At 69.1% G+C, this 55802-nt stretch carries 54 protein-coding genes (1 of these 54 running past the window's edge); 30 read left to right on the top strand and 24 right to left on the bottom strand.

Annotated elements, in window-relative coordinates; all coding sequences use genetic code 11:
* The 7 genes from TSO352_RS09495 to TSO352_RS09465 all read left to right on the top strand — a co-directional run.
* Positions 1-101, top strand: the final stretch of a protein-coding gene (locus TSO352_RS09495; protein ID WP_109107091.1) for a c-type cytochrome. 316 nt of this gene lie to the left of the window's left edge; only the last 101 of its 417 coding nucleotides appear in the window; its start codon lies beyond the left edge, outside the window; the stop codon is at positions 99-101.
* 33 nt (positions 102-134) lie between these two features.
* Positions 135-530 (top strand): VOC family protein, encoded by a 396-nt coding sequence (locus TSO352_RS09490; protein WP_109107090.1) that lies wholly within the window; start codon positions 135-137, stop codon positions 528-530.
* A gap of 60 nt (positions 531-590) precedes the next feature.
* Positions 591-1145 (top strand): twin-arginine translocation signal domain-containing protein, encoded by a 555-nt coding sequence (locus TSO352_RS09485; protein ID WP_109107089.1) that lies wholly within the window; start codon positions 591-593, stop codon positions 1143-1145.
* Between the two features lie 63 nt (positions 1146-1208).
* Complete coding sequence (locus TSO352_RS09480) at positions 1209-2780, top strand: GMC family oxidoreductase (RefSeq protein WP_109107088.1); 1572 nt, start codon at positions 1209-1211, stop codon at positions 2778-2780.
* Between the two features lie 268 nt (positions 2781-3048).
* Positions 3049-3513 carry a hypothetical protein gene (locus tag TSO352_RS09475; protein ID WP_199231545.1) on the top strand — a complete coding sequence of 155 codons (465 nt, stop codon included), beginning with the start codon at positions 3049-3051 and terminating at the stop codon, positions 3511-3513.
* Positions 3514-3649: 136 nt separating this feature from the next.
* Positions 3650-4135 carry a hypothetical protein gene (locus TSO352_RS09470; RefSeq protein WP_109107087.1) on the top strand — a complete coding sequence of 162 codons (486 nt, stop codon included), beginning with the start codon at positions 3650-3652 and terminating at the stop codon, positions 4133-4135.
* A 105-nt stretch (positions 4136-4240) separates the two neighbouring features.
* Positions 4241-5863, top strand: coding sequence for an ABC-F family ATP-binding cassette domain-containing protein (locus tag TSO352_RS09465; protein WP_109107086.1), 1623 nt, complete (start codon positions 4241-4243; stop codon positions 5861-5863).
* 27 nt (positions 5864-5890) lie between these two features.
* Here TSO352_RS09465 and TSO352_RS09460 read toward each other — a convergent pair whose 3' ends face one another.
* The 3 genes from TSO352_RS09460 to TSO352_RS09450 all read right to left on the bottom strand — a co-directional run bounded on the left by TSO352_RS09460 (position 5891) and on the right by TSO352_RS09450 (position 8724).
* Positions 5891-7117, bottom strand: coding sequence for a M20 aminoacylase family protein (locus TSO352_RS09460; protein ID WP_109107085.1), 1227 nt, complete (start codon positions 7115-7117; stop codon positions 5891-5893).
* Complete coding sequence (locus TSO352_RS09455) at positions 7114-7680, bottom strand: L-2-amino-thiazoline-4-carboxylic acid hydrolase (RefSeq protein ID WP_109107084.1); 567 nt, start codon at positions 7678-7680, stop codon at positions 7114-7116. The genes TSO352_RS09460 and TSO352_RS09455 overlap by 4 nt, the downstream gene beginning before the upstream one ends.
* Positions 7681-7785: 105 nt before the next feature.
* Positions 7786-8724, bottom strand: a complete 939-nt coding sequence (locus TSO352_RS09450; protein WP_158284562.1) for a helix-turn-helix domain-containing protein — start codon at positions 8722-8724, stop codon at positions 7786-7788.
* Positions 8725-9463: 739 nt separating this feature from the next.
* On the opposite strand from TSO352_RS09450, the gene TSO352_RS09445 reads away from it, so the two are divergent.
* The 9 genes from TSO352_RS09445 (at position 9464) to TSO352_RS09405 (ending at position 21276) form a co-directional block, all read left to right on the top strand.
* The gene (locus TSO352_RS09445; RefSeq protein ID WP_109107082.1) at positions 9464-10783 is read left to right on the top strand and encodes a lycopene cyclase family protein; all 1320 of its coding nucleotides are present in this window, start codon (positions 9464-9466) and stop codon (positions 10781-10783) included.
* Positions 10784-10812: 29 nt separating this feature from the next.
* Positions 10813-12468, top strand: a complete 1656-nt coding sequence (peaA, locus tag TSO352_RS09440) for a quinohemoprotein amine dehydrogenase subunit alpha (protein ID WP_158284561.1) — start codon at positions 10813-10815, stop codon at positions 12466-12468.
* Positions 12469-12479: 11 nt separating this feature from the next.
* Positions 12480-13913 (top strand): quinohemoprotein amine dehydrogenase maturation protein, encoded by a 1434-nt coding sequence (gene peaB / locus TSO352_RS09435; protein ID WP_109107080.1) that lies wholly within the window; start codon positions 12480-12482, stop codon positions 13911-13913.
* Entirely contained in the window at positions 13910-14230 is a 321-nt protein-coding gene (gene qhpC / locus TSO352_RS09430) for a quinohemoprotein amine dehydrogenase subunit gamma (protein ID WP_109107079.1), read from the top strand. The genes peaB and qhpC overlap by 4 nt, the downstream gene beginning before the upstream one ends.
* A 35-nt stretch (positions 14231-14265) precedes the next feature.
* Positions 14266-15390: a quinohemoprotein amine dehydrogenase subunit beta gene (peaD, locus tag TSO352_RS09425; protein ID WP_109107078.1), complete on the top strand. Its 1125-nt coding sequence runs from the start codon at positions 14266-14268 to the stop codon at positions 15388-15390.
* 67 nt (positions 15391-15457) lie between these two features.
* Positions 15458-17209: an ABC transporter ATP-binding protein gene (locus TSO352_RS09420; RefSeq protein ID WP_109107077.1), complete on the top strand. Its 1752-nt coding sequence runs from the start codon at positions 15458-15460 to the stop codon at positions 17207-17209.
* A complete protein-coding gene (locus tag TSO352_RS09415) occupies positions 17194-17844 on the top strand; it encodes a S8 family serine peptidase (protein WP_109107076.1) in 651 nt (216 codons plus the stop codon). Before TSO352_RS09420 ends, TSO352_RS09415 begins: the two co-directional genes overlap by 16 nt.
* A gap of 140 nt (positions 17845-17984) precedes the next feature.
* Complete coding sequence (locus TSO352_RS09410) at positions 17985-19394, top strand: aldehyde dehydrogenase family protein (protein WP_109107075.1); 1410 nt, start codon at positions 17985-17987, stop codon at positions 19392-19394.
* A 184-nt stretch (positions 19395-19578) separates the two neighbouring features.
* The gene (locus TSO352_RS09405) at positions 19579-21276 is read left to right on the top strand and encodes an AMP-binding protein (RefSeq protein WP_348770597.1); all 1698 of its coding nucleotides are present in this window, start codon (positions 19579-19581) and stop codon (positions 21274-21276) included.
* A 269-nt stretch (positions 21277-21545) separates the two neighbouring features.
* Here TSO352_RS09405 and TSO352_RS09395 read toward each other — a convergent pair whose 3' ends face one another.
* From TSO352_RS09395 to TSO352_RS09375, 5 genes are read right to left on the bottom strand one after another with little or no spacing between them, the layout of a single operon-like run.
* Positions 21546-22259, bottom strand: a complete 714-nt coding sequence (locus TSO352_RS09395) for a histidine phosphatase family protein (RefSeq protein WP_109107073.1) — start codon at positions 22257-22259, stop codon at positions 21546-21548.
* Positions 22256-22639 (bottom strand): DUF6285 domain-containing protein, encoded by a 384-nt coding sequence (locus tag TSO352_RS09390; RefSeq protein WP_109107072.1) that lies wholly within the window; start codon positions 22637-22639, stop codon positions 22256-22258. Before TSO352_RS09390 ends, TSO352_RS09395 begins: the two co-directional genes overlap by 4 nt.
* A gap of 13 nt (positions 22640-22652) precedes the next feature.
* Complete coding sequence (locus TSO352_RS09385; RefSeq protein WP_109107071.1) at positions 22653-23702, bottom strand: phosphotransferase family protein; 1050 nt, start codon at positions 23700-23702, stop codon at positions 22653-22655.
* Positions 23699-24895, bottom strand: a complete 1197-nt coding sequence (locus TSO352_RS09380; protein ID WP_109107070.1) for an acyl-CoA dehydrogenase family protein — start codon at positions 24893-24895, stop codon at positions 23699-23701. Before TSO352_RS09380 ends, TSO352_RS09385 begins: the two co-directional genes overlap by 4 nt.
* Before the next feature lie 17 nt (positions 24896-24912).
* Complete coding sequence (locus TSO352_RS09375; protein WP_109107069.1) at positions 24913-25680, bottom strand: glucose 1-dehydrogenase; 768 nt, start codon at positions 25678-25680, stop codon at positions 24913-24915.
* A 149-nt stretch (positions 25681-25829) separates the two neighbouring features.
* On the opposite strand from TSO352_RS09375, the gene TSO352_RS09370 reads away from it, so the two are divergent.
* A complete protein-coding gene (locus TSO352_RS09370; protein ID WP_109107068.1) occupies positions 25830-26525 on the top strand; it encodes a TetR/AcrR family transcriptional regulator in 696 nt (231 codons plus the stop codon).
* Between the two features lie 45 nt (positions 26526-26570).
* Here the strand turns inward: TSO352_RS09370 and TSO352_RS09365 are convergent, their stop codons facing one another.
* Positions 26571-27047, bottom strand: a complete 477-nt coding sequence (locus TSO352_RS09365) for a VOC family protein (RefSeq protein WP_109107067.1) — start codon at positions 27045-27047, stop codon at positions 26571-26573.
* Between the two features lie 358 nt (positions 27048-27405).
* Here TSO352_RS09365 and TSO352_RS09360 point away from each other — a divergent pair, with 358 nt between their 5' ends.
* Positions 27406-27801 (top strand): cupin domain-containing protein, encoded by a 396-nt coding sequence (locus TSO352_RS09360; protein WP_109107066.1) that lies wholly within the window; start codon positions 27406-27408, stop codon positions 27799-27801.
* A 32-nt stretch (positions 27802-27833) separates the two neighbouring features.
* On the top strand, positions 27834-28883 hold the full coding sequence (locus TSO352_RS09355; protein WP_109107065.1) for an NAD(P)-dependent alcohol dehydrogenase: 1050 nt from the start codon (positions 27834-27836) through the stop codon (positions 28881-28883).
* A gap of 90 nt (positions 28884-28973) precedes the next feature.
* On the opposite strand, the gene TSO352_RS09350 is transcribed toward TSO352_RS09355, so the two are convergent.
* From TSO352_RS09350 to TSO352_RS09330, 5 genes are all read right to left on the bottom strand, one after another.
* Complete coding sequence (locus tag TSO352_RS09350) at positions 28974-31133, bottom strand: methyl-accepting chemotaxis protein (protein ID WP_109107064.1); 2160 nt, start codon at positions 31131-31133, stop codon at positions 28974-28976.
* 120 nt (positions 31134-31253) lie between these two features.
* Complete coding sequence (locus TSO352_RS09345) at positions 31254-32237, bottom strand: C4-dicarboxylate TRAP transporter substrate-binding protein (protein WP_109107063.1); 984 nt, start codon at positions 32235-32237, stop codon at positions 31254-31256.
* Positions 32238-32357: 120 nt separating this feature from the next.
* Positions 32358-32966, bottom strand: coding sequence for a hemerythrin domain-containing protein (locus TSO352_RS09340; protein ID WP_158284560.1), 609 nt, complete (start codon positions 32964-32966; stop codon positions 32358-32360).
* Between the two features lie 265 nt (positions 32967-33231).
* Positions 33232-33654: a hypothetical protein gene (locus TSO352_RS09335; protein ID WP_109107061.1), complete on the bottom strand. Its 423-nt coding sequence runs from the start codon at positions 33652-33654 to the stop codon at positions 33232-33234.
* Between the two features lie 53 nt (positions 33655-33707).
* Entirely contained in the window at positions 33708-34724 is a 1017-nt protein-coding gene (locus tag TSO352_RS09330) for an NADP-dependent oxidoreductase (protein ID WP_109107060.1), read from the bottom strand.
* A gap of 89 nt (positions 34725-34813) precedes the next feature.
* On the opposite strand from TSO352_RS09330, the gene TSO352_RS09325 reads away from it, so the two are divergent.
* Positions 34814-35761: a LysR family transcriptional regulator gene (locus TSO352_RS09325; RefSeq protein WP_109107059.1), complete on the top strand. Its 948-nt coding sequence runs from the start codon at positions 34814-34816 to the stop codon at positions 35759-35761.
* A gap of 54 nt (positions 35762-35815) precedes the next feature.
* On the opposite strand, the gene TSO352_RS09320 is transcribed toward TSO352_RS09325, so the two are convergent.
* Together TSO352_RS09320 and TSO352_RS09315 are read right to left on the bottom strand one after the other, a co-directional pair.
* On the bottom strand, positions 35816-36115 hold the full coding sequence (locus tag TSO352_RS09320) for a DUF1330 domain-containing protein (RefSeq protein ID WP_109107058.1): 300 nt from the start codon (positions 36113-36115) through the stop codon (positions 35816-35818).
* Between the two features lie 29 nt (positions 36116-36144).
* Positions 36145-37392, bottom strand: coding sequence for an MFS transporter (locus TSO352_RS09315; protein ID WP_109107057.1), 1248 nt, complete (start codon positions 37390-37392; stop codon positions 36145-36147).
* Positions 37393-37732: 340 nt separating this feature from the next.
* Between TSO352_RS09315 and TSO352_RS09310 the strand changes: the two genes are divergently transcribed.
* The 10 genes from TSO352_RS09310 (at position 37733) to TSO352_RS09265 (ending at position 48338) form a co-directional block, all read left to right on the top strand.
* Complete coding sequence (locus tag TSO352_RS09310; RefSeq protein ID WP_109107056.1) at positions 37733-38419, top strand: TetR/AcrR family transcriptional regulator; 687 nt, start codon at positions 37733-37735, stop codon at positions 38417-38419.
* Positions 38420-38591: 172 nt separating this feature from the next.
* The gene (locus TSO352_RS09305; protein ID WP_109107055.1) at positions 38592-39248 is read left to right on the top strand and encodes a carbon monoxide dehydrogenase subunit G; all 657 of its coding nucleotides are present in this window, start codon (positions 38592-38594) and stop codon (positions 39246-39248) included.
* 48 nt (positions 39249-39296) lie between these two features.
* A complete protein-coding gene (locus tag TSO352_RS09300; RefSeq protein ID WP_109107054.1) occupies positions 39297-40799 on the top strand; it encodes a CoA-acylating methylmalonate-semialdehyde dehydrogenase in 1503 nt (500 codons plus the stop codon).
* 32 nt (positions 40800-40831) lie between these two features.
* Positions 40832-41701 (top strand): FAD binding domain-containing protein, encoded by an 870-nt coding sequence (locus TSO352_RS09295; protein ID WP_109107053.1) that lies wholly within the window; start codon positions 40832-40834, stop codon positions 41699-41701.
* On the top strand, positions 41698-42198 hold the full coding sequence (locus TSO352_RS09290; RefSeq protein WP_247871996.1) for a (2Fe-2S)-binding protein: 501 nt from the start codon (positions 41698-41700) through the stop codon (positions 42196-42198). The genes TSO352_RS09295 and TSO352_RS09290 overlap by 4 nt, the downstream gene beginning before the upstream one ends.
* Positions 42191-44581: a xanthine dehydrogenase family protein molybdopterin-binding subunit gene (locus TSO352_RS09285; RefSeq protein ID WP_109107377.1), complete on the top strand. Its 2391-nt coding sequence runs from the start codon at positions 42191-42193 to the stop codon at positions 44579-44581. Before TSO352_RS09290 ends, TSO352_RS09285 begins: the two co-directional genes overlap by 8 nt.
* Positions 44582-44973: 392 nt before the next feature.
* Entirely contained in the window at positions 44974-45399 is a 426-nt protein-coding gene (locus TSO352_RS09280) for a curli production assembly/transport component CsgF (protein ID WP_158284559.1), read from the top strand.
* 90 nt (positions 45400-45489) lie between these two features.
* On the top strand, positions 45490-46563 hold the full coding sequence (locus tag TSO352_RS09275) for a CsgG/HfaB family protein (RefSeq protein ID WP_109107051.1): 1074 nt from the start codon (positions 45490-45492) through the stop codon (positions 46561-46563).
* Positions 46564-46678: 115 nt separating this feature from the next.
* On the top strand, positions 46679-47641 hold the full coding sequence (locus TSO352_RS09270; RefSeq protein ID WP_109107050.1) for a hypothetical protein: 963 nt from the start codon (positions 46679-46681) through the stop codon (positions 47639-47641).
* Positions 47642-47720: 79 nt separating this feature from the next.
* Complete coding sequence (locus TSO352_RS09265) at positions 47721-48338, top strand: hypothetical protein (RefSeq protein WP_109107049.1); 618 nt, start codon at positions 47721-47723, stop codon at positions 48336-48338.
* 19 nt (positions 48339-48357) lie between these two features.
* On the opposite strand, the gene TSO352_RS09260 is transcribed toward TSO352_RS09265, so the two are convergent.
* From TSO352_RS09260 to hcaE, 8 genes are read right to left on the bottom strand one after another with little or no spacing between them, the layout of a single operon-like run.
* The gene (locus TSO352_RS09260; RefSeq protein ID WP_109107048.1) at positions 48358-50040 is read right to left on the bottom strand and encodes a cation acetate symporter; all 1683 of its coding nucleotides are present in this window, start codon (positions 50038-50040) and stop codon (positions 48358-48360) included.
* A complete protein-coding gene (locus TSO352_RS09255) occupies positions 50040-50348 on the bottom strand; it encodes a DUF485 domain-containing protein (RefSeq protein WP_109107047.1) in 309 nt (102 codons plus the stop codon). Before TSO352_RS09255 ends, TSO352_RS09260 begins: the two co-directional genes overlap by 1 nt.
* Positions 50349-50393: 45 nt before the next feature.
* Positions 50394-51617: a 3-phenylpropionate/cinnamic acid dioxygenase ferredoxin--NAD(+) reductase subunit gene (gene hcaD, locus TSO352_RS09250; RefSeq protein WP_109107046.1), complete on the bottom strand. Its 1224-nt coding sequence runs from the start codon at positions 51615-51617 to the stop codon at positions 50394-50396.
* 7 nt (positions 51618-51624) lie between these two features.
* Complete coding sequence (locus TSO352_RS09245; RefSeq protein WP_109107045.1) at positions 51625-52587, bottom strand: 3-carboxyethylcatechol 2,3-dioxygenase; 963 nt, start codon at positions 52585-52587, stop codon at positions 51625-51627.
* 58 nt (positions 52588-52645) lie between these two features.
* Entirely contained in the window at positions 52646-53461 is an 816-nt protein-coding gene (gene hcaB, locus TSO352_RS09240; protein ID WP_109107044.1) for a 3-phenylpropionate-dihydrodiol/cinnamic acid-dihydrodiol dehydrogenase, read from the bottom strand.
* Positions 53458-53817 carry a 3-phenylpropionate/cinnamic acid dioxygenase ferredoxin subunit gene (gene hcaC, locus TSO352_RS09235; RefSeq protein ID WP_109107043.1) on the bottom strand — a complete coding sequence of 120 codons (360 nt, stop codon included), beginning with the start codon at positions 53815-53817 and terminating at the stop codon, positions 53458-53460. The genes hcaB and hcaC overlap by 4 nt, the downstream gene beginning before the upstream one ends.
* Positions 53818-53819: 2 nt before the next feature.
* Positions 53820-54380, bottom strand: a complete 561-nt coding sequence (gene hcaF / locus TSO352_RS09230; protein ID WP_109107042.1) for a 3-phenylpropionate/cinnamic acid dioxygenase subunit beta — start codon at positions 54378-54380, stop codon at positions 53820-53822.
* Positions 54373-55743, bottom strand: a complete 1371-nt coding sequence (hcaE, locus tag TSO352_RS09225; RefSeq protein ID WP_109107041.1) for a 3-phenylpropionate/cinnamic acid dioxygenase subunit alpha — start codon at positions 55741-55743, stop codon at positions 54373-54375. Before hcaE ends, hcaF begins: the two co-directional genes overlap by 8 nt.
* Positions 55744-55802 lie beyond the last annotated feature (59 nt).

Below are 55802 nucleotides of genomic sequence, written 5' to 3'. Positions count from 1 at the left end.
ACATGAACTACCGGCAGGACGACGACAGTGTCCGCAAGAGCATCATCAGCTTTCTGCAGACCATCACCAGCGCCAGTGCCAACCCCAGCACCAAACAGTGACGCCGGCCCCCCAACGCCATCGCAGGAAACATCATGGCCAAGATCATCCACATGATGGTGCGCGTCCTCGACGAACAGCGGTCGCTGGACTTCTACGCCAAGGCCTTCGGGCTTGAGCCGGCCGACCGGCTGGCCTTCGACGGCTTCACGCTGATCTACCTGCGCAACGCCGAGAACGATGTCGAGCTGGAGCTGACCGTCAACCACGACCGCAGCACCCCCTACAGCCACGGCGACGGCTACGGCCACATGGCGGTGGCGGTCGACGATCTGGAGCGCGAGCACGCCCGCCTGTCGGCGCTGGGCTTTCCGGTGACGCCGGTGAAGGAATTCGCGCCGGGCGGCACGCTGCTCGCCCGCTTCTTCTTCGTCACCGATCCGGACGGCTACAAGACCGAGGTCCTGCAACGGCACGGCCGCTACCGCTGACGCCGTTGCCGCTGATTTGGCGCAGCAAGAACAACCAACCATGGGAAGGAGACGTCGATCATGCGCGTTCTCGACAAACGGACACGGCTCAACAGGCGGAATTTCCTGAAGACCTCCGCCGCCTCGGTGGCGGCGGCGGGCGCGGTGTCGGGCGGGATGGTGTCGATCACCGCAACGCCGGCCTGGGCCGAGGGGCTGACGGCGATCAAGCCCGAGGCGGCCAAGACCCTGCTGGTCATGGTGCGCGACCTCTACCCGCACGACCGGCTGGGCAACGCCTATTACGAAACGGCGCTGGCCTCGATGGACCAGGCGGCGGCCAAGGACGCGACGATCGCCGGCCAGCTCAACGAAGGCGCCGTGGCGCTCGACGCCGCCGCGCGCAAGCTGCGCAACGCCCCCTACGCCGCCATTCCGGCCGAGGCCGACCGCGTGGCGGTGCTGAAGTCGATCGAATCCACCCCGTTCTTCGCCAAGGTGCGCGGCGACATGGTGGTCGCCCTCTACAACCAGCCGGAGGTGTGGGCCAAGCTCGGCTACGAAGGGCCCTCGGCCGAGTATGGCGGCTACGTCCACCGCGGCTTCGACGATCTCGACTGGATCAAGGACGCCTGACGGCAGCGTCGACGCGCCTCAAAGAACGCCCAATCAAATACCCTAAGGGGGAGGACCCGAGGAATGGCTGCGAAATTCGGACTGGACGACGACGGCGTCGTGGTGGTGATCGGATCGGGTGCCGGCGGCGGCACGCTGTCGAACGAGCTGGCGCAGAAGGGGATCAAGGTCGTCTGCCTGGAAGCCGGCGGACGCCACGAGATTCAGGACTTCGTGAACGACGAGTGGAAGAGCTTCTCGCAAATCTCCTGGCTCGACAAGCGGACCACCTCGGGCGCCTGGCGGGTGGCGAAGGACTTCCCCAACCTGCCGGCCTGGATCGTCAAGGCGGTCGGCGGCTCCACCGTCCATTGGGCCGGCGCCTCGCTCCGCTTCCAGGAGCATGAGTTCAAGACGCGCACCACCTATGGCGAGATCGAGGGGGCCAACCTGCTCGACTGGCCGGTGACGCTGGCGGAGATGGAGCCCTATTACGACAAGGCCGAGTTCAAGATGGGGACGACCGGCACCAACGGCATCCCGCGCCTGCCCGGCAACAACAATTACAAGGTGCTGGCGGCCGGCGCCAAGAAGCTGGGCTACAACGAGTTCCACACCGGCAACATGTCGATCAACAGCAAGCCGCGCGACGGCCGCGGCGCCTGCCAGCAGATCGGCTTCTGCTTCCAGGGCTGCAAGTCGGGTGCGAAATGGTCGACCCTCTACACCGAGATCCCCAAGGGCGAGGCCACCGGCAACCTGGAGGTCCGGCCGAACTCCCAGGTCCTGAAGATCGAGCATGACGCGAAGGGCCGGGTCAACGCGGTGCTCTACGCCGACGCCACCGGCGCCTTCCACCGGCAGAAGGCCCGCGTCGTCGCCGTCGCCGGCAACTCGATCGAGAGCCCGCGCCTGCTGCTGAACTCGGCGTCGTCGATGTTCCCGGACGGGCTGGCGAACTCGTCGGGCCAAGTCGGGCGCAACTACATGCGGCACATGACCGGCTCGGTCTACGCGGTGTTCGACCGACCGGTGCACATGTACCGCGGCACCACCATGGCCGGGATCATCCGCGACGAATCCCGCTTCGACCCGCGGCGCGGCTTCGTCGGCGGCTACGAGATGGAAACGCTGTCGCTCGGCGTGCCCTTCATGGCCGCCTTCCTCGACCCCGGCGCCTGGGGCCGCGACTTCAGCTCGGCGATGGACGCCTACGACCATATGGCCGGCATGTGGCTGGTCGGCGAGGACATGCCGCGCGAGACCAACCGCATCACCCTGCACGCGACCGAGAAGGACAAGTTCGGCCTGCCGATCCCGAACGTGAACTTCGACGACCATCCCAACGACGTCGCCATGCGCACCCACGCCTACGGCCGCGGCTCCGCCGTCTACGACGCGGTGGGCGCAACGCGGACCATCCACACGCCGCCCTACCCCTCCACCCACAACCTCGGCACCAACCGCATGAGCGCCAACGCGCGGGACGGCGTCGTCAACAAATGGGGCCAGACGCACGACATCAAGAACCTGTTCGTGTCGGACGGCAGCCAGTTCACCAGCGGCGCGTCGGAGAACCCGACCCTGACCATCGTCGCGCTGGCGATCCGGCAGGCCGACCACATCGCCGAGCAGATGAGCCACCGGGAGATCTGATACCGGGTTCTGGATGTCTTGACTCCTGAACCCGGTATCCGGCCGCGACGGCGGCCGCGGCCCGATAGGGCCGAAGCCTGCGTGGCGTATGAACGCGCGTTCGGCCCGCCCGGGGCTCCGGACCCCTCCTCCGGAGTCCCGGGCGCGGCGCGCGCAGGCAAGCCCGAGCCGTCACTCCGGGGAACGCATCAGAACTCCCTCATGTTTGCGGGACAAGGCGCCGCCGGCAACGCGGCGCCGTTCACCGGAACCGACCCAGGAGGGATCCATGCTGCCCGCCACCGTCTCCCGCGTGGAGAATGCCACGTCCGCCGAACTGAACCGTCGGATCGCCGCCGAGATCACGCAGAGCGTCCGCCACCATGCCGAGCATCCGGAGGAGATCGACCGCCGCCTCCGCGACCTCGATCGCGAATGGGACGTCGAGCGCACGCTCGAGACCAACGCGGCGACCCTGGCGCTGACCGGCACCCTGCTGGGCGCGTTCGCCGACCGGCGCTTTCTGCTGCTGCCCGCCGCCGTCGCCGGCTTTCTGCTTCAGCACGCGCTTCAGGGCTGGTGCCCGCCGATTCCGGTGCTCCGGCGCCTGGGCATCCGCAGCGCGGCCGAGATCCAGCGCGAGCGGACGGCGCTGAAGGCGCTGCGCGGCGACTTCGAAGGCCTGGGCCACAGCGCGCCGGACGAGGCGCCGGCACGACGGGCCCGTCGCGCGATCGAGGCGGCCGACGCCTGACCGGCTCCACCGCCCGGTGGTGGGACATGACGTCCCACCACCGCTCTTTAGCCCCATGCGCCGGCCCCTCCGTGCACCGTGCGCGCTAAACTGGATGCATCGCAACCGCATGGAGGGATGCATCATGAGACGCCTGATGGCGATGACGGTGGCCGTTCCGCTGCTTTTCATCGCCGCGCCGGGCACGGCGACCGACCTTCACTGGTTCTGGGAACAGACTTGCGGGGACTGCCACGACCACGCGGCCAGCTGGGCGCGGCAATTCCTGACGGTGAAGGACGGGAGGCTCCAGGGGCGCCATCACACGGACGACCTGCTCGTCTTCCTGGGGAATCACCACCTGCCGCCGGACCTCGTCCAACCGATGTACGACATGCTGCTCGCCCAGGCCAGCACCGAGCCGCGTTTCAAGGAGCGTTGCGGTCGCTGCCACGAAACCGCCGCCGAACTCGCCCGGGAATCGCTGGTGGTCCGCAACGGTGTGTTGCAAGGGCGGGAGAGCGGTCGCCCGGTGGCCCAGTTCCTGCCCCGCCATGCCAAGCTCGGCCTGACGCCGGAGGATGTGGCCTTCTTCACCGACTTGCTGACGCGGGTCGAAGGCGAGGTCCATTCCGGCAACTGAGAACGCGGCGAAGAATGCCGTCGCCGACCCGGCGATTAGGACTCCAGCGGGCCGCGCATCCTGTGGCATAAGGGGCCGAACCTCGCCACGGGAACCCGTCCGCACATGATTCGCTTCGAGAACATCAGCAAGCAGAACAGTCACCGAATCCTTTTCCTCGAAGCGTCTGCGGCACTGAACAGGGGCGAGAAGATCGGGCTGGTCGGTCCCAACGGCGCCGGCAAGACGACGCTGTTCCGGATGATCACCGGCGAGGAGCTGCCCGACGGCGGCCAAGTGTCGATCGAGAAGCAGGTGTCGATCGGCTATTTCAACCAGGATGTCGGCGAGATGGCGGGCCGCAGCGCCGTCGCCGAGGTGATGAACGGCGCCGGGCCGGTCAGCACGGTGGCGGAGGAGTTGGCCAGCCTCGAAGCGGCGATGGCCGATCCCGACCGCCTCGACGAGATGGACGCGATCATCGAGCGCTACGGCGAGGTGCAGGCGCGCTTCGAGGAGCTGGGCGGCTATGAGCTGGAGGGCAAGGCGCGCGAGGTGCTCGCCGGGCTCAGCTTCAGCCAGGAGATGATGGACGCCGACGTCGGCGGCCTGTCGGGTGGCTGGAAGATGCGCGTGGCGCTCGGCCGCATCCTGCTCATGCGGCCCGACGCCATGCTGCTCGACGAGCCGAGCAACCATCTGGACATCGAAAGCCTGATCTGGCTGGAAGGCTTCCTGAAGGGCTACGAAGGCGCCCTGCTGATGACCTCGCACGACCGCGAGTTCATGAACCGCATCGTCACCAAGATCATCGAGATCGACGGCGGGTCGCTGACCAGCTACTCCGGCGACTATGCCTTCTACGAGCGGCAGCGGGCGTTGAAGGAGCAGCAGCAACAGGCGCAGTTCGAACGGCAGCAGGCCATGCTGGCGAAGGAGCTGAAGTTCATCGAGCGCTTCAAGGCCCGGGCCTCGCACGCCAGCCAGGTCCAGAGCCGGGTGAAGAAGCTGGACAAGATCGAGCGCTTCGAACCGCCCAAGCGCCGCCAGGTCGTGACCTTCGACTTCCCGCCGGCCCCGCGCTCCGGCGAGGACGTCGCGGTGCTGAAGAACGTGCACAAGGGCTATGGCGACCGCAGCATCTACCAGGGGCTCGACCTGACGATCCGCCGCAAGGAGCGCTGGTGCGTCATGGGCATCAACGGCGCCGGCAAGTCGACGCTGCTGAAGCTGGTGGCGGGCTCGACCGAACCGGACACCGGGACCGTCACCGTCGGCGGCAGCGTCAAGATGGGCTATTTCTCCCAGCACGCGATGGAACTGCTCGACGGCGAGCGGACGGTGTTCGAATCGCTGGAGGGGGCGTTCCCGCTGGCCGGCCAGGGCTCGCTGCGGGCGCTGGCCGGCTGTTTCGGCTTCTCCGGCGACGACGTCGAAAAGAAATGCCGCGTCCTGTCCGGCGGCGAAAAGGCCCGGCTGGTGATGGCGCTCATGCTCTACAACCCGCCGAACTTCCTGGTGCTCGACGAACCGACCAACCACCTCGATCTCGACACCAAGCAGATGCTGATCACCGCGCTGGCCGCGTACGAGGGCACCATGCTGTTCGTGTCGCACGACCGCCATTTCCTGGCCGCGCTGTCCAACCGGGTGCTGGAACTGACGCCGGAGGGCATCCACCAGTATGGCGGCGGCTACACCGAATACGTGGCGCGCACCGGCCACGAAGCCCCCGGACTGCACAGCTGACGTCCGGGAGCAATCATCCGCAGGCCGCTAGGATCTGAGCCGGCTGGACGCGCTCATCAGCGCCGCGTCCGCCGACAGCAGGGTCTTGGCCAGCGCCACCCAATAGCTGGCGCCGATGGCGAGGTTGGCGTCGTTGAAGTCGTAGGCCGGGTTGTGCAGCAGGCAGCCGCCGTCGGTCGGCCCGTTGCCGAGCCAGATGTAGCAGCCCGGCCGCTCCTTCAGCATGAAGGCGAAATCCTCCGCCCCCATCGAGGGCATCGGGTCGTGGTCGATGTTCTCCTCCCCCACCAGGCCGGCGGCCACCTTGGCGCACAGCGCGGTCTCGGCCGGGCTGTTGACGGTCGCCGGGTAGCGCCGTTCGTAGCGCACGCTGGCGGTGCAGCCGAAGGAGGCGGCGGTGTGCTCCGCCAACGCCCGCAGGCGGGCCTCCACCACGTCCTGGACGCTGTCCTTGAAGGCGCGCACGGTGCCGCGCAGCGTGACGTCGGACGGGATGACGTTCCAGGTGTCGCCGCCGAAGATCCAGGTGGTGGAGACCACCGCGCTGTCCATCGGGTGCAGGCTGCGGCCGGGAATGGTCTGCAGCGTGGTCAGCAGATGGCCGGCGGCGGTGACCGGATCATGGCCCATGTGCGGCATGGCGGCGTGGCTGCCCTGGCCGTGGATCACCACCTCGAAGATGTCGTAGCTGCCCATCATCGGCCCCGGCCGCAACGCGACCTGGCCCAGCGGCAGGCCCGGCCAGTTGTGCATGCCGTAGACACCCTCCACCGGGTACCGCTCGAACAGCCCGTCGGCGATCATCTCGCGGGCGCCGCCCTCGTTCTCCTCCGCCGGCTGGAAGATGACGTGCAGCGTCCCGGCGAAGTCGGGATCGTCGGCGAGGACCTTGGCGGCGCCCAGCAGCATGGCGGTGTGGCCGTCATGGCCGCAGGCGTGCATCCGGCCCGGATTGACCGAGCGGTGGGCGAAGTCGTTCGCCTCGTGGATGTGCAGGGCATCCATGTCGGCGCGCAGCGCGATGGCGCGGTTGCCCGGCCGCCGGCCCTTCAGCGTGCCGACCACGCCGGTGCGGCCCAGCCCCGTCTCCACCTCCAGCCCGAAGGAGCGCAGCGTGCCGGCGACGAAGGCGGCGGTCTCATGCTCCTCGAAGGCGGTTTCGGGGTGGGCGTGCAGATGGTGCCGCCAGTGCCGCATCTCCGGCGCCAGCGCCGCGGCGGCCGGGTTCAGGCGGACGTTCGGAGGGATGCTCATTCAGGCGTCTCCATGCTGCCACTTTCAGGCAGGCTGTAGCGGAAGTCGCAGTGGCTGTCGCCCTGCATGATGGTGCGGGTGCGGGTGAAGCGGGCATCCGGCCGGTAGCCGCACATGAACTCGCCGTCGCGGTTGCAGGACAGGATGTCGCCGATCTCCTGGACGCCCATCTCGCGATAGCTCTCGGCGTAGCGGCAGCGGGTGACGTTGAAGCCCAGCCGGTCGGGCGTGCTCTCGATCACCTCCAGCCGCAGGGCGTCGCCGGCGGTCCACAGGGCGAGCCGCTCGCGGAAGGTGGCGAGGTCGGCCGTCCCGTGGCTGGCGCGGTCCTCCGCCGCCATGGCGGCGCCGGTTTCGCGCGCCATCGTCTCGATCGCACGGGCCAGGACGGCGCGCGCCCGCTCCCGGCCGATCTCGGGCACGAGCTGGTCGTAGAGCGCCTTGGCGAAGGCCGCCTCGATCCGCCGACGGTCCAGGATCGCCATGGCGTTGAGCGGCATGCCTGGAGGCGCCATGCCCGGACGTGGCGGTGCGGCGGGTGGGGTGTCGTCGGTGTCGGTCATCGTTCCGGTCCTTCCCTTCGGCGGCCGAGACAGGCCGCCCGGAGGTGGTGATCGGCGGCCCGTTCGGCGCCGCCCCACAACGCAGGCCTGATCGTCGGCAGATTTTCACGGAAAGGCGTTTGCCCGCAAGGTGTCGGACGGCTTTTCGCCGTACATCTGGAAATAATAGGCGGAGAACCGGCCGAGGTGCCAGAAGCCGTGGTCCATGGCGATCTCCGCCACCGTCGTCGACCGCGGGTCGGCGACGCGCAACGCCCGCCGCGCCGCGTTCAGCCGCACCATCTTCAGGTAATCCTTGGGCGAGACGCCCATGACGTCGGCGAAGCTGTATTCCAGCATGCGCGTCGTCACCCCGATTGCCTGGGCGACCTGCGCCACGGACAGCCGCTCCTCGGGGTAGGCTTCCACATACTCACGGAACTGACGGACGAACTTCTGCCGCTGCGACGGGGCGACCGCCGCGGGGCGGACAGCGTGCAAGACGCCGGCCTCGACCACCGACACGCAGTGATCCAGCAGGGGCAGGATGACGCCGGCCTGTTCCAGCAGATCCGGCGTCGCGGCGAGCATGCATTGCAGCACCATACGCAGTTCGGGGCTGCGGGCGTAGGAGAACGAGCTGGTCGGAACCTCCGCCGGGTCCGGCATCCTCACGCGAAGCTGCTCCGCCCGCCAGCCGTCGATGGCCAGCGCCAGCACCGACATCGGCCCGTTGCACAGGAATTCGCACAGGGTGCCGCCGCGCAGGACCAGCACGTCGTCCTCGCCGACCGGCTTGCCGTCCAGCCGGGCCGGGGCCGATCCCAAAGCCGAGACGGCGACCACCAAGGTGTCGGGCGGCGGTGCGGTGTGCTGATGCAGGCGAAGGTTGGTGTCCTCCCGGAAGATGCGGATGCCGGGCGCGACCACCTCGGTCAACCGCCCGAGGAAGCGCCCGGGCTGCAGCTGGCGGTAATGCTGGGTCCAGCCGGCCAAGGCCTGCTCCTGCTCCCACACGTCGTCGGCGACGTCGGTCGCCGGTTGGAGGATCTTGGGCTCCACCATCCGCTCTTGCTCCAGGGACGGCACAATCCGGCCGGTTCGTGTGGCTTTGGCGGCAATGTCCAGGCACCGGTCATGCCGGCGCCACCATGTTCCGCGCTTTGGAAAAGAAGTCAAACACAGAGAAGGATGATCTCCGCCATTTCGCATAATGGATAAGAGCGTTTTTTAGCCATTTCTCTGCACTACAGAAAAACTCGCCGCTCAAAGCGAAGGCAACCGGGCGATTTCGACAACAGAAGCCTCAGTAGCGTCCACCCCTGTAGGGGGAAACGAGGCAGTCGAAAGATTTTTGACACGGCGACAGGTCTTGACGCGGTCATCGGGTTCTTGCCGGTTTTCACACGGGCAAACTGGTTCGAGCGACGCATAATTACCATTGGTTCTTAACAATATGATAAGCGAACAAATCATCATTGCGGCTCACAATGTCGTCCAGTAATTCGAAAAGACAGGTGGCGAGTAAAGCAAAATCCCCAAGACCGCCGCAGATGAATATGTCACGGGCAATCGGCCATTGATATTCACGGACTCCCCAGAAATATCCCTTGCGCGACGTCTGACTTCATCGAGCGATCTCCTTGGCCGCTTAAAGAAAAATCTGACGAATCACCTGCCGCTTTCGCAAATCGGATAGATCGCACGCCAACCGTCACTGCACGATGCTTGGCAGCCGCAGAGGAACCGGGAAACCCGGTCCGGGTGCGGCGACCACGCGGATATCCGAACGGAGGGCGACGGGATGGCGGATGTGCTGATCCTGGGCGGCGGCCCGGCGGGCGCGGTGCTTGCCCGGCGCCTGACGGCGCTCGGGCACGAGGTCGCTCTGGTGTCCTGCGCCCGCCGCCCGGCGGTGGAGGGGTTGTCGGTGCGGGCGGTGGAAGGCCTTCGCCGTGCCGGCTGTGCCGAGGCGGTCGCGACGGTCGGCGCGCTGGCGATGCGTTCGGTCGATTGGAACGGGCGGCGCACCGGCCTGAACGGCGAGCATCTGGTCGACCGCCCCGTCCTCGACGCCGCGCTCCTGCGCGACGCCGCGACCGGCGGCGCCACGGTAATCCACGCCGCGGTGGCCCGCGTCGAGCCCATGGGGGACGGCTGGCGGGCGGTCGATGACGAGGGTGCGACGCTGGGGGCCGGCCGCTTCCTGGTGGAAGCCCGCGGCCGCCGGGCGCCGAACGCCCCGGCGCGGGAAACCGGCCCGCGCTCGCTGGCGGTGAGCCGCAGCTATCAGGGCCGGCCCGGGCCGGCGGGCAGCGCCGCGCTGTCCTTCGCCGACGGCTGGGGCTGGCTGGCCGCCCTGCCCGATGGCCGGCGGGTGGTGCAGGTCATCACCGACGGCACCGAGATCCCCGCCCGCGCCGACCTGACCGCCTGGCACGCCGCCGCGATCTCGACCCTGCCGCAGGCGGCCGACTGGATCGCCGGCTGCACGCCGGCCGGTGCCGCCGAAGCGCGCGACGCCACGGCGATCCGGCGATCGGCGGGCCTGTCGGCCGACCGGCTGCGGATTGGCGACGCCGCCTTCGCCGTCGACCCGCTGTCGGGCCACGGGGTCTACGCCGCGGTGGCCTGGGCCTTCGCCGCCGCCGCGGCCGTTAACACGCTGCTGACGGACCGAAGCGCGCTGCCCCTGGTCGAGCGCTTCGTCGAGGAGCGCTGTACCGAGCTGTTCGCCCAGGCCGCCGCGGCCGGCAACGTGTTCTACCGCACCGAGGAACGCTGGCCGGACCGCCCCTTCTGGTCCCGCCGCGCCGCCTGGCCGCCAGCCCCGCCGCCCTTGCCGGAGCGCGGCATCCGCCGCCGCGCCGTGGTGGTGAACGACCGGATCGAGGAGCGCCCGGTGCTGGTCACGCCGGCCCTGCCGCGCGGCGTGCTGGCGGTCGAGGGGATCGAGCTGTGGCCGCTGCTGGCGACGGCGAAGGAGCGCCCGGACCAGGGCGGCGACCTGGCGGAGCAATGGGGCCGCCGGCTCGGCCAACCGCCCGACCGGGTCGCCGTGGCGCTCGCCTGGCTGGCACGGAACGGATTTCTGCCCGGTGGGACATCCCACCTCGCGCCATGACGACAACGACCAAGAACGGGGGAGTATCGATGGGACCGAGACGAAGAGACTCCGGCGGCACCGCACCGGCCGATCAGTGGCACGGCGTGCTGTTCGGCGCGCTGGCGGGAACCATGCTGTTCGGCGGGGCGATGACGATCGCCGATGACGCCTTCGCGGCGGGCGGCGGCGCGACCGATGGCCGGGCGCTGATCCAGGAGCGCTGTTCCTCCTGCCACCAGAAGGAGGCGGACGGAACGCTGCACCGCATCGACCATGTCCGCAAGACGCCGGAAGGCTGGACGATGACGCTGTTCCGCATGCGCCAGTTCCACGGCGTCGCGCTGTCGGAGGAGGAGCAGCGGACCCTGGTCGCCTATTTCGCCGACCGCCAGGGTCTGGCGCCGGAGGAAACCGCCCCCTACCGCTATGTGCTGGAACGCCGCCCGGCGGTGGTGGAAGAGCCGGTGACCGATGGCGACCTGTCGGTGATGTGCGCACGCTGCCACAGCGTCGCCCGCGTCGGGCTCCAGCGCCGCGACGCCGACGAATGGACGCGTCTGGTCAACTTCCATCTTGGCCAATGGCCGACCATCGAATATTCCGCCCAGGGCCGCGACCGCAAATGGTGGGAGATCGCCTCCACCCAGATCCCGCAGCTTCTCGGGACGAAATTCCCGTTCAAGACGGACGCCTGGACCGATTGGCAGGCGGCGCCCAAGCCCGACCTCGCCGGCCGCTGGGCGGTCGCCGGGCACCGGCCGGGGATCGGCTCCTACGGCGGGACGGCGACGGTCACCAAGGCCGAAAACGGCTACCGCGTCACCTACGAGCTGACCGACGCCGCCGGCAAGCCGCTGAGCGGAGAGGGCCGTTCGGTCGTCTACACCGGCTATGAGTGGCGCGGCACCGGCACGCTCGACGGCAAGCCGGTGCGCGAGGTGTTCGCCGCGTCGCGCGACGGCAGCCGCCTCGACGGACGCTGGTTCCTGACCCAGCAGGACGAGGTCGGCGGCAGCCTGCACGCCCTGCGGATCGGCGGGACCGCCAGCGCGATCCTCGGCACCAGCCAGAGCTTCCTGAAGGCGGGGACCACCGCCCGCATCACGCTGTGGGGCGCCGGGCTCGACCGTGGCGAGATCGCGTTCGGCCCGGGCGTGTCGGCGAAGATCCTGTCGCGCAGCCCGACCGCCATGACCGTGGAGGCGACGGCCGCCGCGGACGCCGCCCCCGGCGCGCGCAGCCTGACGGTGGGCGGCGCCAGGACCGACGGTTTCGCCGTCTACGCCACGCTCGACAGCGTCCGGGTGGAGCCCGACTACGCCATCGCCCGCATCGGCGGCAACAGCGGGCCGGTCCCGCCGATGACCGCCCAGTTCGAGGCGGTCGGCTACCTGAACGGCCCGGACGGCAAGCCGGGCACCGAGGACGACGTGCGCGTCGGCCCGATGCCGGCGAGCTGGAACGTCGAGCCGTTCAACGAGGCGGCGGCGCAGATGCAGGACGCCAAGTTCGCCGGAGCGATGGGCCCGACCGGCCTGTTCATGCCGGCCGGCGCCGGCCCCAACCCGCAGCGCCAGTTCGGCACCAACAACATCGGCGACCTGAAGATCGTCGGCACGGTCCAGGACGGCTCCGCCACGCTGACCGGCTCCGGCCGGCTGATCAGCACGGTGCAGCGCTGGAACGACCCGCCCATCCATTGAGGAGCAGAGCCATGGCAACCCTTCATCTGGTGCGCGACGACCTGCGCGACGTGACGGTCGGCGACCGGCGTGTCCTGTTCCACGTCCCGACCAGCGGCCTGTTCGAGCTGGACCGCGTCGGCGGCGCCCTGATCGACCTGTTCGCCGAGCTGGGCGAGGTGAGCGAGGAGGATGTCCGCCGCCGCTTCGACGGCGTCGCCGACCCGGCCGAGGTCATCGACAGCCTGCGCGAGCTGATCACGCTGCGCGTCGTCGAGAACGGCCCGGTCGCCAAGCGGTCCAAGCCGCCGGTGACCATCAGCGAGTTCCCGCTCAGCACCGTCGTGCTGAACGTCAACACCGGCTGCAATCTCAGCTGCACCTACTGCTACAAGGAGGATTTGACCACCCCCGCCAAGGGCGAGCGGATGGAGTTCGACACCGCCGCCCGCAGCGTCGACCTGCTGCTGCAGGAGGCGAAGGGCCGCGACAGCGTCAACGTCGTCTTCTTCGGCGGGGAGCCGCTGACCAACCTGCCGCTGATCCGCCAGGTGGTGGAGTATGCCGAGAGCCGCGGGCGTGACGCCGGTGTCCGCATGGACTTCTCGCTGACCACCAACGGCGTCCTGCTGACCGAGGACATCGTCGACTGGCTCGACGCCCACCGCTTCGGCATCACCATCAGCATGGACGGGCCAAAGCCGCTGCACGACCGCAACCGCCGCACCGTCGGCGGCAAGGGGTCGTACGACGTCGTGGCGGCCAAGGCGCGGATGCTGCTGTCCCGCTACCGCTCCCGTCCGGTCGGCGCGCGGGTGACGCTGACCGCCGGGGTGACCGACGTGATGGCGATCCACGACCATCTGAAGAACGAACTGGGTTTCTTCGAGGTGGGATTCTCCCCCGTCACCTCGGGCGCCATGTCGGCCTTCAACCTGACCGGCGACGAGCTGGCCGACGTCTTCCGCAACATGAAGGAGCTGGGCCGCGCCTATGTCGAAGCGGCGAAGCGCGGCGTCAACACCGGCTTCTCCAACATGCACCAGCTGATGACCGACCTGTCGGAGGGCACGACCAAGTCGCTGCCCTGCGGCGCCGGCCTGGGCATGCTGGCGGTCGACAAGGAAGGCGACCTGCATCTCTGCCACCGCTTCACCGGATCGTCGCAGCCGACCTACGGCAATGTCGAGGACGGCATCGCCAAGGACAGCCTCGGCAGCTTCCTGGAGGGCATGGCCAACCGCAGCGGCACCGATTGCGAGACCTGCTGGATCCGCAAGCTGTGCGCCGGCGGCTGCTATCACGAATCCTACGCCCGCTACGCCGATCCGGCGCACCCGACCTATCACTACTGCGACCTGATGCGCGACTGGATCGACTTCGGCATCCGCGCCTACGCCGAGATCATGGTCGCCAACCCGCAGTTCATCGAACGCCACGTCGCGCCGCGCAGGGGGATGAAATGAAGCATCTGACGCCCATCAACAAGAAGGCCCGCCTGGTCGACCAGGCCGTCGAGGACGGCCATATGGACGAGGTGGTGGCGATGCAGGTGGTGGTTGGCTGCGCCTCCACCATGGATCCGGGCTGGGAGGTCGATCCCTTCGGCAGCGTCGCCGCGCTGTGCGCGCCGATGGAGGCCGACCTCTACGGCTGCTCCGACCCCTGCTGGTGGCCGGCGCAGGTGCCCGACACCATCAACAGCTACCCGGATTGGAACGCCAAGGCCGCCTCGGCCCAGAACGACTGGCGCGCGCTCCAGTCGGTGTTCCCCAAGGAATGACCGCCATGAGGGACCACGCAAACGGAGCCCGTCCGATGAGAAACCGCCGCCCCATCGTCCAAACGGCATCCCGCCTCGGCGGCCTGCTCGCCGCCCTGCTGCTCGCCGCCTCTCCCGCCGCCGCCAAGGACTATCTGCTGACCGGCGCCAAGCCCGACAAGCTGGTGCTGGTCGACGCCGCCGCCCGCAAGGTGGAGCGGGTGCTGACCATCCCCGGCGGCGGGGTGGCGCCCAGCACCATCGTGCCCTCGCCGGACGGCCGCGTCGCCTATGTCATCAACAACCATCTGGGCAGCGTGTCCGGCGTCGATCTGGACAGCGGCAAGCAGGTGTTCCGCGCCGATTTCTCCACAACCGGCGAACCGGGCGGCGACCTGCGCGTCCGCGCCCTGTTCGGCATGGACGTCAGCCCCGACGGCAAGGAGCTGTACGTCTTCCAGTCCCCGGTCCGCCTGCTGCCCGGTGAATACCGGGTGGAGGACACCCGCATCGCCGTCTACAACACCGCCGACGGCGTCGGCGCCAAGCCGGTGCGCCTGCTGCCGGCGCCGCGCCGCATCGCGGTGCTCGCCTTCTCCAAGGATGGCGGCACGCTGTGGGCGCTCGGCTGGGATCTCTACGGGCTCGACCCGAAGACCGGGGCGGTGAAGGAGACGCACAAGGTGCTGAACTGGACCCGCGCCAACCACAGCCCGCCCGACGTCCTCGACATCTGGCCGCAGTTCGAGCAGGCGGCGACCCTGTCCACCCCCTACTCCACCGCCCGCACCGATCTGGCGGCGACCGATCCCGGCGCCGCCCGCACTGGGCTGATGACGCTCGACCTCGCCACCGGCCGGATGGACATGCGCGACTTCGAGGACACCAGCGCCGTCATCTTCTCGTCCGTCATCAGCCCGGTGAACCGGACGGAGGCCTATTCCGTCTACACCCAGCTGTCGAAGATCGACACCGACGGCGGACGGCTGGTCAAGCGGGTCGACCTGCCGCACACCTACTACGCGATCAACATCTCCAGCGACGGCAAGGAGGTCTATGTCGGCGGCACCGCCTGCGACATCGGCGTCTACAGCACCGACACGCTCGACCGCGTCGGTCAGGTCGAGATCGCCGGCTGCCCCGACCAGGGCATGGCCTCCCTGCGGGTGATCCGGCGCTGACCACATCCAAGAATCCCCCTCTCCCCACGGGGAGAGGGGGATTCCTCCGTCACCCACAGGATCCCCCATGCCCAATTCCCTGCGCTGGGCCGGTGCCTTCGTCCGGCCGCACCGCATCCGTCTGGCGGTCTGCGTCGCGCTGTCGCTCGCCGGCACCGGCGTCGGGCTGGTGCAGCCCTGGCTGACCAAGCGCATCGTCGATGACGGGCTGACGGGCGGCAATGCCCGGCTGCTCGTCCTGCTGACGCTGGGCATGCTGGCGGCAGGGCTGGTTTCGACGCTGCTGTCGGGGGTGAACCGGCTGGTCTACACCCGCGCCTCGGCCGGCGTGCTGTTCGCGATGCGGGAGCATGTCTACGGCCATCTCCAAAGCCTGCCGCCGCGCTTCTACGCCCGCTGGTCGGCCGGCGACGTGCTGGGCCGGCTCGACGGCGATCTGGCGGAGGTGCAGCGCTTCGCCGTGGACGCTCCCCTCTCCGCGCTGAACGCGCTGCTGACCCTGGCCGGGGCGGTGGCGCTGATGGCGCTGATCGACCCGGCGCTGACCCTGGTCGCCTTCCTGCTGCTGCCGGCCCAGGCCCTGTTCCTGCACCGCACCCGCCCCTGGGTGGAGCGCAACAGCCGGGCGCTCCGCGACGCCATGGCGGCGCTGACCGGCTTCTTCGTCCAGCGGCTGTCGGCGATGAAGCTGATCCAGTCGCTGGGCGCCGAGGGCCAGGAGGCCGACCGCCTCGCCACCCTCAACCGCGACTGCCTGGGGCAGCTCCTGCGCCAGCAGATGGTCGGCCTCGTCACCGGTGGCGTGCCGGGATTGCTGGGCTCCGCCGGGACCGCCGCGGTGTTCCTGTGGGGCGGGCTGCGGGTGATCGACGGCGACCTGTCGCTGGGCGCGCTGATCGCCTTCTCCGCCTATCTCGGCCGCGCCGCCGGTCCGGTGCAGGGCCTTCTCGGCCTGATCGTCGGGGCGCAGCGCGCCCGCGTGTCGCTGGACCGGGTCAATCAACTGCTGGCCGAAGCCCCGGCCGTGCGCCCGCCGGCGCGACCGGTCACGCCGGAGCCCGGCGGTGGTGCCCTGTCGGTCGACGGCGTGGTGTTCGGGTACGGGCCGGACGGATCGGGGCCGAACGGATCGGGGCTGAACGGGCCGGTGCTCGACCGGCTGTGCCTGACGGTGCCGGTCGGTGCGAAGGTCGGGCTGCTCGGCCCCTCCGGTGCTGGAAAATCCACGCTGACCGACCTGCTGCACCGCCATTACGACCCGGAGCAGGGCCGCATCACGCTCGACGGCGTCGACCTGCGCGACCTCGACCCTGCCCTGCTGCGCCGCCGGGTGGCGGTGCTGGGGCAGGACGCGCCGCTGCTGCCGGGCACCATCGCCGACAATCTGCGCTTCGGCCTGACGGCGGCGGAGAGTGCCGCGCTCGACAAGGACAGGCTGGCCGAGGCGGTGGCCGCCGCCCAGCTCGCCGGCTGGATCGCCGGGCTGCCGCGCGGGCTGGACACGCCGGTCGGCGCCTGGGCGTCGGCCCTGTCGGGCGGCCAGCGGCAGCGGATCGCGCTGGCCCGCTGCCTGCTGCGCAAGCCGGAACTCCTGATCCTCGACGAACCGGTGTCGGCCCTCGACCCGGTCGCCGCGGTGCGGCTGATCGCCGACGTCGACCGGCTGTTCGCCGGCCGGACCCGCCTGGTCATCAGTCACCGGGCGGAGGCGCTGGCCGGCTGCGACGCCGTCTACCGGTTGGAGCAGGGCCGGCTCTTCCCCGAACCGGCTGGCACGGTCGACCGGCCGCTGCGGGAGGCCGCATGCGCGTCGCGGTGATCGACAGCGGCATCGCCCTGCCCGGTGTGCCGGTCGCCGAGCGCGCGGCCTTCCGGCTGCGCCCGGACGCCCTGGGCGTCGAGCAACTCCCAGCCCAACCCGACCGCGTCGGCCACGGCAGCGCGGTCGCCGCCGCCATTCTGGCGCAAGCCCCGGCGGCGGAGCTGATCGACGTCCAGATCTTCCACGACGGCGTCACCGCCTCCCCGGCCGCGGTGGCGGCGGCGCTGCGCTGGGCCGCCGACCGCGGCGCCCGTCTGGCGACCTTGAGCCTCGGCCTGCCCGCCGACCGTCCGGTGCTGCGCGCGGCGGTGGAGGCGGCGCTGGCGCGGGGCCTGCTGCTGGTCGCCGCCAGTCCGGCCCGCGGCGGCCCCGTGTGGCCGGCCGCCTATCCCGGCGTCATCGCCGCCACCGGCGACGCCCGTTGCGGACCCGGCGAGGTCTCCGTCCTGCCGACCGCCTTCGGCACCTGTCCGCGCCGCCCCGATGGGGATCCGCGCGCCGGCGGCGCCAGCCTCGCCGTCGGCCATCTTGCCGGCCTTCTCGCCGCCGCCGCCCCGTCGTCGCACGAGGCGGCGCTTGCCCATCTGCACCGGGTCGCCCGTTGGCGGGGGCCGGAGCGGCGGCTGGTCTGACGCCCCGACCGACGCGACGGCAAAGAAAAACATCCGCAACATAATCAGTTCGCAAAGCGGATAGATCGCACACGCCACGATGGCGATACTTCGGCCGCTTCCCGCGGAAGACCTGCCCTCCCAATTTCCGGAACGCACCCATGTCCGATTACAAACTGCTGATCGGCGGCCGCCTGGTCGCCGGCGACACCACCATGCCGGTCGTCAACCCGGCGACGGAGGCGGTGATCGCCGCCTGCCCGCGTGGGTCGGAGGCCCAGATGGACGAGGCGGTCGCCGCCGCCAAGGCCGCCTTCCCCGGCTGGGCGGCGCTGCCCATCGCCGAGCGGCGGGCGGCGATCCTGCGGCTTGCCGACGCGCTGAACCGGCGGGCCGACGCGTTCGCCCGGCTGCTGACCCGGGAGCAGGGCAAGCCCCTGTCCGAATCGACGGCCGAACTGGCCTATACGGAAGCCTTCCTGCGCAGCCTCGCCGCGCTGGACCTGCCGGTGCGGGTGGTGGAGGACAGCGAACGGCGGCGTGTCGAGCTGCACCGCCGGCCGCTGGGGGTGGTCGCGGCGATCATCCCCTGGAATTTCCCGCTGCTGATCATCGCCTTCAAGCTGCCGCTGGCTCTGCTCGCCGGCAACAGCATGGTCATCAAGCCGGCGCCGACCACGCCGCTGACCGCCCTGCGCTTCGGCGAGCTGTGCGCCGAAACCCTGCCGCCCGGCGTCGTCAACATCGTCACCGATGCCAACGACCTGGGCGCCCGCCTGTCCAGCCATCCCGACGTGCGCAAGGTCACCTTCACCGGCTCCACCGAGACCGGACGGCGGGTGATGTCCTCGGCGGCGGCGACGATCAAGCGGATCACGCTGGAGCTGGGCGGCAACGACGCCGCCATCGTCCTGGAGGATGCCGACCCCAAGGCGGTGGCGCCGAAGCTGTTTGCCGGCGCGTTCCTGAACGCCGGGCAGGTCTGCCTGGCCATCAAGCGCCTCTATGTCCATGAGCGCATCCATGACGCGCTGTGCGCCGAGCTGGCCGCCTTGGCCGAGGCGGCGGTGGTCGGCGACGGGCTTGAGCCGGACGTGCGGATCGGCCCGCTCCAGAACCGCGCGCAATACGACAAGGTGCTGGGCTTCCTGGAAGACGCCGGGCGCGACGGCCGGATCATCGCCGGCGGCGCGGTCACGGACCGGCCCGGCTATTTCATCCGCCCGACCATCGTGCGCGACATCGCCGACGGCGCCCGGCTGGTCGATGAGGAACAGTTCGGTCCGATCCTGCCGGTGATCCGGGTCACCGACACCGAGGACGCCATCCAGCGGGCCAACGCCTTGCCCTATGGGCTCGGCGCCTCGGTGTGGTCGTCCAACCCCGACCGCGCCTATGACGTGGCGCGCCAGCTGGAGGCCGGCACCGTCTGGGTCAACACCCACCTGGATTTCGGCCCGACCATTCCCTTCGGCGGCGCCAAGCAATCCGGCCTTGGCGTCGAGTTCGCCGAGGAAGGGCTGGCGGAATTCACCCAGCTCACCGTCATCAACAGGGCGCATGGAGTGTGATCGGCTCTGGCGGAATCGCTTGAGCCGTGAAACACACTCACCAAACGGGGGATCGACAGACCGCCTCCGCGCGGGTTCAGTAGCGGAACGCGCCGCCCCGCCCCGCCGGGGCGGCGCCCATAACGGGCCAACCGCCCACAAATCATCCCGGGAGGAAAGCAGCTTGCAAACGGACACCCTGTCGCTGACCCAGAGCTACGTTCACGGCGCCAGCCGCACCCCGCTGCTGGGCGAGACGATCGGCGCGCATCTCGACCGTATCGCGGCGCTGTCGCCCGACCGGCCGGCCCTGATCGTCCGCCACCAGGGCATCCGCTGGACCTACGCGGCGTTCAAGCGCCGGGTCGACCAGGTGGCCGCCGGACTGGTCGCGCTGGGGCTGAAGCCCGGCGAGCGGATCGGCATCTGGTCGCAGAACAACGCCGAATGGGTGGTGACCCAGTTCGCCACCGCCAAGGCCGGCCTGATCCTGGTCAACATCAACCCGGCCTACCGCCTGCACGAGCTTGAATACGCCATCAACAAGGTCGGCTGCGCCGCCCTGATCCTGGCGCCCGCCTTCAAGGGCAGCGACTACATCGGCATGGTCCGCAAGCTCACTCCGGAACTGGACCGCGCCGACGCCGGGGCGGCGACCGGCGCCCTGGCGCTGGAACGGCTGCCGAGCTTGCGCCACCTGATCCGCCTGGGGGCGGAGAAGACCCCGGGCATGCTGAACTTCGACGAGCTGCCGGCGCTGGCCCGGCCGGCGGACATGGCCGAGCTGGGCCGTCTGGCCGGCATCCTGCAGTTCGACGACCCAGTCAACATCCAGTTCACCAGCGGCACCACCGGCAGCCCGAAGGGCGCCACCCTGACCCACCACAACATCCTCAACAACGGCTTCTCCGTCGGCGAGGCGATGCGCCTGACGGAGGAGGACCGGCTGTGCATCCCGGTGCCCTTCTATCATTGTTTCGGCATGGTTCTGGGCAACCTCGCCTGCGTCACCCACCGCGCCTGCATGGTGATCCCCGGTGAAGGGTTCGACCCGGTCGCCGTGCTGTCCGCGGTGCAGGAGGAACGCTGCACCGGCCTGCACGGCGTGCCGACCATGTTCATCGCGCTGCTCGACCATCCGGACTTCGCCCGCTACGACCTGTCGAGCCTGCGCACCGGCATCATGGCCGGCTCGCCCTGCCCGATCGAGGTGATGAAGCGGGTGGTGTCGGAGATGAACCAGCGCGAGATCACCATCGCCTACGGCATGACCGAAACCAGCCCGGTCAGCTTCCAAAGCTCCACCGACGATCCGCTGGAACGGCGCGTCTCCACCGTCGGCCGCATCCAGCCACACCTGGAGGTCAAGATCGTCGACGCCGAGGGGCGCATCGTCCCGCCGGGGACGCCGGGGGAATTGCTGACCCGCGGCTATTCGGTGATGCGCGGCTATTGGGGCGACGCGGAGCAGACGGCCAAGGCGATCGACGAAGCGGGATGGATGCACACCGGCGACCTCGCCACCATCGACGCCGAGGGCTACTGCAACATCGTCGGCCGGCTGAAGGACATGGTGATCCGCGGCGGCGAGAACATCTACCCGCGCGAGGTGGAGGAGTTCCTCTACACCCACCCGGACATCGCCGACGTCCAGGTGTTCGGCGTGCCCGACCACCAGTTCGGCGAACAGCTCTGCGCCTGGATCCGGCCGAAGCCGGGGGTGGCGCTGACCGAACAGCAGGTGACCGCCTTCTGCCAGGGCGCCATCGCCCATTACAAGATCCCGAAATACATCCGCTTCGTCGACGAGTTCCCAATGACGGTGACCGGCAAGATCCAGAAATTCGTGATGCGCCAGACCATGATCGACGAACTCAACCTCACCCAGGACCGGACCGCCTGAACCCGCCGTCTCCGGGGCCTGGAAGGCGGGACGGCTCCAGGCCCCGGCCCCTCACGGATCACCAGCTTGCCGGACAGCCGTTCCCGGCGGGCGAGCGGCAGGCTGTCCAGGCACACCCCCATCCCCTTCACCACGGCGTTGATCGCCATGCACCGCCGGCCGAAGCGCAGGCCGAGATCCTGCGCCGCGGTCGCGAGGGATCCGGCCATCACACGCTGAACGGCACCGCCTGAGACAGCGGATCCCATTCGATCGACGCTGGCGGGCCGTCAATCCAGCTCCAGCAGGGGACCGAAGGCCTCCTCCAGGCTGCTGCGGTGCCGGCCGAGCTTCACCGGATTGCCGGGCGTCAGGTTCACCGCGCGGATCAGGCGGCGCACCACCCGGTCGTCCATTACGTCGACGTCGATGATGTTGATGCCGCCGTAATCCTGCTCGAACGCCGCCAAGGCCGACAGGCCGGCGCCGCAGGCCCAGGACAGCAGCATGCGGTTCACCCCGTCATGAGCGACCAGCGCCAGATGGGTCCAGCCCGGTTGCCGCACCAGCGCCTCGACGGCCGACACCACGCGGTCGCGCACGGCGGCGAAACCGTCGCCGCCGGCGAACCGCCCATCCTCGGTCGCGGTTTCGAAGCCGTAGACATAAGCGGCTTCACGGCGTTCCTTCGGCACTTCCGACAGGCGGCCGGCGCGGATTTCCAGAAAGTCGGGGTGGTCCTCCACCATCAGGCCATGCGGTGCGGCAACCGCTTCGGCCGTCTGCCGCGTGCGGGCAAGGCCGGAACACAGCACCCGGTCAAGCGGCACCCCGGCCAGCAGGGCGCCCGCCGCCTGCGCCTCCTCCCGCCCGCGGTCGGTCAGGGCGGCCAGCTTCGGGTTCAGCGGCTTGCCGGCGGCGTCGTAATAAGCGACATGGCCATGGCGCAGCAGGTAGAGGCGGCGGCGCGCGGCCGTTCCTTCCAGGGGTGGAAACAGGTTCATTGGCCGGCCCCCGTCCCTTCGGCGACCAGACGCTTTGGATTGCTCACCGCCAGCCTTGCCCGCGTGATGTCCTTCAGCACCGCCCGCAAGGCCGCCTGCCGGTCGGGCGCGTCGAAGCGTCCGGCGTCGATGGCGGCGCAGAGCCTCGGCAGCAAATCCGGAAGATCGCCATCCTCGCCCAGCAGGCCGCCGACGGCGGTGGCCAGGGCCGGCTCGGCCGTGGCGCCGGCCGTCAGCTCCCGTTCGGCCATTCCCAGCGCGTTGGCGATCATCAGCGCGGTGAAGCGCTGGTCGGCCGGCACCACCGGCAGGATCGCCTCGCGAAAGCTGCGGAGCGCGATGGCGACCAGATCGCGGGCGCCGGGATCGTCGTTGATCATGCTCGATCTCCGCTCATGGGGACGCCCCGACGCCGTCGAGGTGACGCAGGAGGTCCATTTCGATCTCCGGCAGCATGCGGCCGGTCAGCGCCAGCTCCAGCGACGGCTCGGTGCCGGAGATGTGGCGCTCCGCCTGCTGGATGGCGATGACCGCCCAGCGCATGCAGGCCGCGGCCTCCCAATAGGCGACGGCGGCCGGGTCCACCTTGCGTCCGGCGGTTTCCTCATAGCCGGCGTAGAGGTCGGCACGGTCGGCGATGCCGCCGGCCTCGCGGTCGTTGCGGCCGAAGCGCCAGCAGGCGGCGCAGAACCAGCCCAGATCCTCCATCGGGTCGGACCAGCCGGCGAACTCCCAATCGATGATCGCGGTCAACCGGTCCTCATCGACCATGTAGTTGCCGGTGCGGTAGTCGCGATGGCACAGCACGAGGTCGCCGGCCGGCGGCGCGTTCCGCTCCAGCCAGCGCAGGCCATAGGCCAGCACCGGATCGCTGGCGGCGTAGCGCCCGGCCCAGCGGCGGAAATCGGCCGCCGCCTGCAAGGCCGCCGTCGGTTCGGGCAGCGCCAGGAACTCCAGTCCGGCCTCCGCCCCCGTCCGGCCCGGCCGCACCCGATGGATCAGGCCAAGCTGCCGGCCGAGGTCGCGGGCCAGATCGCGCCGCGGCTCGTCGCTCTTGACCATGCGATGGCCGGCGGCGACGCCCGATGCCCGCCGCATGATGTAGAAGGGCGCCCCCAGCATCGCCGCATCGGCGCCGACGAACAGCGGCTCCGGCACGGTGGCACCGGCGGCGAAGACGGCGCGCAGGACCGCGGCCTCCTCCGCCTTGCCCAGGCTGGCCGACACGCCGGAGGCCGAACCGGTGCGCAGCACGCAGGCGTGGCGGCCGGACAGCGGACCGCCGTCGATCTCCAGCGTCACCGCGAGGTTGAGCGAGATGGCGCCGCCGCTGAGCCGCCCTTCGTCGATGACGGTGACCGCCCGCGCCCCGGCCTGCCCGGCCAGCCAGGATTGCAGCGCCGCTGTCCGCGCAGGATCGAGGCCGGGCTCGCCGCCGCTCACCGCCAGCCCCAGAAATCGTCACCCTCGGCGAGGTAACTGCGGCTCAGCACCATCTTGTGCACCTCCGACGCGCCGTCGACCAGCTTGGCCTGCCGGGCGTAGCGGTAGATCCACTCCAGCACCGTGTCCTTGGAATAACCACGCGCGCCGCAGAGCTGGATCGCCGTGTCGACCGCCTTGAACAGCGTGTCGGCGACCTGAACCTTGGCCATCGACACCTCCTTGCGGGCGAAGCTGCCGCTGTCCAGCGCGTGCGCCGCCTTCATGGTCAGCAGCCGGCCGATCTCGATCTGCATCGCCGTCTCGCCCAGCATCCACTGCACGCCCTCATGCTCGGCCAGCGGCATGCCGAAGCTCTCGCGCTCCTTGACGTAGGCCGCGGCGATCTCCAGGCAGCGCTTGGCAAGGCCGGTCCAGCGCATGCAATGGGTCAGCCGCGCCGGACCCAGCCGGATCTGCGTCGCCTTCAGCCCGTCGCCGACCTTCATCAACACATTCTCGTCCGGGATCTCCAACCCGTCGAAGACCAGTTCGCAGTGGCCGCCATGCTCCTCCGGCCCCATGATCGGGATGCGGCGCTCGATGCGCCAGCCGGGCTGGTCCTTGTCGAACAGGAAAGCGGTCAGCCCCTTGCGCGGATCGTCCGACGTGCGCGCCATCAGGATGAAGTGCTGCGCGGCGTCGGCCCCGGTGATGAACCACTTGCGGCCGGTGACGACCCAGCGGTCGCCCTTGCGCTCCGCCCGCGTCTTCATCATCGACGGGTCGGAGCCGCCGCCCGGATGCGGCTCGGTCATGGCGAAGGCGCTGCGCACCCGCCCTGCCACGATCGGGGCGAGCCAGCGTTCCTTCTGCGCCGGGGTGCCGACCATGCTCAAGAGCCGCATGTTGCCGTCGTCGGGGGCGGCGGCGTTGAAGCAGACCGGGCCGAAGATGGAGCGGTTCATCTCCTCGTAGCAGGCGGCGACGCCGACCATCGGCAGGCCCTGGCCGCCGACCTCCTTCGGCAGTTGCAGGGTCCACAGGCCAGCCGCCTTCACCTTGGCGCGCAGGGCCTCCAGCGGCGCCTCGGCGATGTTCTCGTGCTCGTCCCAGTTGGCGCGGTCGGCCTCGACGGGGAGGATCTCGTCCTCGACGAAGGCGCGGACGCGGCGACGGACGTCGTCCAGCTCCGGGGGAAGGGTGAAGTCCATGGAACCGTTCCGTTCGTTTAGAGGGAGGAGACCAGATGGCCGCCGTCGACGGCCAGCACCGATCCGGTCATGTAGGCGCCGGCATCGGACGCCAGCAGAAGCAGCGGGCCGTCCAGATCGGCCAGCCGGCCGAGCCGGCGCTGCGGGATGCGCTTGAGCAGCGCCTTGCCGGCGTCGCTGGCGAAGAAGTCGGCGTTCAGTTCGGTCTCGACATAGCCGGGGCAGAGCGCGTTGACGCGGATGTTGTGGCGAGCCAGTTCCAGCGCCATCGCCTTGGTCAGATGCACCAGCCCGCCCTTGGCGGCGATGTAGGACGACACCTGTCCCGCCACCCGCAGGCCGAGGATCGAGGCGATGTTGACGATGGCGCCACCCTGCCGGTCATCGCGCATGCGCTGCGCCACCGCGCGCGCCACACGGGCACAGCCGGTCAGGTTGGTGTCGACCACCCGGTCCCATTCCTCCTCGCTCATGTCGAGGAAGGGGCGCGTCGCGGTGACGCCGGCATTGTTGACGAGGATGTCGATGCGGCCCAGCGCCCCCCAGGCCTCCCCCACCGCGGCGGTGACGGAAGCGGGGTCGGTGACGTCCATGGCGACGACGACGGCGCTGCCACCCTCCGCTTCGATGGCGGCTCGGGTTTCGGCCAGCGCGTCGGTCCGCCGCGCGGCCAGCGCCACACGGGCACCCGCCTTCGCCAGGACACCGGCGAAATGGCGGCCAAGGCCGCTGGAGGCGCCGGTGACCAGCGCCGTCTTGCCGGTCAGGTCGATGGTGACGCTCATGCTTCCTCCCATGGCCGGGATCGTTTGGCGAGGCGACGGGGCACGGCCCCGAACAGCCCTCTTGAAAAATCGAGCGAGCGCTCGCTTTATATCTCTGCCGCTGATGATGCGCAAGAACGATCAGCGTTGCAAACGATAGGGCAGCCGGCATGAGCAGCTTGCGGGACTTCCAGGCGCGGCACGATCTGTCGATGGAGGCGCTGTGCGCCCGCATCCTGGAGCGGCATGCCGCGACCATCCGGGTGAAGAAGCCGGCGGTCGCCATCGCCAACCTCGCGCGCATCGTCGAAACCACGCTGATGCTGGCGAACCGCAAAGGCTTCCATTCGACCAGCCTGCGCGACCTGACCGAACAGTCGGGGCTGAGCATGGGGGCGCTCTACGCCTATTTCGACAGCAAGGACACGCTGCTGATGATGATCCTGGGACAGGTCGTCGGCGTGGTGGAGGAGGTGCTGGGCCATCCGCCGGACGGGCTGGCCAACGACCCGGCCGCCCGGCTGCGCTGGCTGCTGCGCACCCACCTGTTCCTGACCGAGACCATGCATCCCTGGTTCGTCTTCGCCTATATGGAGGCGAAGGCCTTCCCCAAGGACGGGCGCGACCTTGCCGTCAGCAGCGAGATGATGACGGAGGGCATGATCGCCAACGCCCTGGCCGACGGCGTCGCCCGCGGCCTGTGCGCGGTGCCCGACGTGACGATGGCGGCGGCGCTGATCAAGCCGATGCTGCAGGACTGGTACGTGAAGCGCGCCAAGCACCGCCGCCGCGGCATCACGCCGGATCTGTACGCCGAGCAGTTGATCGCCTTCGTCGAGGCGGCGGTGGGGCTGCGGCGGGCCTAGGCGGCGGACACCCGATCGCGCAGAACCCGCTTGCTCACCTTGCCGTTAGCGCCGCGCCGCCTCGATGGCGGCGACGTCGATCTTCTTCATGCCCATCATCGCTTGGAAGGCACGCTTGGCCTCATCGCCACCGACCGCCAGCGCTTCGGTCAGCACCCGCGGCGTGATCTGCCAGGAGATGCCCCATTTGTCCTTGCACCAGCCGCAGGCGCTTTCCTGGCCGCCGTTGCCGACGATCGCGTTCCAATAGCGGTCGGTCTCGTCCTGATCGTCGGTGGCGATCTGGAACGAGAAGGCTTCGTTGTGCTTGAACGTCGGGCCGCCATTGAGACCGAGGCAGGGAATGCCGGCGACGGTGAACTCGACGGTCAGCACCTCGCCGGCCTTGCCGGACGGGTGGTCGCCGGGAGCCCGGCAAATGGCGCCCACCGAACTGTCGGGAAACGTCTCGGCGTAGAAGCGGGCTGCAGCCTCGGCATCCTTGTCGTACCAAAGGCAGATCGTGTTCTTCGCGCTTGCCATTGCCTGTGCTTTCGCTGGCGAGCCGGTTCCGGCCCGGGTTTCCTCCGCACGCGGACCGCGGTCCGCCGTCAGCCCCGATGCTACACCACGACGTTGAAACGCGCTCGCGCCAACTGGTCGATCACACGAACCCAAATGGCTGATCGGCGATCCGTGCGGCGCCTTCGGGGACCGGCCGGCCGGATGGCGCCATGGCTGCGATGCACGGCAATTGATGCACGGCAATTCGACCACCGAATTCATGAGCCCCATCGATAGCTCCATGCGCCTTCCGGGGACTAATCGCCGGACGGCGCATCCCTTAGTGTCCTTCTCCACAGCCGCCCCCCGGGCGGGCATTGACCGGAGGATCGAAACCATGGACATCACGCGCGTCGGCTCGCAGCCATCCGTCAGGGGACCGGCCGACTGGTTCACCGGCACGGTCCGCATCGACCCGCTCTTCCAGGCGAACGCCCCGGCGCGGGCAACGAGCGCCAGCGTCACCTTCGAGCCCGGTGCCCGCACCGCGTGGCACACCCATCCGCTGGGACAGACGCTGATCGTCACCGCCGGCTGCGGCCGGGTCCAGCGCGAGGGCGGCCCGATCGAGGAGATCCGTCCCGGCGACGTGGTCTGGTTCGCTCCGGGCGAGAGGCACTGGCACGGCGCCTCGCCCACCACCGCCATGACGCACATCGCCATCCAGGAGCAGTTGGACGGCAAGGCCGTCGACTGGATGGAGAAGGTGACGGACGAGCAATACGGCGCGTGACGCCGTGTGAACGAGAAAAAAGGAGTTTCCCCATGGTCGTGAAAGCCTACGGCGCCCATGCCGCCGACAAGCCGCTGGAGCCGATCGGCATCACCCGCCGGGCCCCCGGCCCGCATGACGTCCAGATCGAGATCGCCTATTGCGGCGTCTGCCATTCCGACCTGCATCAGGTGCGGGCGGAATGGGCGGGCACGCTGTGGCCCTGCGTTCCGGGGCACGAGATCGTCGGCCGCGTCTCGGCGGTCGGCGGGCATGTGAAACGCTTCCGCGAGGGCGATCTGGTGGGGGTCGGCTGCATCGTCGACAGCTGCCGGCAGTGCGACGACTGCGGCGAGGGGCTCGAGAACTACTGCGACGGCATGATCGGCACCTACAATTTCCCGACGCCGGATGCGCCGGGCCATACGCTGGGCGGCTATTCGCAGCGGATCGTCGTGCACGAGCGCTATGCGCTGCGCATCAATCATCCCGAGGGGCAGCTCGCCGCGGTGGCGCCGCTGCTGTGCGCCGGCATCACCACCTATTCGCCGCTGCGCCACTGGCAGGCGGGGCCGGGCAAGAAGGTCGGCGTCGTCGGGATCGGCGGCCTCGGCCATATGGGGATCAAGCTGGCCCACGCGATGGGCGCCCATGTGGTGGCCTTCACCACCTCCGAATCGAAGCGGAAGGATGCCAGGGCGCTGGGCGCGGACGAGGTCGTGGTCTCGCGCAACACCGACGAGATGGCGGCCCACGCCAAGAGCTTCGACCTGATCCTGAACACCGTGGCCGCCCCGCACGACCTGGACGCCCTGCTGGTGCTGCTGAAGCGCGACGGGACGATGACGCTGGTCGGGGCGCCGGCCACGCCGCATCCCTCGCCCGACGTGTTCAACCTGATCACCAGGCGGCGGTCGATCGCCGGCTCGATGATCGGCGGCATCCCCGAAACGCAGGAGATGCTGGACTTCTGCGCCGAACGCGGCATCACCGCGGACATCGAGCTGATCCGGGCCGACGAGATCAACACCGCTTACGAACGGATGCTGAAGGGCGACGTGAAGTACCGCTTCGTGATCGACAACGCCTCGCTGTCGGCCTGATTTCCCCGCCTGCGGTCCGGACTGGTGCGGACTGCAGGCGGGGGCCGGCGATCGTGACGCCCCCGTGCACCGGAACCGGCGTCGCCTCCCTCAGTTCGACCGCAGCTTCAGAAGAAATTCGGCCGCTTCCGCACTGAGGGACCCGGCGTGGGCAGACAGGGCCTGGGCGTTGTCCAGCAGCGCCCGCGACGTTCTTCCACCACGACCGGCCGCGTCATGGACCTCGGAAATGTTCTTCGCCACTTCCATGGTGCCGGACGCCGCCTGGTGGACGTTGCGGGAGATCTCTTTCGTCGCGGCCCCCTGCTCTTCCACGGCGGCCGCGATGACGGTGCCGATCGCGCGGACCCGGTCGATGACGTCGCCGACCGTACGGATCTCGTCGACCGCGCTGTTCGTCGCCGTCTGAATGGCGGAAACCTGCCCGGCGATCTCGTCGGTGGCTTTCGCCGTCTGCACGGCGAGTGCCTTGACCTCGCTGGCGACGACGGCAAAGCCCTTTCCGGCTTCACCGGCGCGCGCCGCCTCGATCGTCGCGTTGAGCGCCAGGAGGTTGGTCTGCGAGGCGATCTGGTGGATGAGATCGACGACCGCGCCAATTCTCTGGACGGCATCCGCGAGCCCACCAATCTGGTTGTTCGCCTTGTTGGCCATCTCGGTCGCCTCGGCGGCAATGCTGGTCGAATCGCCCACCTGCCGGCCGATTTCATCGATGGAGCTTGTCAATTCCTCCGACGCGGCGGCCACGGTCTCCACGTTGGCGCTGGTCTGCTGCGTGATGGCGGACACCTCGGTCGCCAGACGGTCGGTCTCGTCGGCACCCTGGGCCATGGTCTGGGCATTGCGTTCCATGTCCGACGCCGCGGCGGTGATGCGGCAGACGACGTCTCCGAGCGACGCTTCGAACGACCTCGCCATGTCCTCCAGAACGCGTCGACGCTCGATCTCGGCATCGCGGGCCGCCACCACGCGTTCGTCCTCCAGCCGGCGCTTGTCCTTGGCGTTTTCCTTGAAGACCTGCACGGCCTCGGCCATCGCGGTGATTTCATCGGCGCCGCCAGTCGGGACCTCGACCTCCAGGTCGCCGGCGGCGATGCCCACCATGGCGCTCTCAAGGACGTTCAGGCGCCGGATGATGAGACGCCGGACGAAGATGGCGACGATGAGAACCGTCAAAAGCACGCACACGCCGCCGACCGAGACCATGGTGACGCGACCACGGCCGAGAACCTGATCGGTTTCCAGCATCGACGTGGCGATAGCCTCCTCCTCGTGCTGAACAAGAGCCTTGACGTCACGCGAGAGCTGTTCGGCGAGGCGGCGGTTGTGTGTTACGAGGTCCTGCGATGCCTTCAGGGTGTCGACCGCCGCCGTGCGGGTTTCGAGCAGGTTGTCGCGGCCGGACACGGCGTCGGTCAGGCTCTTCAGCGGTTTGGCGAGCGCCTCCTTCGCTTTTTCGGGCAGAGCCGATGCACGGGCGCCGAAGACGATGACCAGCGGCTCGGACTGGCCTTCGATGACCAGAAGCCGGTCCTCGTCCGTGGTGGCGAGGGACTCGGTCAGCAGGTTGCGGAGGTTCGCCAGGATGGATTCCATCTGGCGGACCGGTCGCAGAAGCTCATCCGCCTTGGCGAAGGCCACGGTCGCCGTCAGCCGCTCCGCCGCCGAAGCCTTCTCGTCGAGCATCTTCTCGCGCGCGGCACTCCATTCGTTGCTGAACAACGCCTTCGACGGAGAAATCCCATCGCCAAGCAAGCCGATCTCGGTCACCGCCCGGGTCAGCAGCTCGCGGCCGCGGTTTCCCAGCGTGATGCGCTTGGCCGCCGCCCGATCGAGCAGGTCGACGTTCGTCAGCAGATCCTTCGCCGCAGCCTGCACCCGTTCAAGGTCGCTGCCCTGCGTCTTCAACCTCTCCAGTTCACGCAGCACGCCTTCGAACTCACGCCGCTCCTCGGCGAGCCCGGCTGACAACGCGTCCTTTTCCGCCAGGGTTTCGACGGTGCTGAAGGACGGAGCCAGCGCGGCGATGCGCCCGGCGTGCTGCGACATCTTCAGGGCGCTCAGCGCGGACGGGACGTCCTGTGTCGTGATCTCTTCCAGCGTCCTCCCGATGTCCGCGTAGCCGACCAGCGCGACCGCGACGCCCAGAAGCGTGCAGCACGCCACGGCCGCGATCGACGCCTGCAGGCGGCCTTGCACACTCTTGAACCATGGGCGGCGAGTGGTTGAAGCGTTGGCGGTAGCAATCATGGGAAACACCTGTTGAATGGCCGCGGAGCTGTCGAACCCCGGGCGAACTGGCGAAGGCGGGCGGGTGAAGGCGGGCGGCCGGGGCCTTGGGCTCCGCCCGGGTGTCCGGCTATCGACCGGTCACTCCTTGACGATCTGCTCGATCCGCTTGCGGAGATCGGCGTAGCCGAGCGTCGTGTAGACGGCCCCGGTGGCCTCCCGGAACGGAGCCACATCGATCTCGTCGATCCGCTGGCCCTTGTCCCGCATCTGCTCCTCGATCTTGGCCAGGACCGCCCCCGTCGCACGCGACGCGGTGTCCCCGCCTTTCAGCGCCTCCTCGCGCAGGATGGCCTGATAGTCGGGCGGCAACTTGTCGAACCAGATGGCGCTGGTGACGAGGCCGGTGATCAGGTTGATGTGGCCCGTCTTGGTAACGACCTTTGCAACCTCGTGCAGGCGGGCGCCGTAGCTGGCGGTGTGCTGCGCCTCCACGCCGTCGATGACCTGCTGCTGCATGGCGGCGTAGACATCGGGCCACGCCATCGGCGTCGGGGTCGCCCCCATCGCCCGGACGGTCTCCATCCAGACCGGGGCGCCGGGTGTGCGCATGCGGATGCCGGCGAGATCGGCCGGCGAGCGGACCGGCTTGTTTGTCAGCAGGTGGCGCTCGCCCTGCCACCAGTTGAAGGAGAGAATCTGATAGCCGGCGTCCTGGCGCAGCCGGTCGTTCCACTGCTCGAACAGCGGGGACGTGACGATCTTGCGCATGCCCTCGTACCCCTGCGCGAGGTAAGGGGCGCCGAGGATGCCGAATTCCTTGACGGCCAGGGACAAGCGGCCACCGTCGACCACAACGGCGACGTTGGCGCCGAGGCTGGCCTGCTCCAGCAGATCCTCGTCCTTGCCGAGCTTGGACGCCGGGAAGAGGCGGATCTTCACCTTGCCCTGGGTCCGGCTCTCGACGTTGGCCTTGAACTGCTCAAGCCCCTTGTAGAGCGGATCCTGCTGCGTGAGCACCGTGTTGATGCTGAGCGAGTAGTCCGCCGCCCGCGCGCTTCCCACGCCGGCGGCAAAGAGCGCTGCCAACGCCAGAAGGCTGGAGCGGGCTAACAGAATGTTCATGGAAACCTCGACGGTGGAACAGTTTGGCGGTGGGCTGTGATTTCCCGCCTGGCCGAATACTCCCAGCCTTCCAAACCCTTTGGCACAAACAGAAACGAAGGACATAGTTATGCACTGCCATTAAGGAACAGTAAAAATGGCGAAATCACTTGGGCGTTCTTGCAACATGCCGAAGAGTTCTCGGTCACTGACCATCATATGCTCCACGATCCAGTCGTGCAGAAGGTGAACCACAGCCGTCATCTTCAACCCCTGGGCCATGTGGGCTTCCAGGTCGATCATGGCTGCGTCGCACCGGTCGTGTTGCTGCAGATGCTCCGTGATGAGGGGGTGTTGGTAACGCGCCAGAAAAGCCTCTTCCCGCTTCAGGTGCTGGCGGAGAAAGCGGGCGGTGTCGGTTGCGATCGTCCGTTGGGAGTGGTCCGACACCTGGGATTGAAGCGCGTGGCCAAGATCATTGAACAGAGCCACCAGGATCGAATGATCCAGGTCGATGTCGGGTATTCCGGTGGCAAGCGCCGGGGACCATTGCAGGGGCTGAACGCCCGGTCGCCAGCCACCGTCGGCGGCCGGCGTGGGATGACGCACGCTGGTCTCGATGGAGCCGGCGCCGCTTGAGCACGCTTCCGTTGCGCTGGCGCCATCGCCGCCGACACCCCGGCCATCCAGAACGGCTGCCCCGTGATGTTGAGCGCTGCCAATCCCCTGAAGCTGCGACACGAGCATCATCTGCCATACTAGAATATGTGTTGGCCGACGATGCCCCCCGGTCCGTTTGGGAGCAATGCAAATGTGTGCGCAAGGCATGCGACAAAACGGCACGTTGAATGACGGCAACGGCCTTCCAAGCGGTCACCGCCGCCGTGCACGTCCAAGGCCATGCTTTGCCCCCGTCCGGTCGCTCCGCCTGCGGGCGATTTGTGCAACAAAGCGCCGCAAGCAGGGTTACGATCGCGATGTCCGGGCAAGCGGACGACCGGTCCCCTTGGGCGCGCTAAGCCGTGCGATCGACGATCGGATCGTGCACGGTCTCCAGCCAGTCACCCAATCGCGCGACTTCGCCGGTCACCCGCAGGTCACCGGTGCCCAGGAAACGCTCGCGCGCCGTCTGATAGCTCGGGTCGGCGCTGGCTAGCGCGTTGAGTGTCCGCGCCGCCGCCGCCGTCACCTCGATCGTGACGTCCGCCCGCTCATCCCGTCGCGCGCCGATGCGAAAGGATGGTTCGCCGCCGACAATGTCGAAGCGGATGCCCTGGATGAGATCCTTGAACAGTTCGACCCCGTCGGTGTAGCGCTCGACCAGGGAGACGTTCAGGTCGGCCGGAAGGTTGGCCCGCGCTGCCGCCTCGGTCATCATCGTTCCGACCATTTCGAACCACGCCGTCGTGCCTTGGCGCAGCTTCGCGTGAGTGGTCATTCCCCTGCTCCTTTCGCGGGTCAATGGCTGGACGGTCCCTTGACCGGGCGTGGTCAATCGACGGTGAGGACGATCTTGCCCTGGACATGGCCTTCGGCGGCGCGCTCGTGGGCCTTCCGGGCCTCGGCCAGCGGAAAGCGGCTGTCGATGACGACGCGAATGGTGCCGTCGTCGAGAAGCCGCCCGATCTCCGCCAACTGCGCGCCGTTCGAACGGACCTGCGTCGCCGAAACCGTCACGCCCAGTTCCTTGGCCTCATCGGCGGCGTCGAAGCCCAGCGGGAATATCGGGAACAGGGCGCCGCCGCGCTTCAGCGTCTTCAGGAAGCGGCCGGTGGCCGGACCGCCCACGGCGTCGATGACGAGATCGACCCCGCGCACGACATCCTCGGGTCTGGTTGTGGTGTAATCGATGACCTCGTCGGCGCCGAGGTCGCGCAGAAGCGCCTCGTGCCGGCCGGAGGCAACGGCGATGACGCGCGCGCCCTGCCATCGGGCAAGCTGCAACGCCAGGTGCCCGGCGCCGCCGGCGGCGCCGTTCACCAGCACGGTCCTGCCCTCGAGCGGCACCGGCCGGTGCTGGTTCGGCTGCAGCGGGTTCGGTTCGTCGTGCCCCAGCGCGATCAGGAACTGCCAGGCGGTGAGCAGCGACATCGGCGCCGCGGCGGCGTGCGGGTGATCGATGCCGGCCGGCTTGCGCGCAACCTCCGACGCCGGCACGCCGACATACTCGGCGTAGGCCCGGCTGCCCCCCGCGAGGCCGGCCGGAAAGCGAACCATCGCATACACCTCATCACCGACCGAGACGGTCCCGACGTCGCCGGCGACCGCCGCGACGACGCCCGACACGTCCGTTCCCGGGATGAGGGGGAATGACACCTGCGGCCGCCATTCGGGGGGAAGCATCCGGTAACCGTCGCGCAGGTACCAGTCGGGTGGATTGAGCCCGACCGCGCGCACGCGGACGAGGACGTCGCCCGGCTGCAACTCGGGTTTGGGCGCATCTTCGTAGACCAGAACCTCGGGACCACCGAACGTGTGCAGCCGGACCGCTTTCATCGTATCGCTCATCGAACTCTCCATGGGGCATCCGTGTTCGACGGCTATATGATCCGCGCTTTCGAATTGATAATCGGCGCCGGCATCGCTTTAATCATGCCATGAAGGAACAAATTGGTCTGGAGCGGCTGACCGGCCTGATCGCGTTCGCGCGTGCCGGATCGCTGGGCAGCTACACCGCCGCCGCCCGGTCGCTGTCGATCTCGCCCTCGGCCGTCAGCAAGAGCGTGCAGCGGCTCGAACAGCATCTCGGGGTTTCGCTCTTCACCCGGACGACGCGTTCGCTGACGCTCACGCCGGAGGGCCGCGACCTGCATGAGCGGGCGCTCAGACTGCTGCGCGACGCCGAGGAGATCGAACAGACGGCGATGGCGGCGCGGGCGGAGCCGTCCGGCACGTTGCGGGTGGCGGCGCCGCTGCCGATCGGCGTCCATGTGATCGCGCCCGCGCTGCCGGCGTTCCGCAAGCTCCACCCCAAGGTGACGGTCGATCTGCGCCTGAACGACCGCATGGTCGACATCATCGAGGAGAGGATCGACGTCGCGGTGCGCATCGGCGAACTCGCCGACTCCCGCCTGCTGTCGCGCCGGCTGGCGCCGCACCGGCTCTGCTGCTTCGCATCGCCGGGCTATCTGGCGGCGCGCGGCGTTCCCTCCCACCCGGACGAGCTGGAGGGGCATGACACCGTCACCCTCCGCTTCCAGAGCACGGGCCAGACGCTGCGCTGGCCCTTCCGCGTTGGCGACCGGCTGATCGACATCGTGCCTCCGTCCGGCGTCGTCGTCGACGTGAGCGACGCGCTGGTCGCGACCCTGGCGGCCGGCGGCGGCATCGGCATCTGCGCGACCTTCATCGCGGCCCCCTATGTGGCGCGGGGCGAGCTGGTCCCGGTGCTTGCCGAATTCGCCGTCGAGCGGCACAACATCACGGCGCTGTGGCCGGAAAGCCGCCGCGCCAACCCCGCCGTGCGCGCCTTCCTGGCCCTGTTGCAGGACGTCTTCCAGGAACGGATGACGGCACCGGCGGGGCCCACCGGAACATCCGGCTGAAAACCCCCGTCCGGTGACGGAGGGGGCCGGACAGGGCCCCCTGCCACCGCCGCGTCAGCCGTTCGTTTCCAAGCCTTCGACGAGCACCAGGTGAAAGTCGGCCGCCGTCTCGCGGTGGCGCCGCGCCTCCTGGTATTCGGGAGACTGATAGCAAGCCTGGGCGGCCTCCATCGAATCGAACTCGATGATGACGCCGCGCGGCCGCTCGCTGCCTTCCAGCCAGTGCAGCCTGCCGCCGCGGGCCAGAGGGCGGCCGCCGTGCTTGGCGAAGGCGTCTCCCGCCCCCTTGGCGTAGAGCGCGTACCGCTCGGGATCGTGAACCTGGACCTGGGCGACCCAATAGGTCTTGGGCATGCGGCTTCCCCCACTTCAAGACAGGATTCTCACGCCTCGGCGGCGCTGGGCTGGGCTCCGTTGTCCAGCAGGGCCGGCTGCGACGCCTTGCCGGCCAGCGTCTCGGGCATGAAGAACAGGACGATCATTCCCATGAGGAAGATGACGGAACAGGCGCCGATGCCGAAACCCAGGCCGTAGGTCTTGGCCATGGCCCCGATGGTGACCGGGGTGACCACCGCGCCGATGCCGCGCCCGATGTTGAAGGAAAAGCCGCTGCCCATGGCGCGGATGTGCAGGGGGAACAGCTCCGCGAAGTAGGAGCCGAACAGGCCGAACACGCCGCCGAAGCTGAGCCCCATGATCGGGCTGATCCAGAACAGCAGGACGCCGTCGGGGATGAGCACGTAGAGCGGCACGATGATCGTGTCGGCGAGAAAGGCCAGCATCAGCGCCTTGCGCCGGCCGATCCGGTCGGCCAGGGCCGCGAACAGAAAATAGCCGAGGAACGCGCCGGTGAAGATGACGATGCTGAACACGCTCATGTATTCGATGCTGAGGCCGCGGACCTTCACCAGATAGGTCGGGATCCACGCGCTGACGCCCCAGAAGCCGCCCATCTGGCAGGCCGCGGCGATGGTGGCGCCGATGGTCAGCTTGGCAACGCCGGGCTGGAAGAGCTGGCCCAGGCTGACCCGCGGCTTGTCCCGCCGGACCGCGCGCTTCTCGTCGGCCGGCACCACCAGCCAGAACAGAAGGCCGACGACGATGGAGGTGCCGGTCAGGGCGAAGAGCATGCGCCAGCCGACCTCGGTCAGCAAAAAGCGGCCCATGACCGAGGCCAGGATGCCGCCCAGCGCGAAGGTGCTGAGCATGAAGCCGGCGGCGCGCGCCCGGTATTTCGGCGCCCAGTGGTCGGCGATCAGGGCGACGATGGGCCCCCACAATCCCCCCATGCCGATCCCCTGCAGGAAGCGCAGGACCATCAGCTGTTCCCAGGAACTGCACCAGTAGACCGCCAGGGTGAACACGCCGAACTCGATCAGCGAGATCACCGCCGCGTTCTTGCGGCCGAAATTCTCGGCGATCCAGCCGAACAGGATGCCGCCCAGCGCCGTGCCGATCATGGTGGCCGAGGCCAGCAGGCCCGCGTCGGTCAGCGAAATGTTCAGGGATGTGATGATGACGGGCATGCAGATCGCCAGGATCTGCAAGTCCAGGCTGTCATACAGATAGGCCAGGAACGTCATGATCAGGACGTTCCAGCGGTGCTGGCTGCCACTCGCGCTTGCATGCATGTGCGGACCTCCCGTGTCTGAAGCGGCTTTTGTTTTTTGAGCAGAGTTCACCCGACCCGCGATGCGGCGCGCCCACGACCCGGGGGCCCCATCGACGGGGGTTCCCACCAGCCGGTGGGTTGACGTTCATGCATTGGAAGCGGATGATTGATAATCCGCTTTTGACCACTTGGTAAATTGTAGGGACGCCAGCGTCGGCCTGTCAATAACGATGTGTGGGCCAACAAACGGATTGCGCCGCCGGGCCAGAGACGGGCAGCGAGGGCCGAAGGTAGCGTTTGACGCCAACCGCTCCATCCCCTAAAGCAGGACCCTCCGTCCACAACCGCGCCGGGCCCTCGTGCCGCCCTCCTCCAAGCCTCCCGCCGACGCCTCCCGGACCGTTGCCCCACGCCGGCGCCAGCGCCTGTCGACGGAGGAGCGGGAACGCCAGATCGTCGACGGCGCCATCCAGTTCTTTTCCGAACACGGGTTGACCGGGCAGATGCGGGAACTGGCCACGACGATCGGCGTCAGCCACCCGCTGGTGTTCCACTATTTCCCCAGCAAGAAGGCGCTGATCGAACGGGTCTACGCCGAGGTCTATCTCGGCCGCTGGAAGCCGGAATGGGAGCATCGGGTCAAGGACCGCAGCGAACCGTTCGAGGCCCGGCTGACGGGGGTCTACATCGACTACGCCCGCACCATCCTGACCAAGGAATGGGTGCGCATCCTGATCCATTCCGCGCTGGCCGATGGCTACATCAACGACCACTACCTGACCCTGGTGGGCGAACGCCTGCTGCGCCCCATCATCGGCGAGGCCCGGGCCGAACTCGGCCTCGACGACGACCGCGAGCCGACCGAGGCGGAGACCGAACTGATCTGGGGCCTGCACGGCGGCATCTTCTACATCGGTGTGCGCCACTGGATCTACGGGCACAAATTCCCGGAGAATCTGCCCCAGGTCGTCACCGACCGGGTGCGGGCCTTCATGCTCGCCGCCCGGGAGATCTTCCCGCGCGAGGCCGGCAAGCCGGCCGGCTGACCGCCTCCCCTCGATCTCCTTCCCTTAACCTTCCCCAAACGCCCCGGCGGACCGCAGGGCATGGCGCACGGTCGCTTATTGACCATCTGGAAAACAGCTTGACCGATATTGACCAACTGGTAAATACTGACCGGCAAGCAAGGGGCCCGCCCCACAAGAACGGAGGAAGCCAGTGGAACTCACCGGCGAACAGAGGATTGCCGCGCCGCGCCAGCGCGTGTGGGAGTCGCTGAACGACCCGCGGATCCTGAAGCACTGCATTCCGGGCTGCGAGGACGTCATCCGCCACAGCGACACCGAGTTCGAGGCCAGGGTGCTGACCAAGGTCGGACCGCTGCGCGCCCGCTTCTCCGGCCGGGTGGAGATGTGCGAGATCGACGCGCCGGTGGGCTGCACCCTGCGGTTCGAGGGCGGCGCCGGCGCGGTCGGCATGGCGCGCGGCCAATCGCGGGTGACGCTGGAGGACGCGCCGGACGGCACCCTGCTGCGCTACGCCGCGGAGGCCGCCGTCGGCGGCAAGCTGAGCCAGATCGGCGGGCGCCTGATCGATGCCTCGGCCCGCAAGATGGCCGACGATTTCTTCCGCGCCTTCAACGACCGCCTCAGCCGTCCGGCCGAGCCCACCGCCGACGAGGCGCCCGCTGGTGCCGGACCCCAGCCCGATGCCCCCCGGCCCGATGCCCCCTGGGCGGAGGCGCCGCGACCGCCGGCGGCGGCCGTTGCGACGGCGGTCCATGCCGGCGGCTGGGGCGGCGAGTTGCAGCGCGTCTTCTGGCTGGCCACCGGCGCGGTCCTGGGCGGCGCCATCGGCTACCTCCTCCACCTCTGACACGCCCCCATCGGGCCCTCAACGATCGCGAACGCGAAAAGGAACGACATGACCATCCATGACGCCGTGCCCCACTGGATCGGCGGCGGCGAACATCGCGGCACCGGGCAGCGCCGGGGCGACGTCTTCGATCCGGCCACCGGCGAGGTGCTGCGCACCGTCGCTTTCGCCGACGACGCCGATGTGGACGCCGCCGTCGCCTCGGCGAGGCGGGCCCTGCCGGGATGGCGCGCGACGACGCCGCTGCGCCGGTCGCGCATCCTGCAGACCTACCTGACGCTGCTGCGCCAGAACGAGCGCGAGCTGGCCGCCATCGCCTCGCAGGAGCACGGCAAGACGCTGGACGACGCGCTCGGCTCGGTGCGCCGGGGGATCGAGGTGGCCGAGTTCGCCTGCGGCATCCCCCACCTGCTGAAGGGCGAGCACGCCGCCGACGTCGGCACCGGCGTCAACGCCTATTCGCTGCGCCAGCCGGTCGGCGTCTGCGTCGGCATCACGCCGTTCAACTTCCCCGTCATGGTGCCCATGTGGATGTTCCCGATGGCCATCGCCTGCGGCAACAGCTTCGTGCTGAAGCCGTCGGAGAAGGTGCCGTCCTGCAGCGTGATGCTGGCCCGGCTGTTCTCGCAGGCCGGCCTGCCCGACGGCGTGCTGAACGTGGTCCATGGCGACAAGACGGCGGTCGACGCCCTGCTGGACCACCCCGACGTGGCGGCGGTGTCCTTCGTCGGCTCCACCCCGATCGCGCGCAGCATCTACGAGACCTGCGCCCGCAACGGCAAGCGCGTGCAGGCGCTGGGCGGCGCCAAGAACCACGCCGTCGTGATGCCCGACGCCGACCTCGATTTCACCACCGAGGCGCTGATCGGCGCCGCCTTCGGCTCGGCCGGCGAACGCTGCATGGCGATTTCCGTGGCCGTGGCGGTGGGCGACGTCGCCGACCCGCTGGTCGAGCGTCTGGCCGCCCGCGCCCGCGCGCTGAAGACCGGCCCCGGCATCGAGCCCGGCGTCGACATGGGACCGTTGATCACCGGCGCACACCGCGACAAGGTGCGCGGCTATGTCGACGCCGGCGAGCGCGAGGGCGCCGCCCTGGTGGTGGACGGCCGCGGCGTCGCGGTTCCGGACCGTGGCAACGGCTTCTATGTCGGGCCGACGCTGTTCGACAAGGTCGAGCCGTCGATGACCATCTACCGTGACGAAATCTTCGGCCCGGTCCTGTCGGTGGTGCGCGTGCCGACGCTGGAGGCGGCGATCGCCCTGATCAACGGCAACGCCTTCGCCAACGGCACGGCGATCTTCACCGGTTCGGGCGCCGCCGCCCAGCTGTTCGAGGAAACCGTCGAGGTCGGCATGGTCGGCATCAACGTGCCGATTCCCGTGCCGATGGCCTTCTTCTCGTTCGGCGGCTGGAAGAACTCGCTGTTCGGCGACCTGCATGTCCACGGCACCGAAGCCATCAAGTTCTACACGCGGACCAAGGCCGTCACCGCACGCTGGCGGTTCGCCGGCGCCGGCGCCCCCACCCTCGTGATGCCCACCCTGGGCTGAACCGCCCCGGGTTGACCTGGAGGATCTCCGTCATGAAGGCGCCCCCCTTCGCATACCGGCGCGTCGCGAGCGTCGCCGCCGCCTCGGCCCTGCTGCGCGAGCACGGCGACGGGGCCCGGCTGATCGCGGGGGGGCAGACCCTGCTCGCCACCCTCGGGATGCGGCTGTCCGAACCGTCGCTGCTGATCGACATCCGGGGCATCGCCGAGATGCAGGGCATCGCGGTGACCGGCGGGCATCTGCGCATCGGGGCGCTCGCCCGCCACGTCGATGTCGAGCGCTCCGCCCTGGTTGCCCAGCACCTGCCGCTGCTGTCGCTGGCCGCCCCCCACGTCGCCCACGCCGCCATCCGCAACCGCGGCACCTTCGGCGGCTCCATCGCCTTCGCCGATCCGGCGGCGGAATGGCCGGCCTGCGCCGTGGCGGCCGATGCCGCGCTGGTCCTGAGCGACGGCACCACCAGCCGGACGGTCGAGGCCGCCGACTTCTTCCTCGGCCTGTACCAGACGGATCTGCGCCCGGACGAACTCATCACCGCCGTGCGGTTTCCCCTGCCCGGCCGCCATCGCCGCTTCGCCTTCACCGAACTGGCCCGCCGCCACGGCGACTACGCCACGGTGGGGCTGGCCCTGGCCGGGGACTGGGTGGAGGGCCGGTTGCACGATCCGAGGATCGTCTATTTCGGCGTCGGCGGCACGCCGGTGCGGGCGGTCGCGGCGGAGGCCGCCCTGGCCGGCGGCCGCGCCGAGCCGGAAACCCTCGAACGGGCGGTGGCCGAACTGGGCGGCGAGCTGTCCCCGTCCGGCGACCTCTACACCAGCGCCGCGACCAAGCTCCACCTCGCCGGCGTGCTGCTGCGCCGGGGCATCCAGTCTCTCATCCCGGGGGAAGGACAGACGTGACCGACAAGATCCTGGTCAACATGACCGTCAACGGCATGGTGTGCGAGCGCTGGATCGAGCCGCGCCTGCATCTCGGCGACTTCCTGCGCGAGGAGCTGGGGCTGAAGGGCACCCATCTCGGCTGCGAGCATGGGGTGTGCGGCGCCTGCACGGTGGTGGTGGACGACGAGATCGTGCGCTCCTGCCTGACGCTGGCCGTCCAGGCCGACGGCGCCATGGTGGAAACCATCGAGGGCAAGTCCGAAAGCGGTGCGCTCCGCGACCTCCAGGACGCCTTCCTGGAGCGCAACGCCCTGCAATGCGGCTTCTGCACCGCGGGCCTGCTGCTGACCGCCGACGCCCTGCTGCAGGCCGAGCCCGAGGCCGACCGCGCGCGCATCCGCGACCATATTTCCGGCAACTACTGCCGCTGCACCGGCTACCACGCCGTCGTCGACGCCATCGAAACCGTGGGCCGGCAGCGCCGATCCGGTGGACGGGGACACCGCCATGAATAAGATCGCACCACACCCCGCCGCCACCACCGTCGAGCCCTTCGTCGGCCGCGGCGTGTCGCGCCCCAACGCCCGCCGTCTGGTGGAGGGACGGGGCACCTATGTCGACGATGTCGAGCTGCCGCGCATGGTCCATGTCGCCTATCTGCGCAGCCCCCACGCCCACGCCCGCATCCTGCGGATCGATGCCGCCGCGGCGCTGGACCTGCCGGGGGTGGTCGCCGTCGTCGATGGCCGCCAGCTGGCGGAAACCTGCGCGCCCTTCGTCGGCACGCTGTCGCATCTGGCCGGCATGCGGTCGCCGCCGCAGCACGCCATGGCCGTCGACCGCGCCTGCTGGCAGGGGGAGGCGGTGGTGGCGGTGGTGGCGCAGACCCGCGCCGAGGCCGAGGACGCCCTGCAGGCGATCCAGGTGGAGTGGGAGGTGCTGCCGGCGGTGACGCGGATGGACAGCGCCCTGGAGCCCGGGACGCCGGTGATCCACCCCGATCTCGGCAGCAACCTCTGCTTCCACCGGGAGATCGACAGCGGCGGCGTGGACGCCGTCTTCGCCGCCGCGGACGTCGTGGTGGAGGAAACCTACGAGTTCGGGCGCCACACCGGCGTCACCCTGGAACCCCGCTCGGTCCTGGCCGACTTCAACCCGGCCGAACGGCGCCTGACCGTCCACCATTCCCATCAGGCCCCCCACATGATGGGCGACCTCTACGCCCGGCTGATGGGCATCCCCGAGGCGGACGTCCGGGTGCTCTGCAAGGACGTCGGCGGGTCGTTCGGCCTCAAGGTCCACGCCTACGCCGACGATTTCGCCACCGTCGCCCTGTCGGTGCTGCTGGGACGGCCGGTCAAGTTCGTCGCCGACCGGCTGGAGTCCTTCGTCACCGACATCCACGCCCGCGAACACCGGGTCAAGGCCCGGCTGGCGCTGACCCGCGACGGCCGCTTCCTGGGCTTCGACATCGCCGACCTGACCGGCGTCGGCCCCTATTCCATGTATCCCCGCACCAGCGCGGTGGAGGGCAACCAGGTCATCAACCTGTGCGGCGGCCCCTACGACCATCCCCACTACCGCGCCACCCTGGACGTCGTGTTCCAGAACAAGGTGCAGACCAGCCAGTACCGCGGCGTCGGCCATCCCGTGGCCTGCGCCGTGACCGAGGGGATCGTCGATCTGGCCGCGGCGACGCTGGGGATCGATCCGTTGGAACTGCGCCGGCGCAACCTGATGGCCGACGACAGTTTCCCCCGCAAGGGAGCGTCGGGCATCCTGCTGGAGAGCCTGTCCCACCAGCGCTGCCTCGCCCGGCTGGAGGAGATGGTGGATTTCGCCGCCCTGCGCCGCGACCAGGCCGAGCGGCGCGCCCGGGGCATCCATCGCGGCATCGGCATCGCCGTGCTGATCGAGCTGACCAACCCCGGCGCCGCCTTCTACGGCACCGGCGGCGCGCGCATCGCCTCGCAGGACGGCGCCACCGTCCGGCTGGATCCGACCGGAATCGTCCATTGCGCCAGCGGCGTCGGCGAACAGGGCCAGGGCACCGAGACCATCTTCGCCCAGATCGTCGCCGACGAGGTCGGGGTGCCGATGGACCGGGTCCGGGTGCTGACCGGCGACACCGCCGCCACCCCCTATGGCGGCGGCACCTGGGCGTCGCGCGGGGCCGGGATCGGCGGCGAGGCGGTGCTCCAGGCCAGCCGGCAGTTGCGCGCCAACCTGCTGGAGTTCGCCGCCGTCCACCTGGAGCTTCCGGTGGAGCGGCTGCGCATCGCCGGCGGCGCGGTGATCGACACCGCCGAGGGTGTCCCGCTGATGGATGTGGCCGAGCTGGGCCGCCTCGCCCATTTCCGCCCGGACCTGCTGCCCGCGGGCTTCCAGCCGGAACTGGTGGTGACGCGCCATTACGCCCAGCGCGACTATCCCTTCATCTTCACCAACGGCATCCAGGTTTCCCATGTCGAGGTGGATGTGGAGACCGGCGTCGTGACGCTGCTCAAGCACTGGGTGGTCGAGGATTGCGGCCGGGTGATCAATCCCCTGCTGGTCGACGAGCAGATCCGCGGCGCCGTCGTGCAGGGGCTGGGCGGCGTGCTGTTCGAGGAATGCCTGTATGACGAGAACGGCCTGCTCCGCAACGGCAGCATGGCCGACTATCTGGTCCCGATGGCCGGCGAGATGCCGGACATCGAGGTCGCCCACGTCGAAACGCCGACGCGCTCGTCCGAACTGGGCGCCAAGGGCGCCGGCGAGGCCGGGACGGCCGGGGCGCCGGCGGCGGTCATGAACGCGATCAACGACGCCCTGCGGCCGTTCGCCGTCCGCCTGACGTCGCAGCCGATCACCCCGGAAAAGATCCTGCGCGCCCTGCACCCCCATCTCGCCGACTGACCGCTCCCGACCCGACCCGCTCGGCCGGCCCGAGCGGGCGCATGCCGCTCGCCCGCCGGCCGGCGAATCCGAAAGGTGAGGCGAGCGGCCCGCCGCCCGACCTTTTGGTTGTGCGGCCCATCCCAAAGCAGCCGCGCCTCCGCTGGCATCTGCTCCGAATTTGCAGTAAAGACCCCTCGGATTACACCAGCCCGCTGCATCTCTGCTTTGTGGGTAGAAGCAAAACTATCCTCATCCGCAATTTATTTCAGACGATTGCTCAAATAGCCTCACCTGAGTTGGCGCTTGGCACTCGGAAAGTTACTCAAGGCGCCCACCCGCGATACCGTTTGGGTGCATCGAATATAAGCCAAGTCTAAAAGGAGCAAGCCGGCATGCAAAGATGCTTGGTCATGGCCGCGCTGTCGTTCGCCGCGGCCTCCTTATGGCAAATCCCAGGCGGACCGGCGTGCGCCGGCGAGCTGGTCTACACGCCCAGAAACCCGTCGTTCGGCGGCAACCCGTTCTACAGCGACCATCTTCTCGGCATCGCCAATTCCAACAACAAATTCGAAAAGCCGAGCAACAACAGCGGCCTTCTTTCGCAGTCGGACCCCTCGAAGGAATTCGAGCGGGTCATTCAAAGCAGCCTGCTCAGCCGGATCTCCTCCCAGATCGCCGACCAGATCTATGGGGAAAACGCCAGGGATTCCGGGCGTTTCGTCATCGGCAGCACGACGGTCGATTTCGCCAAGACCGGAGGGGCGACGTCGGTCACCATCACGGACAGCTCGACTGGCGGCAAGACCGTCATCCAAATCCCGACCCCGTCCTACTGAGCGTCGGTTCTTCCCGTTGGTGCGGCAACCGTTCCTGACCCCCGGTCCGGAACGGATGCCCTGTGCTCGGCTTCTTCGCGGACGGACCACATGCGCATCCTCCCCCTGTTCCTGGCCGGCGCCTGCCTCCTCCTCGGCGCCTGCTCAGCGACGCGCCCGGAAACCGCCTTTTCCGAAACCCCGCGCCTGGAACCGAAGACGGCCATGCTGGACGACCTGCTGGCGTTGCCGCCGCCGGTTCGGCAGTTGACGGTCGCGGTCTACAATTTCGAAGACCAGACCGGACAGAACAAGCCGAACGAGACCTTTTCCGAATACAGCCGCGCCGTGACCCAAGGCGGCGCGACGATCCTGGTCAACGCGCTGGAACGGGCCGGACGGCGTTCCTGGTTCCGGGTCGCTGAACGGCGCGGCCTTCCGGCCCTGCTCCAGGAGCGCCAGATCATTCGCTCGATGCGCGAGACCTATGGCGGTGGGGCGCAGACTCTCCCTCCCCTCACCTACGCCGGCATTCTCCTGGAGGGTGGGATCGTCGGGTACGACAGCAACACGTTGACGGGGGGCTTCGGGGCCCGCTTCCTCGGGGTCGGCGGGGATACCCAGTACCGGCGGGACACGGTCACCGTCTATCTGCGCGCCGTCTCCGTGCAGAACGGCGAAGTGCTCAAGAGCGTCAACACCACGAAGACCGTCTACTCCGTGCTTTTGCATGGCGATGCCTTCCGCTACGTCGGCTTCAACAAATTGCTGGAGATCGAGGGCGGCATCACCACCAACGAACCGGTTCAACTGGCCGTCAAGCAAGCGATCGAAAAGGCGGTCTACACGCTGATCATGGAAGGCGCCCTCGACGGCTATTGGGAGTTCCGGGGCCCGGAAGCCCAGCCTTTCGTCGAGCGCTACCTCCAGGAGCGCGACGGCATCGTCGAGCGGACGCGGATGCAGGCGACGCCGGAGGACCTGCGCGCCGAACCGCAGCCCGTCACGGTTCCGCCACCAGCCAGCCGCACGCCGACCGGGTCCGCCACCGATGGAGAGCGCAGCATGGTCCCGCCGGTCGGATCGCCGCAGGCGCCGTCAAACGGCACCACCTATGTCCTGCCGCCCACGCCGAACCGCGGTTCTCTTCCGCCGGCGCCGCCCAATCCGCCGACGGCCCGATGAATCAGCCGGCAGGTCTCACGCACGCGCCGTCACGACAGAACACATATCGAACGATCGCCATTCGTTAGGCTCATTGGAAGCCTTTTTCGCAACACAATCGGGGAAGCTGCAGGCCATGAAGACCTATTTCCTTTCCACCGCCGCCGCGTTAGCCCTCGCCTTGACGTCGGCGTCGGCCGTCGCCCAATCGACGGGAAATGCCGCCTACATCGATCAGGCGGGTGTCTCCAACATCAACGAACAGACCCAGGAAAAAGGGTCCGGCAACGTCACCAGCAACGTCCAGAAGGGCTTTGCCAACAAGACCGCCGTCTCCCAGACCGGCGGGACGAAGAACCGGGCCGCCGCTTCGCAGAACGGCGACCACAACGACGTCTCCCAGCGGCAGTCCGGCGGCCAGCGCAACGGGTTCTCCGCCGCCCAGGACGGTTCCGGCCACAGCCTGGTGCAGACAAGCACGGCGGGCGGCGTCAACAACCGCGCCCGGTCGTCGCAGACCGGCGTCACCAATCACGCCGAGCAGGCCCAGTCGGGGGGCGCGGACAGCGCGATGGATCTGCGTCAGTCGGGGAAAAAGAACAACGCGGCGCAAACGCAGGCCAACGCGACCGGAAGCAGCGCCTACATCGATCAGGTCGAAACCGGCAACCAGGCGACCCAGACGCAGCGGAATGGACGGATGCAAAGCGCCAGCATCGCCCAGAACGGCGTCAACAACAACGTTGGCCAGACCCAGGACGGCGATCGGAACAGCGCGGCCGCCAGCCAGACCGGCTCGTTCAACAGCGTGACCCAGACGCAGACCGGAACGGGCAACACCGCCTCCGGGCGGCAGGAGGGGCTGTACAACGTCCTTCGGCAGGATCAGAGCGGAAACGGCAACAGCGCCGACGCCCAGCAGTACAGCACCGACACCAGCAACTACGGCGAACAGACCCAGCGCGGCAACCTCAACACCGCCTCGCTGTATCAGAACGGCGCCGACAACCGCTCCACCCAGTCGCAGACCGGCAACGGCAACATCGCCGGCGCCCGGCAGGACGGCACCGGCAACCGCAACACGCAGATCCAGCGGTGACCTGACCGACACCGACGTTCGGAGGTGGAGAGGCACTCCACCTCCGTCCTAATCCGGCACTCCAATCTGGAGGCGCGCCATGCGTGTTCCCGGCATCGCCGTGCTTACCCTGCTCGCGACCGCGGCCCCTCCCGCCGCGGCCGGCAGCGTCGCCTACATCGACCAGATCGGCGAGGGGAACTGGACCAGCCAGGTGCAGACCGGTTCGAACACCGCGCAGATCCGGCAGACCGGATCGAGCCTCCGGGCCGAACAGGTCCAGTCCGGCGCCAACAGCGCGAGCATCATCCAGTACGGCCAGCGGCAGAGGGCCTCGATGACCCAAACCGGCACCAACGCCGGACTGATCGCCCAGGCCGGTTCCGGCAACGACACGACCCTGGTCCAGGACGGCGCCGCGAACCTGGCGACCATCAGGCAGTCCGGCGCCGGGAACCGCTCCAGCGTGAGGCAAAGCGGCAGCGGCAACCTGTCCTCGACCGTCCAGCGCGGCTCGAACAACGGGTCGGACCACACCCAGGATGGCGCACGCAACGAGGTGACGACGGTCCAGGACGGCAACAGCACCCTCTCGGTGACCCAGACCGGCAGCAACAACAGCGTCGACAGCACCATTCGCAACGGCGGCCAGGGCTTCCGGATCATCCAGAATGGATCGGGCATGGACATCAAGGTGATCCAGGCGCCGGGTCGCTGACCGCCCCGCGACGGCGCCGTCAGTGGGATTGGGCGGAAGACACCCCGATGCCGATCTGGGACCGGATGAACTGCTCCTCGAAGACGTCGTCCTCGGCGGCCCGGTCGACGCTGCGATCGAACCGCGACACCAGCCCGATGACGGCGAAGGCCACCGGCATGGAGATCAGGGCCGGCGTGTCCCAGGCGAAGACCGGTTGGGCGAAGCCCAGCACCTTCACCCAAATCCCGGGCCCCAGGATGGTCAGCCCGACCGCGGTGACGAGGCCGGCCGTGCCGCCGGCCACCGCCCCCCGCGTGGTCAGGCCGCGCCAGAACATGGCGAGGATCAGCACGGGGAAGTTGGCGCTGGCGGCGATGGCGAAGGCCAGCCCGACCATGAAGGCGATGTTCTGCTTCTCGAACAGGATGCCCAGCCCGACGGCCAGCACGCCCAGCGTGATGGTGGCGATCCGCGACACCCGCATCTCCGCCACCTCGTCGGCCTGCCCCTTGCGGACCAGACGCGAATAGAGATCGTAGGACACGGTGGTCGCCCCCGACAGGGTCAGGCCCGACACCACCGCCAGGATGGTGGCGAAGGCCACCGCCGAGATGAAGCCGAGGAACAGGTCGCCGCCGATGGCGTGGGCCAGGTGGATCGCCGCCATGTTGCCGCCGCCGCGCAGCCCGGTGACGGCGCCGCTGGCGTCGCGCAGCAGGTAGCTGTCGTTGCCGGCGATCATCACGATGGCGCCGAAGCCGATGATGAAGGTCAGGATGTAGAAGTAGCCGATGAAGCCGGTGGCGACGAACACCGATTTCCGTGCCGCCTGCTGGTCGGCCACGGTGAAGAACCGCATCATGATGTGGGGCAGGCCGGCGGTGCCGAACATCAGCGCCAACCCGAGCGAGATCGTCTGCAGCGGGTCCTTGACGAAGTTGCCCGGCATCATGATGCGGGTGCTGCCCTTGATCGCGATGGCGCGGGCGAACAGGGCATCCAGGCTGAAGCCGAAGGCCGCCAGCACGCTGACCGCCATGAAGGTGGCGCCGCACAGCAGCAGGACCGCCTTGGTGATCTGCACCCAGGTGGTCGCCAGCATGCCGCCGAAGGTGACGTAGAGGATCATCAGAACCCCGACCAGAACCACGGCGTACAGATAGTCGAGCCCGAACAGCAACTGGATCAGCTGGCCGGCCCCGACCATCTGGGCGATCAGGTAGAAGGCGACCACGGTCAGCGAGCTGCAGGCGGCGAACAGCCGGATCGGCCGCTCGGTCAGCCGGTGGGACAGCACGTCGACAAAGGAGAAGCGCCCGAGGTTGCGCAGCGGCTCGGCGATCAGGAACAGGATGATCGGCCAGCCCGCCAGCACGCCGACCGAATAGATCAGCCCGTCATAGCCCGACGAATAGACCAGGGCGACGATGCCGAGAAAGGAGGCGGCGGACATGTAGTCGCCGGCGATGGCCAGCCCGTTCTGGAACCCGGTGATGCCGCCGCCCGCCGTGTAGAAGTCGGCGGCCGAGCGGGTGCGCCGCGCCGCCCACCATGTCAGCGCCAGGGTGGCCAGGACGAAGGCGATGAACATCACGATGGCGGTGACGTTGGTGGCCTGTTTGGTCACCGGTCCGTCCAGCGCGCCCGCCGCCAGGACGGGGGCGGGACCGATCGCGGCGGCGGTTGCCGCGACGCCGGCCGTCAGGGAAATGCGGCGCATCACCGGGCCTCCTCGACGATCTCGCGGATCAGGGGATCGAAGCGGCGGTTGGCCTGGAACACGTAGACGCCGGTCAGCAGCACGGCGATCACGATCACCCCGACCCCGGCGGGAAAGCCCAGCGAAGTGACCCCGCCCTCGAAGACGGGGGCGCCCATCTGCTGGGGCAGCAGTGCCACCGCCAGGATGTAGCCGTAATAGACGACGATCATCGCCGCCGACAGCCGCCGGGCCAGCCCGGTCCGGTGCGAGATCAGGCGCTGGTATTTCGGGTTGGCCAGGATCTTCTTGCGCAAAGCCTCATCCATGCAGGCGTGCCTCCTCTGGGATTTTTCTTGTTGGAACGCGGTTCGTCAGGCGGCGCGGGGAGCCGGAGCCCGCAGGGGCTGTCCGGGATCGGCGAGCCAAGCGGGGTCGACCGGCGCCGCGGCGGCGATCAGGGCACGGGCCGGCCGCATGTCGCGGCCGTTGTTGACCGTCACCGCCCCCGTCACCGTTCCGTCGGTGAGCCCGAACAGGGTGTAGCGCCCGCTGCTCCGCTCGCCGCGCAGGATCCAGGACTCGGCGTCGCAGGCGCCGGCGACCTGGATGTTGATGCCGTACTGGTCGGTCCAATACCACGGCACCTCGAAGCCGCAGGGCTCGCCGGTCGCCATCGCCCGCGCCACGCCCGCCCCCTGGTTCTGGGCGTTGGCCCAGGTCTCGTAGCGGCGGAACGCCTTCAGATGCGGGTGCCATTGGCGGGCCACGTCGCCGGCGGCGTAGATGTCGGGGTGGCTGGTGCGGCCCCATTCGTCGACGACGATGCCGTCATCGATGTAGAGGCCGGCCGACACCGCCAGCTCCACGTTCAGCTCGACGCCGACGCCGTAGACCACCAGATCGCCGGTGAAGCGGCGGCCGTCGGCGGCGGTCAGGACGATGTCGCCGTTCGCCGCCGTCACCGCCTCGGTCAGATCGCAGCCGAAGGCAACGGCGACGCCCCGGTCGCGGTGCAGCGCCAGCAGCTCCTCGGCCAGGGGCGGCGGCGCGGCGCGGGCCATCAGCCGGTCGCCGCGCTCGATCACCGTCACCACCCCGCCCATGGCGACCACGCTGGCCGCGACCTCCAGCCCGATGACGCCGCCGCCGACGACCAGCACGCGCCGCCCCGGCCGGACATGGCCGCGCAGCGCCTCGGCGTCGTCAAGGGTGCGGACGGTGTGCACCCCGCCGCCGAGCCGATCGAGCAGGGGGTAGGGCCGCGCCCGCGCCCCCGTCGCCAGCAGCAGCCGGTCGAACGGGATGGTTTCCCCGTCGGCCAGGCCCAGGGTGCGTTTCCCGGCGTCCAGCGTCACCGCGGTGACGCCAAAACGGGTTTCGATGGCGTTGTCGCGGTAGAAGCCGTCGGAATGGATGGTCAGCCTGGCGGCTTCCGGCTTGGTCAGCACCTCCTTGGACAGGGGCGGCCGCTCGTAGGGCAGATGCGGCTCGGCGCCGACGAACAGGATGCGGTCGGTGAAGCCGGCGGTGCGCAGGGTGGTGGCGGCGACCGCTCCCGCCTGTCCGCCGCCGACGATGACGTAGGTGGTGGTCATGCCGGCCTCACGCGGCGAGGGTGGCGGAGGTGCCGACCGGATCGGCGCTGACCATCGCCATGCCGGCGATCCACTCGTCGATCGGATGGTAGTAGCGGGTGGTGGCGCGATAGGGACCGATGGCGTTCATCGCGGCGAAGGCGGCGATCCAGGCGCGGATCTCCTGCCCGCCGCGCCCGCCCTGGGCGAGGATGTCCTCGTCGGTCAGGGCGGCCAGCGCCTCCATGTCGGCGGCGGCGAAGCGGGCCAGCAGGCCGCGGTCCCAGTCGGCGTTCAAGGGCAGCGACTGCCCCTTGCCCTCGGCCAGCAGGCGGCCGGTGCGCAGCACATTCTCCTGCCGGCGCTGGCGCGCCTCCGGTGTCGGGTTGCGGCCGGCGATCAGGAATTCCTCCACCTCCGGCGGCACCGAGCCCATCTGGGGCGTGGGCGGGTCGTGGGACAGGCCGCCGGAGCCGAGGATCAGGACGCGTTCGCCGAGCCCGCCCAGGAACCTGCCGACCGCCGTGCCGAGCGCCACCGCGCGCCGGCAGGGCGGCAACGGCTTGGCGGCGCCGTTGACGAAGATCGGGATGACCGGGTAGCGGGCGACATCGCCGCACAGGAACTCCAGCGGCTGGGTGAAGCCGTGGTCGGCCTGCATCCGGTAGGAATAGGCGATGTCGATGTCCTGCGCCTGGACCGCCTTGACCAGCGCCAGGGCGGTGGCCTCCGGCACCGTCAGCGGCCCCTCGCCGATGCTCCAGTCGCCGGCGCAGGCGGCGCGCAGCCCGACGCAGAAGGGCGGCATCAGGTCGTAGAAGAAGCCGTTGAAATGGTCGGGCGCGAACACGACCACCAGTTCCGGGTCGTAGGCGCGCACCTCCTCGGCCAGCGTGGCGAAGGTGCCGCGCGCCTCGGCTTCCACCGCGGCGGGAGGATGGATGTAATCCATCATCGGCGTGTGCGAGGCGCAGATCAGCTTGACGGGCATGGGTGTTCCTCCCGATCCGCCGCCGGTCGTGGGCGCGGACCCTGTGTGGGATTGGTCTTCAGAGGTCGAGGCCGCCCGCCACGTGACGGATGCCGCGGATGGCCAGTCCGGCGTCGGCGTTGATGAGGACGCCGCTGAGCGTCCGGTTGTCGGCGCGCGAGGCCAGCATGACGAAGGGGCCGGTGAAGTCCGCCGGTTCGGGAAAGAACTGCAGCGGCAGGATCGAACGGATGGCCTCCGGGCTGCGGGAGTCCATGATCGTCAAATCCCGCTGCCCCAGCGCGTCCGGTCCGCGCAGGTCGGAGGCCATGCCGCAGGGGGCCACCCCGTTGACCCGCACCTTGGGCGCCAGCTCGTAGGCCAGCTGGCGGATCAGCCCCACCGCCGCGTGCTTGGACGCGGTGTAGAGCGGCCCGCCGCCGGCCGGGTAGAAGGCGGCGTTGGACAGGGTGAAGATCATCGACCCCTGGCTCTTCACCAGCTCCGCCGCCGCCGCCTTGGCCCCCAGCAGATAGCCCTTGACGTTGACGGCGAACAGCTCGTCGAAGCCGTCGGCCAGCCGGTCCCCGTCGGTCGCCAGCAGGCCGGCGCCATGGTCCCAGAGGGCGGCGTTGCCGACGAAGCCGTCGAGCTTGCCGAAGCGCGACACCGTCGCCGCCACCGCCCGGCGGTTGTCGTCCAGGGAGCGCACGTCCCCCTGGACCGCCACGACCTCGGCGCCGAAATCGTCCCGCAGCCGGGCCAGCTTGTCGGGCGAGCGTTCCAGCACGCCGACCCGCGCCCCTTCGGCCAGGAACCGCTCGACCACGGCCCGGCCGAGACCGGAGCCGCCGCCGGTGATGAGGATCGCCTCACCCGCCAGCCGGCCGCTCATGCCGGAACCCCGCTCCCGGCGACAGTCCGCGCGGCCTCGGCGTCGGGGTCGTCGACCTCGATGAACAGGTCGCCGTCCTCCACGCTGACGGGGAAGGTGCGCAGCGGCTCGGTCGCCGGCAGGCACATCGCCCGGCCGGTCTTCAGGCAGAAGCGCGCCGTGTGCAGCGGACATTCCACCATCGCGCCATCCTCCAGATAGCCGTCGGCCATCGAGGCGTTGCCATGGGTGCAGAGATCGGCCACCGCATAGAAATTGCCGTCAGCGTTGAAGACGGCGACCGCCGGGGAACACTCCACCCGGCGGGCGTCGCCGGGCTGGAGGTCGTCGACGGAACAGACACGGATTTTCGTCATGATCAGAAGAAGATGCTGATGCTGGGGGCGAGCAGGACGAACTGGTCCAGTTCGATCTGCCGGTCGAAGATCTGCCAGCCTTCGCCGCCGGGAACGCGGCGCAGGCGGTCGCGGCGCGTGCCGACGAAGTCGTAGTGATCCTGCGGCTTGGCCGCGCGGTGCAGCAGATAGTTGCAGGCCACCTCGATCTCGTCCGCATCGTCCCAGGCCAGGATGCGGACGTTGGTGACGATGTGGCGGGTGCGCGAGGCCGGTTCCTCGGCCCAGGCGTTGCCGGTTTCCAGCCGGGCGACGCGGCGCTCCAGCTGGAACTTGTCCTCGTTGTAGATGAAGGTCGACGGCGGGGCGATGCCCTTGCGGCGGTCGCGGGTCAGGGCCAGGGTGTTGGTCTTCATCACATACTGGATGTCGTCGGCCAGCAGCTCCAGCCAGGAGCGGAAGCGTCCTTCATCGACCAGGGCGGCTTCGTGATAGAGGAACTGCTCCACCTCGTGCTGCAACGCCAGGGGCGCCCGAACGGGACGGGCGGCGGCGGGCTTGTCGAGAACGGCGGTCTCAGGCATGGACGACCTCCTTTTCATAGGCGTTGGTGCGGGACTGGATCTCGTCCCAGCTGTCGGCGGACATCATGTCGGCCCAGCGCTGGTAGAAGCCGCGCGCCGCCGTTTCCGCGAAGGTGTAGTTGGTGATGCCGGGAATGCCGTCGGTGCGGCGTTCCTCGAACCCCATGCCCATCTGGATGCAGAATTCGGATTTCTGGGCGATGTGGCCGCGCAGGACCTTCTGCACCTCGATCCAGTTCTCGGTGTCGTCCTGCTCCAGGAAGCCGGCGGGGCCGAAGGCGCGGGCGTGGCTGCGGACCAGCGCGTCCTTGACGTCCTGCGGCGCCGCCTTGTCGGCGATGCAGAACACCCAGACCTCGATCTTGTCGGGGCCACGCGGGTGCCAGATGCGCAGGGTCTGGGTGCCGTTCAGCCAGGACAGGGTGGGGAACATGGTGTTGTGCCCGGCCAGGCGCAGGGCGCGCACCCGGCCCAGCCGCTGTTCGGCCTCGGCGAAGGTGTCGCGGAAATAGGCCGAGACCTTGCCGTCCACCCAGACGTTGGCGTCCGCTTCCTTGGTGAAGAAGAACGCGCTGCCGTGGCCGTTGCCGGCATACTGCACGCCGCCCTGCGCGTCGGTCCAGACCGGGCGCGCGGTCTGGCCGCTGCCCAGCGGGGCGTCACGGTCCTCCGGCGTGTTCTCCGGCGCCTTCTGCAGCACCTGCACGGCGGAGATGTGGGTGAAGGGCGCGTGGTACTGGTCGCTGCAGAACTGTTCGGCGGCGAATTTCCAGTTGCACTTCACCTCCCATTTGTGGATGCCGCCGACCACCTCGGTGCCGCCCTCGCGGCGGTCGAGGAAGCCGTCGAGGTACCAGGCCATGTCGCCGAGATACTCCTCCAGCGGCGGGGCGTTCTCGTCCCAGCAGCCGAAGACGAGGCCCTTGTAGCTGACCACCCGGGGCACCCGCACGGCGCCCCACTTGCTCTTGTCCAGCTTGTTCCGGTACGCCTCCTGTTCCAGCGGCACCATGGTCAGGCCGCCGTCCAGGCCGAAGGCCCAGCCATGATAGGCGCAGGTGAAGGCGCGGGTGTTGCCGCTGTCGGCGTGGCACAGCTTCATGCCGCGATGGCGGCACTGGTTGAGGAAGGCGACGACGCTGCCGTCCTTCTGGCGGACGGCGACCACCGGGTCTTCGCCCATGAAGGTGGTGAAGAAGTCCCCAGCCTTGGGGATCATGCTTTCGTGGACCAGGAACAGCCAGCTCCGCGCGAAGACGCGCTCCAGCTCCTGTTTGTAGATTTCCGGGTCGCTGTAGATGGCCGGGGTGATGGTGCCGGAATGGGCGTTCACCAGGCTCCGGACGTCGATACGGTCGCCCATGGGGCTGTCTCCTCCAGATACCATTGGTTCGGGGGTGGTTTGGGGGCTCGGGGGCTCGG

It is taken from the genome of Azospirillum sp. TSO35-2 (assembly GCF_003116095.1).
GTDB lineage: Bacteria > Pseudomonadota > Alphaproteobacteria > Azospirillales > Azospirillaceae > Azospirillum.
This window is presented reverse-complemented; position numbering and strand designations above follow the sequence as displayed.

Bases quoted from the DNA above. Each gene is read 5' to 3' on its own strand.
- TSO352_RS09420 (WP_109107077.1), top strand. From the start codon at position 15,458: ATGCCCAATTCCCTGCGCTGGGCCGGTGCCTTCGTCCGGCCGCACCGC.
- TSO352_RS09390 (WP_109107072.1), bottom strand. From the start codon at position 22,639: ATGATCAACGACGATCCCGGCGCCCGCGATCTGGTCGCCATCGCGCTC.
- TSO352_RS09370 (WP_109107068.1), top strand. From the start codon at position 25,830: ATGAGCAGCTTGCGGGACTTCCAGGCGCGGCACGATCTGTCGATGGAG.
- TSO352_RS09455 (WP_109107084.1), bottom strand. From the start codon at position 7,680: ATGACCGACACCGACGACACCCCACCCGCCGCACCGCCACGTCCGGGC.
- peaD (WP_109107078.1), top strand. From the start codon at position 14,266: ATGAGAAACCGCCGCCCCATCGTCCAAACGGCATCCCGCCTCGGCGGC.
- TSO352_RS09280 (WP_158284559.1), top strand. From the start codon at position 44,974: ATGGCCGCGCTGTCGTTCGCCGCGGCCTCCTTATGGCAAATCCCAGGC.
- TSO352_RS09445 (WP_109107082.1), top strand. From the start codon at position 9,464: ATGGCGGATGTGCTGATCCTGGGCGGCGGCCCGGCGGGCGCGGTGCTT.
- hcaE (WP_109107041.1), bottom strand. From the start codon at position 55,743: ATGGGCGACCGTATCGACGTCCGGAGCCTGGTGAACGCCCATTCCGGC.
- TSO352_RS09260 (WP_109107048.1), bottom strand. From the start codon at position 50,040: ATGCGCCGCATTTCCCTGACGGCCGGCGTCGCGGCAACCGCCGCCGCG.
- TSO352_RS09270 (WP_109107050.1), top strand. From the start codon at position 46,679: ATGAAGACCTATTTCCTTTCCACCGCCGCCGCGTTAGCCCTCGCCTTG.
- TSO352_RS09350 (WP_109107064.1), bottom strand. From the start codon at position 31,133: ATGATTGCTACCGCCAACGCTTCAACCACTCGCCGCCCATGGTTCAAG.
- TSO352_RS09460 (WP_109107085.1), bottom strand. From the start codon at position 7,117: ATGAGCATCCCTCCGAACGTCCGCCTGAACCCGGCCGCCGCGGCGCTG.
- TSO352_RS09490 (WP_109107090.1), top strand. From the start codon at position 135: ATGGCCAAGATCATCCACATGATGGTGCGCGTCCTCGACGAACAGCGG.
- TSO352_RS09360 (WP_109107066.1), top strand. From the start codon at position 27,406: ATGGACATCACGCGCGTCGGCTCGCAGCCATCCGTCAGGGGACCGGCC.
- TSO352_RS09255 (WP_109107047.1), bottom strand. From the start codon at position 50,348: ATGGATGAGGCTTTGCGCAAGAAGATCCTGGCCAACCCGAAATACCAG.
- TSO352_RS09485 (WP_109107089.1), top strand. From the start codon at position 591: ATGCGCGTTCTCGACAAACGGACACGGCTCAACAGGCGGAATTTCCTG.
- TSO352_RS09295 (WP_109107053.1), top strand. From the start codon at position 40,832: ATGAAGGCGCCCCCCTTCGCATACCGGCGCGTCGCGAGCGTCGCCGCC.
- TSO352_RS09355 (WP_109107065.1), top strand. From the start codon at position 27,834: ATGGTCGTGAAAGCCTACGGCGCCCATGCCGCCGACAAGCCGCTGGAG.
- TSO352_RS09470 (WP_109107087.1), top strand. From the start codon at position 3,650: ATGGCGATGACGGTGGCCGTTCCGCTGCTTTTCATCGCCGCGCCGGGC.
- TSO352_RS09325 (WP_109107059.1), top strand. From the start codon at position 34,814: ATGAAGGAACAAATTGGTCTGGAGCGGCTGACCGGCCTGATCGCGTTC.
- TSO352_RS09320 (WP_109107058.1), bottom strand. From the start codon at position 36,115: ATGCCCAAGACCTATTGGGTCGCCCAGGTCCAGGTTCACGATCCCGAG.
- TSO352_RS09315 (WP_109107057.1), bottom strand. From the start codon at position 37,392: ATGCATGCAAGCGCGAGTGGCAGCCAGCACCGCTGGAACGTCCTGATC.
- hcaB (WP_109107044.1), bottom strand. From the start codon at position 53,461: ATGAGCGGCCGGCTGGCGGGTGAGGCGATCCTCATCACCGGCGGCGGC.
- TSO352_RS09265 (WP_109107049.1), top strand. From the start codon at position 47,721: ATGCGTGTTCCCGGCATCGCCGTGCTTACCCTGCTCGCGACCGCGGCC.
- TSO352_RS09245 (WP_109107045.1), bottom strand. From the start codon at position 52,587: ATGCCCGTCAAGCTGATCTGCGCCTCGCACACGCCGATGATGGATTAC.
- TSO352_RS09475 (WP_199231545.1), top strand. From the start codon at position 3,049: ATGCTGCCCGCCACCGTCTCCCGCGTGGAGAATGCCACGTCCGCCGAA.
- TSO352_RS09335 (WP_109107061.1), bottom strand. From the start codon at position 33,654: ATGACCACTCACGCGAAGCTGCGCCAAGGCACGACGGCGTGGTTCGAA.
- TSO352_RS09365 (WP_109107067.1), bottom strand. From the start codon at position 27,047: ATGGCAAGCGCGAAGAACACGATCTGCCTTTGGTACGACAAGGATGCC.
- TSO352_RS09380 (WP_109107070.1), bottom strand. From the start codon at position 24,895: ATGGACTTCACCCTTCCCCCGGAGCTGGACGACGTCCGTCGCCGCGTC.
- TSO352_RS09465 (WP_109107086.1), top strand. From the start codon at position 4,241: ATGATTCGCTTCGAGAACATCAGCAAGCAGAACAGTCACCGAATCCTT.
- hcaF (WP_109107042.1), bottom strand. From the start codon at position 54,380: ATGCCTGAGACCGCCGTTCTCGACAAGCCCGCCGCCGCCCGTCCCGTT.
- TSO352_RS09415 (WP_109107076.1), top strand. From the start codon at position 17,194: ATGCGCGTCGCGGTGATCGACAGCGGCATCGCCCTGCCCGGTGTGCCG.
- TSO352_RS09345 (WP_109107063.1), bottom strand. From the start codon at position 32,237: ATGAACATTCTGTTAGCCCGCTCCAGCCTTCTGGCGTTGGCAGCGCTC.
- qhpC (WP_109107079.1), top strand. From the start codon at position 13,910: ATGAAGCATCTGACGCCCATCAACAAGAAGGCCCGCCTGGTCGACCAG.
- TSO352_RS09285 (WP_109107377.1), top strand. From the start codon at position 42,191: ATGAATAAGATCGCACCACACCCCGCCGCCACCACCGTCGAGCCCTTC.
- TSO352_RS09395 (WP_109107073.1), bottom strand. From the start codon at position 22,259: ATGAACCTGTTTCCACCCCTGGAAGGAACGGCCGCGCGCCGCCGCCTC.
- TSO352_RS09340 (WP_158284560.1), bottom strand. From the start codon at position 32,966: ATGATGCTCGTGTCGCAGCTTCAGGGGATTGGCAGCGCTCAACATCAC.
- hcaC (WP_109107043.1), bottom strand. From the start codon at position 53,817: ATGACGAAAATCCGTGTCTGTTCCGTCGACGACCTCCAGCCCGGCGAC.
- hcaD (WP_109107046.1), bottom strand. From the start codon at position 51,617: ATGACCACCACCTACGTCATCGTCGGCGGCGGACAGGCGGGAGCGGTC.
- TSO352_RS09275 (WP_109107051.1), top strand. From the start codon at position 45,490: ATGCGCATCCTCCCCCTGTTCCTGGCCGGCGCCTGCCTCCTCCTCGGC.
- TSO352_RS09330 (WP_109107060.1), bottom strand. From the start codon at position 34,724: ATGAGCGATACGATGAAAGCGGTCCGGCTGCACACGTTCGGTGGTCCC.
- TSO352_RS09300 (WP_109107054.1), top strand. From the start codon at position 39,297: ATGACCATCCATGACGCCGTGCCCCACTGGATCGGCGGCGGCGAACAT.
- TSO352_RS09450 (WP_158284562.1), bottom strand. From the start codon at position 8,724: ATGGTGGAGCCCAAGATCCTCCAACCGGCGACCGACGTCGCCGACGAC.
- TSO352_RS09410 (WP_109107075.1), top strand. From the start codon at position 17,985: ATGTCCGATTACAAACTGCTGATCGGCGGCCGCCTGGTCGCCGGCGAC.
- peaA (WP_158284561.1), top strand. From the start codon at position 10,813: ATGGGACCGAGACGAAGAGACTCCGGCGGCACCGCACCGGCCGATCAG.
- TSO352_RS09480 (WP_109107088.1), top strand. From the start codon at position 1,209: ATGGCTGCGAAATTCGGACTGGACGACGACGGCGTCGTGGTGGTGATC.
- peaB (WP_109107080.1), top strand. From the start codon at position 12,480: ATGGCAACCCTTCATCTGGTGCGCGACGACCTGCGCGACGTGACGGTC.
- TSO352_RS09375 (WP_109107069.1), bottom strand. From the start codon at position 25,680: ATGAGCGTCACCATCGACCTGACCGGCAAGACGGCGCTGGTCACCGGC.